This window comes from Paenibacillus sp. JT22N1 (genome assembly GCF_059692155.1).
The window spans coordinates 1-57671 of sequence record NZ_JCAUAW010000026.1; the positions used below are offsets into that span (position 1 = coordinate 1).

A 57671-nucleotide genomic window follows, 5' to 3' on the forward strand; every position below is an offset into this window, starting at 1 on the left:
CGTTGGTTCAGTAACTCCGTTGTGGCAGTAAGTATTTCACCTTTGAGATCTCGATCCGAAGCTTCAGTTACCTTTTGTTGAACGGTGTGGATCGTATTCTGCAACCCTGTTACTTCTGTAGAAACACCCTCAATTTGTCTGTTCAGTAATTCAATTGTGGTAACAACCTCACTTTTGATGTCTTGTTCAAACACCTCAGTTACCTTTTGGGTGAGAATCTGGATCACGCTTCGTAGTTCCGTTACTTCTTCAGATATGGTGTCATAGCGTTTGTCTAGCGATTCTGCAGCAGCGTTTATTTCACTTCGGATTTCTTGCTCCAACATTTCACTTCGGATTTCTTGCTCCAGCATTTCACTTCGGAATTCTTGCTCCAACATTTCACTTACCTTCTGCTTGTGGAGATGAATCCCATTACGCAGGTTCTTTACATCCTCCGATACGCCTTCATAGCGTTGGTTCAGTAACTCCGTTGTGGCAATAAGTATTTCACCTTTGAGATCTCGATCCGAAGCCTCAGTTACTTTTTGTTGAACGGTGTGGATCGCATTCTGCAGCCCTGTTACTTCTGTAGAAACACCCTCAATTTGTCTGTTCAGTAATTCAATTGTGGTAGAAACTTCAGTTCTAATGTCCTGTTCGGACATGTCAGCTATATTTTGGGTAAGAATCTGGATCACGTTTCGCAGTTCCATTACTTCCTTAGAACCGCCCGAAACTTCGTTAACCTTTTGTGCGAGAGTATGGATGATGTTACAAAGTTCCGCAACTTCATTACTTAATTGAACGAACTGAGAGTTTGAGTTATCCGTCATAGGTGACAAAAGCCTGCCACTTGCTGCAGACGATATACCAACCTGTTGATTCAGTTCGTCTATATGGTCCTTTAAATTCCTTGGAGATTTATTCGCTTCTATCTTTCGTTTGAGGCGCTGTACCATGTTACTTAATTCCATTGTTTCTTTACTTAATTGCAAGTTTGAGTTATTCATAACTGGAGTTAAGATTGGGTTGTTTACGGAAGGAGGTAAATTGGAGCTAGGGACAATAGTAGGTGTAGGGGTTAAAGGCTTTTCATCATTGAGTGCGATAATTGCCCTCTGACGCATTTCCTGTAAATGTTCTTTTATAAATTTAAGCGGTTTATTGGCATCACTCATCTTGGAAATGATCTCAAAAATTTCGATGGCTTCTTCTGTGTACCTTAAGGATCCGCCAACAGCCTTAGTCGGAAGAAATTCGCGAAAATAATTTGACCATCCCACTACAGCTGCTCGCGTTTTTCCGATTTTACCAGCAATCTCGGTGAACTTATATGTCCTTTTCATTGTTATCTATCGTCATCCTTTCTTCTTATGTCCATCAGGCTTAGGCATTAGCTGTAACATATTATTCAGGACATTAAACAAATGACAATAAATGAGGGAAATATTTAGCACTCCGCTTTTCCTTTTCTTACAGAAAACAACAAACCCAGTACCTATGCGGCACTGGGTTTGTTGTTTTCCACTCTATAGATCCTCTACTTCACGAGCTGACCGCGAGTTACACCAAGTTGGTTCGTCGCTTTCAACGAACGCCATACTTGCGTACCGCTAATCTCACCGTCAATCGCGCGACGGTACAGGTCGAGAATTTCTCGTACCTTGTCTGGCGTCTCTTCAAGGAACTCAACACGGAAGGAGCGGATACCTAAGTCCATGAAATGACTCAAGTACTCGGCACCAGATTGATCCACCGCATTATACACCGTATTACGACAGCCTTCATCGACACGCACCGGGTGAGACATACCGACACGGTCCTGCAAAGAAACGCTGTGATCTTCACAAGGACGACCGCAGTTTGTAAAGTCAGTGCCCTCGCTCAGGAACGTACAGTACACGCAGTGCTCCGTATGGAACATCGGCATGTGCTGATGGATAACAACCTCAAGTTTCGAGGTCTCAGTACGGCGAAGCAAATCGACCATTTGCTGAATGTTCAAATCGTACGAAGGCGTAATCTTCGAAAGACCCGCTTCTAGGAACAAGGCAGCCGTTTTGTGGTTGGCCACATTGAGCGAGAAATCCCCGATTAACTGCGGTTTCGGCGCGTCCGGATTTTCCAACCGATGCTTTAAGAAGAAGTAAGCTGCGCCCGTATTGCGGATCAATACCGCATCCGGATTAAGCTTTAATATATGGTTAAAATAGCCCGTTTCCCCTGGCATATGAATACGCGGTGTCACCAAGGCGATTTTGCGCCCGGCTGCACGAACGGCTTCCACGGCCGCAGGGAACTGCTTAATAAATTCGAAATCCGCATAAATAAACTCGATTTCCGTTGTCTCAAGCACGGCCTTCACCTGATCCAGGTTACGGCAAAGTGCAGTAAGCTCCACAGCCTTGCGTTCCGCTAGGGAAAGCGCAGGAGCATTCGCGGCAGCGTTGGTGATAGCTGCCTCAGCAGCTGACTGAATCACGTCGTCATACACGCCGATTTCACGCTTCATGTAAGCCGGTGGTTTCTGCCGCTCGTCTTCCAACAGCTCCACAGCCATGCGGCGCATGCTGTTAAGTTCACGCATCGGCACGATCAGCTCGCCGGTCAGCTGCACATCCAGCTGACTGAGCGCATAAATCGTACCGCCAAGGCGTCCGAACTGCTCCGTAAAGAGCTGTTCGTCCATCGGTCTTTTCTCCGCGCGAACCAGCGGAAGCTCGGATTGTACGAAGACGGTATGTCCGCCTTGAATATCTGTCCACCAGCTTTTGAGCGGCTCGCCCTCTACACCGCTGACCTTCACGCTTACCGGGAAAGTTCGGTAAGGCTTGTCGGTCTCAAACGTCTGGCGCAGGCGCTTGTCCAGCTGAGGATCATTCGTCTTCCAGATACGGTCCCCGACATGTAGACGACCTAGCTCCACATCATTACGTCCCATAATGATCTCGATGAGTCCGCCCTCGGCTTCACCTTCGAGCTTCTCTCCCTTGCGGCGCAAATCATAGATGCGCCCGCCTTCTTCCTTCTTCGTCGGATCCCCGGCGTCGAAAACAAGCCCGTCACCGCGCTTGAGTGGCGCCTCCAGCTCACAGATCACGCCATCGCGCAAAATCTGCTTGATGCGGCCCACGAAAACCCCACGGCTCTTTGGAAACGTGCCGTCGACGAGCTGCTTATTGTTGGTTCCTTGCAGGAACCCAACGGTAAATCCACGTGAGAAGCTTTGCTGCAGCTCACGAACCTCTTCTTTGGTCGGACGAGCATCCTCCCCATCGAAATAACGGTCAATCGCACGGCGGTACTTGCTCACGACATTGGCCACATATTCAGGGGTTTTCAGACGCCCTTCAATTTTGAAAGAGCGTACGCCAGCTTCAATTAGCTCCGGCACGATCTCTATCGCTGCCAAATCCTTTGGCGACAGCAAATACGTGACATCGCCCATCGGCTTTTGCACGCCATCGACCATCAGATCATACGGCAAGCGGCAGGCTTGTGCGCATTCTCCGCGGTTAGCGGAACGCCCGCCCCACATTTCAGAAGTCAGACACTGACCGGAATAAGATACACAAAGCGCACCATGTACGAATACTTCCATTGGAAGCTTCGCTTGATCGCCGATTTGTTTAATCTGCTTCAAGTTATTTTCGCGTCCCAAAACAACGCGTTCAATATCGAACGGTTTCGTAAATTCAACCGCCTCAGGCGATGTAATTGTCATCTGTGTGGATCCGTGAATCGGGAAATCCGGGGAGATCTGACGAATCATTTTAACCAGACCAAGATCCTGTACAATGACCGCGTCCACACCGGCGTCCACACATGCATCTATTAATTGTTTCGCATCATTCAGTTCTTCCTCAAACACAAGGATGTTGAAGGTCAGGAAGCCCTTTACTCCATATAGATGAAGAAACGACATAATATCCGGCAGTTCAGCCATCGTAAAGTTATGTGCGCGTGCTCTAGCATTAAATTTCTCCACACCAAAAAACACGGCATCCGCCCCATTGGCAACAGCCGCTCTCAAACAATCCCAATCCCCCGCAGGGGCCAACAATTCTATATCTTCTCTGCGTATCGTACGCATGGCAGCAAATCCTTTCAATAGTAGATCCTCGGGTCATCCTCAAAGTCTTCTCTTTAGTGTAACAGAAAGGGTAGGTAGGAATCTAGGGCGGGAGGTAATTACAAGCTTAGCCAATATCCGACAGTTACGCCTCATTGTCAAACGTTTCCTCCTCAAGCTGAAACCCTTTAGAAGTTAACAAAGTTTCCTATGAATGCTATAATGGCAAGGATAGTGACCTTTTTAGTAATTGAGGGATACCTTTGGTTTTGTCGAAAATTCGCGTTCTTAAACTATTGATCGGACTAGGCGTCATCAGTATCCTATTTATATTCATCCTTCTACTATTTTTACCAAAAGCAGATGAAACTAAGCTCCTCTATGCGACGAGCGGGGATCATTATGATGCGGCAGCCTATGGAAATTTTCAGCAAACCTTGCAAGCAGGCGTTCACATTGACAAACAAAACCTGCCTTCCCTATCAACGAGCCAGCTTCGTAAATACGATGCGATTTATCTGGATCCTGCCCTTACGCAAGATGCCGGGTGGGCGGAACAAGCTTCGAAACTCATAACATTCGTGAAGCAGGGTGGACATTTATTAGTTGAAAATGGGTTCTCTACCAGCTTTACACCGGAATTCATAGGTGCTACAGAGGTTGTGGACTTAAAAAAAATGCAGCTCACGAGCTTGGGTGGACCCCAATTGGCAGCATCAACACAGAGTCTGAGCTACCCGCAGGTACCTGTTAATCTGCAAGGTATACAGCAAACTTTTCAATTGTTTAGCCAGAGCTACCTCAAACATAATTCACTGGAAGACTTGCCCGGCTTTAACTTGGGATATGGCTTCGTTCCTTCTACTGGTCAAACGATAGTTGCCGTGAATACGGCAGGGAAGCCTGTATCGCTAGTTATGCAGAACCGCGTTGGAAAGGGCACCGTACTGATCAGCAGTAACTTTCTGCCTAACCGGTACTTCCTAACAGGCTATGACATGATGAGCGGCATGGATCCGAAGCTAGGCTTCTCTCAGCTACCTGCAAAGTACCAAGCAGCAATGAAACAGGTTCCGGGAACAACGTATTTCAATAGAAAAACGTTACCGATTGAGCCTTACTTTAACTTTGCTTTTGCTGCAGCGAACATGCAGTATCGCAGTGAGCTGCTGGCTTATGTATCGAAAGAAACACTTGGTTACAGTGTGAAAAAAATCCTTGGCCCTTACGGAAGGCCTGCTATGGCCTTTCAGAATCATTTTGAGGCGATGCCGGCAATTGGGCAAAAGGACGGCATTGCTTGGGCAGAGAAGCTGAAGGAATATAACGAGATTCCCTCGTTTACTCTCGTGCGGAACGCCTTCTACTGGGGGCAATGGCGCGAGAGCGTGACGGTGCAGCTCAATACGGGGACGAACGCGCAGCCGAAGTTCGTCGGTGAGCTGCCCGGCTCGGGTTACGCGAGCGGGCTGCACGTGATGGCTGCCGGCAAGCCCCTGCGGCAGGCTTTGTTTCCACAATATCGCGATCTGTCGAGCGCGATTGAGCTGCCTTACCGCGCGTACCCGACGGCCGCGGATATGAACGGCGACGGCCGCACGGACCTCGTGGTCGGCAGCTCGGACGGATTCGTGTATGTGTACACGAATCAAGGTGTTGACGCGGCGGCCTATACGAGTGAGCCGCCGCCTGAGGGCTTGGCGCTGCCGGATACGTTCGGCGCGCCTGTGAAGCTGTTGCTGGAGACCGGCGAGCCGCTCCAGCTTGGCCCTTACAGTGCCGTTCACGCCGCAGACGTGAACGGGGATGGCCGCACGGACCTCGTCGTCTCCGACGAGTCCGGGGCGGTACGGCTTCTGCCGCAGCTCGCTAGCGGCAGGTTCGCGAAGCCCGCGGCGCTGCTCGCGGGCGGGAAGCCGCTGCAGCTGCCCGGAGGGCCTGCAGCGCCGTTCGTCGCCGACGTCGATGGCGACAGCAAGCTCGACCTTGTCCTAGGCGGAGCCGATGGACAAGTATGGCTCTACAAGGGCCGCAGCGCAGCGGCCCTCACGCTCGAGCAGGGCAGCGCACTATTCCCGCTGCCGCAGCATGCCACGCACGCCGCACCATCCGTGCGTGACATCAACGGCGATGGCCGACTCGATATCGTGGTCGGCAGCAGCGATGGGGACCTACAGGTGTTCACCCAAGAAAACGCTGGCGCTTGGGCTGATGCGGGTCCCCTACAGGGCACAACCCTGAACCAAGTTGGCGATCACGCCTTGGTTGCAGGCCACTACTCCGTCCCGCTTTGGATAGATCTTAATCACGACGGTAAAGACGACCTGGTCGTCGGCGGTATCGAATTCGGGTCCCCCGTTTCGATCGACGACCCGCAGTTTCCTTATCAAGCAGAGTTGAAGGAGTTCATCCAATACGCGCGTGACAATCATTTGCAAATAGATCCGCACGTGTTCGTGCATAATTTCAAAAGTGCTGAGCAGGAACGCATCGAGCTTTCCCTTCACAAGAAAGCTTTCGATAAGCTCGGCATCCCTTGGCTGCACCTTGGAACGAACCAACACACGTGGCGCATCAATAACATAGACCACCAGCAAACACTGGAAAATGAACAGCAGCAAGGATTATGGTACAATTTCGGATTTTTATCGCCCGATTCGCCCGTTATTCCACGTCCGGAAGAGATTTGGTCGCTTCCCTTCCTATTACAGGATAAACAAGGGAATACGGATCATACGATGCTGATTCATACACCGACGCCAGTACTGCGGACAGGAGATTATGCAACGACGGACGTTTTCGAATCGATGGTTAAATTGGACATGCCGATTGATTATTTCGAGCACATCGAGTACCATTTTCCCGTACCATCCAAAGTTGCAGATTTAACCGAATTTGCTGACTACTTTAACAAGCTTCGTATGAAGCATGATTATAATTTTATGACCGAAACCCAGATGGCAAAGTCATTCTTAACTGCTTTAAAAAGCGAAGTTCGTATTAGCCAGTCATGGGCTTCTTATTTATGGGACAAGCTGAAAGATCGATTAGCTGGCAGCAGTCCACACTTCCATGCCACTTTGACACCGAATATCGACAAGGTGCCAAGCCTGGCTGGCGAGTATGCTGCGACACTGGGTGTCATGATCGAAAAAGGCGAAAAACTTGCCCTATACTCCCTACAAAGTGATTCGGATATTTACACGACAATTGACAACCGATTCTATCTAGGTTTGGCTAAGCCATCCTCCATCGGTATTGGAGCGACCAAGGAAAAATTCCATGTCGTGCGTTCTAATGTTCCTTTTGAGCTGACACAGCAAGGAAATACTCATCAATTAGTCCTGAAATCAGCAGGTCTGCAGCAAGTGAAGGTATTCAGTCCTACAGAGCTACTCTTTGATGGATCCGATGCCAAGATCGAGCATGACGCTCAAACACATATGTATACCATCACCCGATACGGTGATTTGACGACACTTTCTTTTACCGCAAAGTGAACTAACGTTCCTTTATCTTATTACCACTTTTATGTTAACCAGGAGGCTTTCCAACATGTCTAATGAAGAATTATTAGCGCAGCTTGAACAGCATATTCGTGAGCGTTATGAAATTGCTGAGGATGACGATGATTTTGATGTTGAAGTTCATCTCTTTGATTATGGCTTCATTGACTCCATCGGCGCCACAGCGCTTATCGCCCATATCGAAAAAACATACAGCATCCAAGTGACGAATCAAGATTTAATGCTGTACTCCATGAACACGGTAAGCGAAATTGCCGATTTTATTTCCAAGAAGACTGCGAGGTAACCCACTCATGATGACATGTAAAATTTCTTTAGAAGGCCTGGCTGAAAGTCAGCATGGACAAGTCAAATACGCGTCCGCCTTTGCCGATGAGCATATTCAGGATATTACCCTTGTGGATGGTCACATTATCATTACCCATAACTCTCCGAATGGTAACGAAGGTATTACCGAACGGGTTCAGCGTCTCATTGAACGTTTCTCCCATGGCGATTTCGGCTTCAAAGAAAACATTCTATTCGAGAACAAAGTCGATACTCCTTACGAAGGCGATATTATCGCTGAGCTTGTAGAACGTAAAGCAATTAAAGTGTTGGAGCCCGGCCTTTTTATTTTCCGTGAGCCTTTCTCCAGCTTAATGCGTTTCTTCGATTATTCCTTTGTAACGAAGATCGCCAAGCGTTTCGAAGGCATGCAGGAAGAGTCTTATCCTGCTGTTATTCATAGTCACACTTTGAATAAAACGAATCATTTCACTTCTTTCCCGGAGCACATTCATTTCGTGACTCATCTACGTGAAGATCTGGATGTCATTGAGTCCTTCTCCCAATCCATCCGTGAAGCTGGCGGTTGGAGCCAAGAGCAGCCGCTGGCGCTTGATAACAACATGGTGAAACCGAACTTCATGATGAACCCTTCTACTTGTTATCACTGCTATGAAGGCCTAGAGAATGAAACGCTTGAGGGTGACGGCATCGTCGTTACAGCTATTGCGAAATGTCACCGCTTCGAGTCCAAAAACCACACCGATTTCGGTCGTCTGCTCGACTTCTCGATGCGCGAAATTATTTTCGTCGGTAAACCAGACTTCGTCAAAGAAAATCGCCTAAAATCGATCGAATATCTCAAAGAGCTTGCCGTTGAATGGAACGTGGACAGCATGATGGAGATCGCCAACGACCCGTTCTTCACGAACGATTTCCAAGTGAAAGCGTCTTTCCAACGCAATCAAGAGATGAAATATGAGCTGCGCTTGAGCATTCCTCATGTGAAGAAGTCAATCGCCTGTTCCTCTGTAAATTTCCATAGCAACACGTTCGGGAATGCTTTTAATATTAAAATGGGCAAGCGCAACGCCGTTACAGGCTGTGTAGGCTTTGGAATCGAACGCTGGGCGTTCGCGTTCTTGGCGCAGTACGGTCTCGACGAGCAGCAGTGGCCTGCTACATTCCGTGAGCAGTACCATGCTTGGCAGGAGAAGGCGCTGTAAGTGCTTTGTTTGATCTATCTCTAACTACTTTCTATGTCGAAAGTAGATACCATTGACTGATCATCAATGAGTGAATCTCGTCGAGTGTTACCTCGACCGTCTAAGTTGTATTTTGTACAACAATATCTCGATAAAGTGGTCTTTACCAGCAGCAAAGTTGCATTTCGTACAACAATTCTGGTCCAAAATGACTAATATGATGAAAATCTCTCTGAACTGTTGTATTTTATACAACATATAGCCAATATGCTGAAGGAATTAAAAGTATTGTTGCACAAAATGCAACTTCACCCCAAGTTTGGGGTGATGAGTTCGTGGATTCGTCGGGTGTACGGTGCTTATACTCGTGGAGCTCGTTGATTCCTCGAGGGCGCTGGATACAAATTTTTACAACAAAGTAACATCACATGGCCCACACGCCGACATTAGCTGTACGATATACAGTTCCTTGTCAGCTGTGGGCCAACTAATGCTTCATACGTTCTCTATGGTAAGCCAAACGTATGAAGCGTCCATCCTATACAAAGATAATGAGTGATACCGTTGAAAGTAGCTGCATTTCTCAAAAAAAATAGCTTCGTACTCGGCCTGCTGCTGGCAATCGTCGTCTCCGACCTGCTCATTTCCTGGTGGAACCCGATGGTTAGTTCGCGCCGTTTTTACAAAAACGACTTTACCAAAACGCTCTACCATCACGGCTGGTCCCAATCGGGTCCGGTTTTCTTCGGTAATTCGTCCGTTACAGGTGCATATATCGAAGAGAAATCCGAAGCCCATTTGGTTGAGATGGGGCTTTCCTATGGAAAGCTAACCGACCTGAAAGCCATCCTATCGAATAACTTTTATCAGGTAAAGGATGAGCTTGTGATCGGTATCGATGTTCACACCATGCTGGACTCACTTGAAACCGATCCAACCTACCAATGGTTCAAACCCTGGTATCAGCCTTATGTTTACACGTACCGAGACTATTTCCGGGACTCCGGTGAAGAGTTTGCCCGTAATTTGCGTAAAGGCAGCCTAGCCTACGAGCCCCGCTGGATTGATAAAGAGCTGTACCCCGGTCGCAAAGACGATGCTTTCCTAAAGACGAAATGGACCGATTATGACAAACGTTTCGGTTCCATGACACTAAAGGATTTTCAGGCAAATTTGGATGCTCTGCAATGGGTTATCCAGTATGCGAATAAGCATCAACTTCCTCTGCGTGTGATCTGGATGCCGTGGAACAAAGGCTATGCGGATCCGCCTTACGTCGCCTCCTTGATGCAAGAGGCAAACCGCCAGCTGCAAGCTGCGAATGTGCCTACGCTGGATTTGCTGCACAAATACGATCCACGCTATTTCCATGACCTTGTCCACTTGAACCGCGAAGAGGGCGCGCCGCTATTTACGAAGGAGGTAGACACATGGTTAAAATCCTTAGGAAAACCATCGAAGTCCTGATCTATCTCGTGATGCTGTATTTGGTTTTCATCTACTTTACTGGCAAGGGCTTGTTTATCTACGAGAAATTCTAATATTTCTAAATCTTCTAGAAGTCTAAGATGAGACTGATCAAGCTTTCGAAGCGAGGAGTTCTATAGCTATGTTTTATATGCACATGAACGCAATTATCGCTATGATTGGCATGGTTGCCGTTCTGATGCTCACCCGCAAGTGGGCTAATAACAAACGCATTCTGATGATTATTTTCAGCCTCTGCTTTCTGCTGCTGTTCAGCCAGAAGCTGCTTATTTTCTATGCCGCTCTTACGGTCATTAATTATGCTGGCTTTGTTTATCTATGCCGAACGACGTTATGGCGTAAAGCAACCTTTATTTTCGCGATTGCCGCTAATGTTGTAGGTGTGTTTCTCGGTGTTCGGCTTTTCGTCATGGACATTTTTCACAATCCATTGTTCGATGCTATCATCTATTTAGGCCTCATTTATAACGTTCTTAAAGTGATTGATGCTTATTATTTTGCTTATTTCTTCGGTAAAGACGGCCAAGTTCCAGCCATTGACTACGCGAATTACCTGCTATTCATTCCAACTTTTACATCAGGACCGATTTTAAAATTCCGTGATTTCATGGCCGATAGCAAAACGCCTTATAGCGTAGATGCCGCTCTTTTTGAAGACAGTGTGAAACGGATTATTTTAGGATTATTCAAGAAAATTGTTGTGGTCACCTGGATGACCAGCGTTTTCGATCAAGTGCTAAAGCAAGATCTGCACACCCATCAGTCGTTATTTCTATTGATCTGGTTCTATGCACTCATTTACTTTGATTTCTCCGGTTATTCCGATATGGCGATCGGCTTTGGGCGATTGATGGGCTATACGATGCCTGAGAACTTCAAGCGTCCACTCTTCTCGCCTTCCATGACGCAGTTTTGGCGAAATTGGCACGCGACGTTAGGTGATTTTTTCCGAGACCATATCTTCATGTTCTTCTCCCGTACTGCTCCGTCCCGCTGGGTAGCCTCTAGCTTGTCCGTTCTGATTATGGTCTTGATTGGTCTGTGGCATGGTTTTACATGGCTTTATTTCTTCTACGGGCTCTACCATGGGATCATTCTTGCCATCGAAAATATGTTTAAAATCACTACCGTTAATAAAAAGAAAGTATCCAAAACCTATTTCTACTTCCGTTGTTTCGTGACACAAGCGTTGGTTACGTTCTCGGTTATTATCTATAGCTCCAATTATGAGACTGTACTTCGGATCTATAAAGGCTTGCTTCATTTTACTGGATGATAGTGGTATAATTTGTATGGTTGTTTACCATTTATGGAGGTGTACCTAATGAAGTTAGGCGTTTTTATGGTTCTGTTCGGTGGAAAACCTTTCGAGGAAGCGTTGGATTACATTGCTGCAAAAGGCTTAGATGCTGTTGAAATTGGTACAGGGGGCTATCCCGGTACAGCTCATTGCAACCCAAGCGAACTTCTCGCAGATGCAGGAAAACTAAAAGCATTTAAACATGCGGTGGAATCCCGCGGTTTGACAATCAGCGCACTTAGCGCCCACGGTAACCCGCTGCACCCGCAAAAACACATTGCTAAAGAGTTTCATGATGCTATTATACAAACGATTGATCTTGCTGAGCGTCTAGAGGTACCTGTAGTTAATACGTTCTCTGGCTGTCCTGGCGACCATGAGGATGCGAAGTATCCGAACTGGCCGGTAGCGCCTTGGCCGAACGATTTCCAAGAGATTCTGGACTGGCAGTGGGGGAACAAAATTATTCCTTACTGGACAGAGACAGGCAAGTACGCTTCCGACCGTAATATTAAAATTGGACTGGAGCTGCACGGTGGTTTCTCCGTACATACGCCTGCAACCCTCCTTCGTCTGCGTGAAGCAGCAGGCGATGCGATCGGAGCAAATCTTGACCCGAGTCATATGTGGTGGCAAGGTATCGATCCTGTTCAAGCCGTGCAAATTCTTGGCCGTGCCGGAGCGATTCACCATTTCCATGCTAAAGATACATCGGTTGATGTTAACAATGTGAACCGCTATGGTGTAACAGACATGCAATCCTATGCTAACATGCTTGACCGCGCTTGGCAGTTCCGTTCCGTCGGTTATGGTCACGATATGAAAGTTTGGGCTGACATCATTAGCGCTCTGCGCCTTGTTGGTTATGACTATGTCGTGAGCATCGAGCACGAAGACGGTTTGATGTCCGTTGAAGAAGGATTCTCCAAAGCGGTGCAAAATCTGCAACAAGTACTCATCAAGGAACCTCTTGGTGAAATGTGGTGGGTATAAGCATTCGCTTTAAATAAAACAAAAAAGCCCGCAGGAGCCGTTGATCTTACGATCTTGGTCCTGCGGGCTTTTTATCTTGTTAACTCGAAATTACCAACCGCTGATCATAACGTAATCCATAAAGCCGAACACGGCCAAGGAAACTAATGCAAACCCCAGGGCAAACAAATTTCTTCGTGGGTTAATCAACTGTCTAATGACCGCAATTGCGATAACCGCTGTGAAGATTAAAACATAAATATCAAAGCTTGTATACGTACTTGTTGTTGCTGCTGCTTCCGCTAATAACATGGTGAAACCTCCTTATAGTAACTCGGTGCAAGGCACACGTCCTGCTATTTTAATTCTATGTTAGCTTGATTGAGCACTAGATGCAAGTGATTACACTGATGTGTAACAAGTTTGTCACCTTTTGCAGGGCTTGACCACATCACAAGGCCGTGAATGAATGGTTTCATCGGAGCCCATAAATCAAATCAATGATTGTTTCATGATGAACCGGGATTTCTCAAACCTGCCTCGTAAGTATAAAATGTCCATCTCTTCGAATATTTATAACTCTGGGTATGCCGAGATTCAATGCTTAACTTTATACACAAGCGACAAAAAAAATAACCCGAAATCCCTATCAAGGGACATTTCGGGTTCTATGTTTTCATAGATTTGCATTTCTTAAACGACTAGTCCGTACACGGGGTCGAATTCTTTATGCTCCTCGATGTATGCGCTTTGTAGTTTTTCTGCTAATTCTTTCTCCTGCCAAGCTAAGAATCGAAAAGGGTCAATACCTAAAGCAGAAATAATCTGTTGTAACTCTAACGTCGGTTTCATAACAAGCCTCCATAAAGTAGATAGATTAGAACTGCTTATATCCTCGATCATGGATAGTTAGTAAATGGGATATTTTCGTATGCAACTTATAACCTAATTATAGGTCTATTCTCCCTCTTTGTGATAGAGGGTTAAATTGTCGAAGCTTGTATCATTCAATTAAGTCTTAACAAAATTGAAGGTATGTTAGTCGGAATTGTGACAAAAGAACAAAATAAGCTTGGCGTCACGATCTCTTGTATCGTGAGCCAAGCTTATTCGGGTAACTTACTAGCCGACTGATTCTTCTAGCACTGCAAGGCGCTTTGCGTAGTTCTCAGAGCGCTCCCGATCCCGTTCAAGGATCGGTTTCAAGTACTGGCCGGTGTAGGACCCGGCCACCTTCACGACATCCTCCGGCGTACCGGCAGCCACGATCAGTCCACCGCGGGTACCACCCTCGGGGCCTAGATCGATGACGTGGTCCGCCGTCTTGATCACATCGAGGTTATGCTCGATGACAAGCACCGTTTCACCGTTCTCGACGAGACGGTGAAGCACCTTCAGCAGACGATCAATATCGTGGATGTGGAGCCCCGTAGTGGGCTCATCCAGGATGTAGATCGTCTTGCCTGTGCTGCGGCGGTAGAGCTCCGCCGCGAGCTTCACACGCTGGGCTTCGCCGCCGGACAGCGTGGTTGCTGGCTGGCCGAGGGTCATGTAGCCCAGCCCCACATCCAGAAGTGTCGTCAGCTTACGATGAATACGCGGCAAGTTCTTGAAGAACTCGCAGCCGTCTTCAATCGTCATCTCTAACACTTCGGAAATGCTCTTGCCTTTGTACTTCACTTCCATCGTCTCACGGTTGTATCGCTTGCCTTTACAGACTTCACAAGGCACGTACACGTCCGGTAAGAAGTGCATCTCGATCTTGATGATGCCGTCTCCACGACATGCCTCACAACGGCCGCCCTTCACGTTAAAGCTGAAGCGGCCCTTCTTGTAACCGCGAACCTTGGCTTCGTTCGTATTCGCATAAACATCACGGATATCGTCAAATACACCGGTATACGTTGCTGGATTCGAGCGTGGCGTACGACCAATCGGTGATTGGTCAATATCGATGACTTTATCAATCTGTTCAAGGCCTACAATCTCCTTGTGCTCACCAGGACGTACCTTAGCTCCGTTTAAATCACGCGACAAGGTTTTGAACAAAATCTCGTTGATCAAGGTACTTTTACCTGAACCGGATACCCCTGTTACACAGGTGAATACACCGAGTGGTACTTTCGCCGAGACGTTGCGCAAATTATTTTCTTTAGCGCCTTTGACCTCGATCCATTTCCCATTCGGCTTACGTCGCGCTGCCGGAATTGGAATGAAACGTTTGCCGCTAAGGTATTGTCCAGTAAGAGAGTTTTCGTCTTTCATCAACTCTTTAGGCGTACCTTGCGCAATGACTTGTCCGCCATGAATACCGGCACCAGGACCGATATCGATAATGTAATCTGCAGCCATCATCGTGTCTTCATCATGTTCCACGACGATTAATGTGTTACCAAGGTCACGCATATGTTCGAGCGTCTGAATCAGACGCGTATTATCTCTCTGATGCAGTCCGATGCTAGGCTCATCCAAAATATAAAGAACACCCATCAAACTAGAACCGATCTGAGTAGCCAAGCGTATCCGCTGAGCTTCTCCACCCGATAACGTACCTGCAGCACGATGCATCGTTAAGTAATCAAGACCTACGTTGACTAGGAAACCTAGGCGAGATCTGATTTCTTTGAGAATCAAATTGGAAATCGTCAGCTCCCGTTCATTCAAGTCCAGCCCTTTGAACCATTCTTCAGCGTCACCAATCGAAAGGGAAGTTGCATGAGCAATGTTTTTGCCATTGATCGTCACAGCTAACGTTTCTGGCTTCAGACGCTGTCCTTTACACTTCGGACAAGGCTTCGTGCTCATATACGACTGAATGTGCTCCCTGATCCCCTCAGAGAACGTATCTTTGAATCGGCGTTCCAAGTTACGAATAATACCCTCGAAAGGAACTAACGCTTCCTTGCTCGCTCCCATATCATTCTCGTAGCGGAAGCGAATCTTCTCCCCGCCTGTTCCATAAAGGATAACCTTCATCTGATCACTGTTTATCTCAGAAACAGGTACATTGCGCGGAATGGAATAATGTTCGCAAACCGCCGCAAGAAACTGCGGATAATAGTTGGAAGTGCTGCCTGCCCAAGCTTCGAAAGCTCCCTCTTCAATCGTTAGCTTCGCATCAGGAACAAGTAAATCAGGATCAACGATCATCTGACTGCCTAGTCCGTCACAGTCGGGACAAGCACCGAATGGACTGTTAAACGAAAACATTCTCGGCGCTAATTCTTCAACGCTGAAGCCGCACTCCGGACAAGCTAAGTTCTGGCTAAAGAGCAACTCTTCTTGGTCAATAATATCGACAATTACCCGGCCATTTGCCAACTTGAGCGCTGTCTCCAGGGAATCCGCAAGACGAGTTTGAACATCCTCTTTGATCACGATACGGTCAACAACGACCTCGATCGTGTGCTTTTTATTTTTGTCGAGTTCTATCTTCTCAGCAAGATCGACCGTTTCACCGTTGACGCGTACCCTTACGAATCCCTGCTTTTGAATATCGGCAAGCAGCTTCGTATGTTCGCCTTTGCGTCCTGAAATAAGAGGAGCTAGAATCTGGAGCTTCGTTCGTTCCGGATACTCCATAATGCGATCCACCATTTGTTCCACGGTTTGCGATGTAATCTCAATGCCATGGGTCGGACAATGCGGACGGCCAATTCGAGCATATAGTAAGCGCAAATAGTCGTAAATCTCCGTTACTGTCCCAACCGTGGAACGCGGATTACGGCTTGTTGTCTTCTGATCAATGGAAATAGCCGGTGATAGACCTTCAATCGAATCTACATCCGGCTTATCCATTTGCCCTAGAAATTGTCTGGCATAAGCAGATAGAGACTCTACATATCTGCGCTGCCCCTCTGCATAAATCGTATCAAAGGCAAGCGACGATTTCCCTGATCCACTTAAGCCTGTGAGAACAACAAACTTATCACGTGGAATCGTGACATCGATATTTTTCAGATTATGAGCTCTCGCTCCTTTAATGACGATTTGATCTCTAGACACAGTACCCTTCCTCTCCTATGTGAAGCTGAAGCCCCTTCTAGGCGTCAGCTTTCATTTCCATAATAGCATCACGCAGCTGCGCGGCTCGTTCGAACTGTAGGTTCTTCGCAGCCTCTTTCATCTCACCTTCCAAACGCTCGATCAGCGATGCGCGATCTTTCTTCGACATCTTCGCACCCTTCACGTCGGCCAGATAATCCGCTTTCTGTTCAGCCACCTTCGTAGCTTCAATGACATCGCGAATTTTCTTGGCAATCGTCTGTGGTGTGATCCCCAGCTTCTCATTATGCGCTTCTTGAAGACTTCGACGGCGACTCGTCTCATAGATCGCTTTCTGCATGGAATCCGTTATTTTATCTCCATACATAATGACACGACCGTCTGAATTCCTCGCCGCACGGCCGATAGTTTGAATCAAAGATCGTTCCGAACGCAAGAACCCTTCTTTGTCCGCATCTAGAATAGCGACCAGCGATACCTCAGGTAAATCAAGCCCTTCCCTAAGGAGGTTAATACCTACGAGAACATGGAAAACACCTAACCGCAAATCTCGTAGAATCTGCATACGTTCAAATGTCTTGATATCCGAGTGCAAATAGCGCACTTTAATGCCAATTTCCTTAAAATAATCAGTTAAATCTTCTGACATTTTCTTCGTTAATGTCGTCACGAGCACACGCTCATCTTTACGAATTCGATCATGAATTTCGGCAATTAAATCATCGATTTGTCCTTTAGTAGGTCTTACTTCAATGATTGGATCCAACAGCCCCGTAGGACGTATAATTTGTTGTATCATTTCCGGGCAATGTTCCAACTCGTAGGGTCCAGGTGTAGCTGATATATATAAAACTTGACTGATTTTTTCCTCAAACTCTTCAAAGCGTAGTGGACGGTTATCGAGCGCCGATGGCAAACGGAAACCATGGTCAACTAGTACCTCTTTTCTTGCTTTGTCTCCATTATACATCGCGCGAATCTGCGGCAAAGTCGCATGGGATTCATCGACCATGAAAAGCATATCCTCTGGGAAATAGTCCATAAGCGTATATGGCGTAGCTCCCCGCTCACGGAAAGTCAGCGGTCCTGAGTAATTCTCAATCCCATTGCAGAAACCCATCTCTTGCATCATTTCCATATCATAACGCGTCCGTTGTTCCAGCCTTTGTGCTTCGAGCAGTTTTCCTTGCTCCTTCAGCACGGCAAGACGATCCTCAAGCTCACGCTCAATATTCACGAGTGCGCGCTTCATCGTATCTTCGTGCGTCACAAAGTGAGACGCTGGGAAGATCGCGATATGCTCGCGCTCGCCGATAATCTCGCCGGTGAGCACATTGATTTCCGTAATCCGTTCGATTTCGTCACCAAACAACTCAACTCTTACCGCTTGTTCGCCATGCGACGCTGGAAAAATCTCAACGACATCTCCCCGAACGCGAAAAGTCCCGCGCACAAAATTCAAATCATTCCGCTGATATTGAATATCCACGAGCTTGTGTAAAATCTCATTGCGCGATTTCTCCATACCTACACGTAAAGAAAGCAGCATATTGCCATATTCAATTGGCGAACCCAAGCCGTAAATACACGACACGCTCGCTACGACAATAACGTCACGGCGTTCAAATAACGAGCTTGTCGCTGAGTGACGAAGCTTATCAATCTCTTCATTGATGCTGGAATCTTTCTCGATGTAAGTGTCAGAGGAGGCAATGTAGGCTTCTGGTTGGTAGTAATCATAGTAACTAACGAAGTAGGAGACGGCATTATGAGGGAAAAATTCTTTAAATTCACTGCACAACTGTGCGGCTAACGTTTTGTTATGCGCAATAATCAGGGTAGGACGGTTCAACTTGGCAATGACTTGCGCCGCTGTGAACGTTTTTCCCGTTCCCGTCGCACCTAAGAGCGTCTGATGCTTATTACCCGCTTGTATACTTTGAACAATTTCCTCAATCGCTTTAGGCTGATCGCCTTGCGGAGAAAAATCGGATACAAGTTCGAACTTCTTGGAACTTATGACCAGTTCACTCATCAATAATCACCTACACTTATAGAGGTTGTTTAAAAAGTTCACTCTTATAACTAAGTCATTCAGGAAGCCAACTCGGCATCGAATCTTGAACGAAACCGGGAAGTCCGGTACTCACGTAGAAATCTCTACGCTCCGTTCCTCCTTCTCCGGACTTCGTCCAACCTTCTCGGTTCTAAAAGCGAACTTTTTAAACCTACATTTTATCGAAATAAATCGAACTTTTATCCTATTAACTTTCCTTATGCTATTTCCGATATAGAAGTTTATGGAACTTATTCGCACAAATATGAAGGATTCTCTAAATTCATCCATCATAAGAATGTTTGTTCTGGTTTTTCCATTATACTATTTTTGAATCATGGATGCAAACGGCAATATCTGTTACGGCCTGTATAAATTTTATGGAGAACGGCTCCAACGAATTTATCTGGTTGCTTTATGGTTCCTATTCTTTTTATGCTAATTAGGAGTGGTACAGTCATGGATTTGACAACAGTTTTAGGATTAGTATTGGGTCTTGTAGGTTTAGTCGGCGGGTATATGTGGGATGGCGGTCATATTAGTTCATTGATCATCCCGAGTGCCATGCTAATCGTTTTCGGCGGAACCTTTGGTGCAGTAGCCATCAGCTTCCCGCTTTCTATTTTAGCCAAAATCCCTAAAGCTCTAGGCATTGCCTTCAAGGAAGTAAAAAGAGATCCGGGGGGAACGATTGATGAACTGGTGGATATGGCTACGATCGCTCGTCGAGAAGGAGTACTAGCCCTTGAGCAACGCGCACAGGAGCATACAAATCCTTTCCTTAAAGATGGCTTGCTTATGGTGGTGGATGGAACTGATCCCGAGCTGACCAGACAAATTCTAGAGCTTGAGATGGACGCTATTGAGCACCAGGTTAATAATATGTCAAAAGTGTTCGAAGCCGGAGGCGGATATGCACCAACCATGGGAATTATTGGTACCGTTATGGGGCTCATTCACGTTCTCGGTAATCTCGACGACCCCTCCAGTCTCGGACCTGCTATTGCTGTTGCTTTCACAGCTACTTTATACGGTGTTATGAGCGCCAACTTGGTCTATCTTCCAATTGCTAATAAAATTAAGGTTCGCGGCAAAGAAATGGTTTCCGAAATGGAACTGATGTTAGAAGGAATTCTTGCCCTTCAAGCCGGTGAGAATCCACAGTTAATTAAGAAAAAACTGAATTCCTTCCTCCACGATAAACCAACGAAGAAAGTCGTAGAGGAGGATGTCGATAATGGCGCGGAGAGGTAAGAAGCACGAGGAACATGTCAATCATGAGAGATGGCTCATCACTTACGCTGATTTAATCACCCTTCTGCTCGTTTTCTTCATTATTATGTATGCAATGAGTAAAGTCGATGTTCAAAAGTATTCCGTTTTGGCCCAAGCCTTAAACATGCAATTCCAGAAAGCCGACTCGGTTTTGGATAAAGGCTTTGGCGTAAGTGGTCAAATGACCCCTAAGCAAGGCGATGCCCAGACACCTCAGAACCAGAATCAGAGCCAAGATGACAATAAAGAAGAGAAAGATAAAACAAAGCCTGAGAAAAATGAAAAAGAGAAGCGCGAAAAGGAACTTCAAGATCTTTTAAAACAAGTCCAAGCTTATATCAAGGATCAAAATCTGGAGGCACAAGTGTCCGCTAGTGATACAGAACGCGGTGTGGCTATCACCCTTAATGACTTATTCCTATTCGACCTAGGAAAAGCGGATCTGAAAGCGGCCTCCTTTCCTATTCTACAGAAGCTTGCTTCACTCATCCCTACGCTGAACAGCAAGGTGAGCATTGAAGGTCATACCGACAACTTGCCGCTAGCTACAGGCAATCCTTTCAAAGATAACTGGGGATTATCATTCGCCCGTTCCCTTTCGGTGCTGCGCTATTTTAGTGATACGGCCAAACTGGATAACAATAAATTTATTGCTACTGCTTATGCTGATTCGATGCCAAAAGTAGCCAACACCAGCGATGAGAACCGCAGCAAAAATCGCCGCGTCGAAATCATTGTACTGCGTGATGGGCTTTCTCCAACAACAACTGTTAAATGAGAAAACCTCTATCGATGCATTTCGAAGATGAGCGACCGCGTTTAAATGTAGGTTTTATCGCCAATAAGAAAGTCAAATTTCTCTGTTAGAAATAAACTTATACTTTCTTATGTGGTAAGCAAAGACCCTTCCTCTTTCAAGCGAGAGGATAGGGTCTTTTTTTTATCACATGGATTTCGTTGAATCATTAGATAACAAGCCGGTCAGTTTACTTCGCAAATAGGAAAACAGATGCAGGGGTCTTTGCTCTAGGAAGTACAGTGCATCCTGATCCGGAGCTAAAATAATACCTAATTGATGATGATCGCCAGAGTAAATCGCTCGCTGTAAGAAGCGTACCTCACCTTGCTCATTCAGCACTTCCAGCCTGCAGAAAGCGGAATTCAACCGCATGGCAACGTGCAGATCGGTTTTAGTCTTGATTTTGTGACCGTTCACCTTGTGAATGAGTTCGCCAGTTTGAATACCCAGCTCGTGTGCAGGACTGTTTGGCACTACTGACAACACCATAAGCCCTTGCTGTGAGTGAACGTAGAACGGCACCAGCTTATCTTCCATCCATTGGTTATACCGAATCAATCCTTCATGTATAGCAATGCTTAATACGGCTCCTACAAGTAGAATCGGCGGCCAAAAATGAGCGGCAATCGCTGCAACTAATAGGATGACGCCATATAAGTAGAGCAAGCTTGCACTGAAACGGGCTTGTTTGCGGGGAAGCTTCGATATCGTAAGCTCCGTAAAGCCAATCATTGCCGGGAAGGCAAGAAGCGTCCACCCTGTTGCGAGGTTCGAACCGAACAGCGTTTCCCATGGAAGACCTTGTATACTTCCCCCTGTCATAGGAACGAGCAAGAACAAGGGAACAGGCCAGAAGCCTTGCAGCTGTTGCCCGCCGATAATTTGCCCTCGTCTTCCTTCTAGGAACAGCGGTGTTGCCATGCGTGCCCCTTGAAAACCGACGAGCGTCCCTTCTAGAAGATGAAGTACGGCGACAATGACCAGCAAGGAAGGAATATCCGCGCCAACTACGATGTCCAGAACCGGTACCGCTTCCTGGAGGCTGGCTGCATTCGGTATCCACGAAAGAATCACTTGCGCGATTCCCAAAATGCCTACCGCATAAGCCAAACACAAGAATCTAACACGCATCATAACTAGGATAATCGATAGGACCCATAACAGAATTACCGTGTTCGCTTCGATATTAACACCTACGAAGAGCAAAAGTACGGAGGCACTGATACCGCCTAGCCAACCCCAGAGTACGGTTCGCCATGTCTCATTCAATAAAGAATGCAAGCGCGTGTGAAACAGTTTACGCTCCATCTGAATCTGCTTCCGATAATGCAGCACGATAAATAGAATACCTATATAGTAAAAAGGATTCGCAAACAACTGCCTTACAGCCTGCAGCAGTCTGTCCAAGAGTTGAATCAATACATCCATACGAATCTGGGCTCCTTGATGAAAAAGAAATAGGAAGGCAGCCGTAGCAACCTTCCTACACTAATTCGACTATTAGAGCTTATCTCCTGCCCATCTTGACGAATTTCCATTATCTGATCTTTATTATTTCCCGATTTGCTTTTGGATTTGCCCAATTGCTGCCTTCAACTGCAAATCGTTCTTCGGCTCACGGATTTGCGCCAAAATTGATTTTTCAATTTTAGCCGCTGTTTCCGTGTCTACCTCGCCAGTCATTGGTAAACCGTTAGTCCTTTGGAAAGCTTTAACAGCTGTAACTGTCTTATCATTGAAATAACCGTCCGAACGCTCTGGGTTAAAGCCAAGACCTGTCAGCATAAGCTGTAGATTCTTCACATCATCGCTTGTCATGTCCTGTTTAAGCACACTTTTCTTAGACAGCGGAGCTGCTTTGAAATAACCTGGCTGCTCAACTGGGATATCCGGCTGGATCCCCGTTTTGTGAATCCAGTTGCCATTAGGCGTTAACCATTTGTACACCGTCATTTTAATATTGCTGCCGTCGCCCATTTCCTTCTCAAAAGTAACCTGAACGGTTCCTTTCCCGTAGGAAGTTTCGCCAATGATCTTGCTGCCAACCGCTTCTTGGAAGGCTCCTGCCAATATCTCCGAAGCACTCGCACTGCCCTTGTTCACAAGCACCGTAACCGGATAGTTCTTGCCTGAACCCGTTGAAGGTGTCGGCTCCCGCTTCCCATCCCGATTCTCGACCTGGACGATCGGTTTTCCGCTCTTGACGAAAGGATTCACGATGTCTACGACCACGTTCAACAGACCGCCCGGGTCATTACGCACGTCGATAACTAGCCCTTTCATCCCTTTGGCTTCAAGGCTTTTCAGCTCTTCAGCGAAACGGACGGCTGTATTCGAGGAGAATTGGCGAATCTCAATCTTCCCGATTTGGTCCTGCAGCATTTCGCCATAAACCGTTTCAACATCAATATTATCCCTGACCACGATGACTTGCACCGGATCACCTGCACCTTGACGAAGTAAATCTAGCTTCGCCTGCGTCCCTTTAGGGCCGCGGATTTTCATGACCGCTTGGTTGAGTGTAAGCCCGTCCAACTTCTCTCCGTTGACCGAGACAATCACGTCTTTGGATTGAATCCCCGCTTTCTCAGCAGGAGAGCCCTTGATTGGAGAAACGATAACGAACTTACCTTCCTCAATCGAAACCTCTGCCCCTATGCCTTGAAAAGAGGAAGTAATACTCTCATCGAACTGCTTCGCTTCCTTCTGATCCATATACACGGTAAATGGATCTTCCAGAGATTCCAGCATGCCATTAATTGCACCGTTGACCAACTTATCATGATCCGGTTGCTTCAAATACTTGCTCTCGATCAGTTGAAACGTTGTAGAAATTTTGCTCAAATCCTTACTCGATAGTCCGGATGAAGTGGCAGTGGATGCGGCCGTACTGCCCGCTGGCTGCTCTTTCCGCCCCCAAGAAAAGGATGAATCCACAATCGTCAGTGTCACGATACTGCTTGCAAACATGGCTAACAAAACAAATACTATGACCGTACGTCCTTTGAATTGCAAAGCGCGTTTCACCACCTTTTTCCTAAAACCCATTTGGGTTCGCCTGTTTGTAGTATATGACAAGCTATTCCCGTTTTATAACCAAGTTCCCCTATCGTAAGAATGGTTTAGGATCGGTTGGAACTTCATTCTTCCTAACTTCAAAATGCAAATGGTTTCCTGTCGATTGCCCTGTCGAGCCAACACCGGCAATCTTCTGTCCGCGTTTCACCAAATCGCCAACTTTGACATAGATCCCATCATTCATAATATGTCCATATACCGTCCATAACCCATTCCCATGATCCACGATGACGCAATTCCCGTAGCCGTTCATCCATGATGCATAGATGACTGAGCCGTTCTCAGCTGCGAGAATGCCCGTTCCCTTGGGTGCTCCCAAATCAATCCCTTTATGGCTCTCAGATCTGCCTGTAACCGGATTGATTCTATTCGTGAAATCAGATGTAAGCGGCGCTTGAGCAGCCAAAGGGTAACCCAGTTTCCCACCGGAATAAGTGAAAGGCGACTTCGCTTTACTAGCTGCCCGTTTCTTCGCCTGTAAATCAGCCTCTTGCTTGGCTAATTGTGTAATCTGTTTATCGCTTTCTTCAGAAATATCCTCTAGCACCCTCTCTTGCTTCGTAAGAGAAGCAATCTTAACTTCCTTGGCCTTCTCCTTCGCTTGGAGATCGTCCCTAAGGGCGTCGGCATCAGCATAAAGCACCTTAACCTTCTCAAGCTGTTCCTCTGTATCTATCTTCTTCTGGGCAACCGTTTCTTTATCTTTCTTATTTGCCACTAGTATCTCTTTATCTTGATTAACAATAGATTTCAAAGCTTCAATACGGTTCAAGAAATCAGAAAAACTAGTCGCGCTTAACAGCACATCCATGTATGAAACAAAGCCGTTCATATACATCAAGCGCACTCGGGATTTCAGCATTTGATCACGAGTCTCCACACGCGCTTCCGCTTCATCCAATTGTTTAGCGTTATCTGCTAATGCGTCCGACACTTGGTCGATTTCTTCATTCAGCTTCGTGAGCTTCTTGCTAGCCTCATTGACCTGATTGACAAGCGTATTCATATCCTTGGTCGCCTGGTCCTTCTCGTTATGAACCTTCGTTATTTGATTCTGCGCGTCATTCGCCTTCTGCTGCGCTTCCGCCTTCATTTTCTTGAGCTGAGTCAACTGCTGATCGATCTTTTCCGTTGTTGAAGCGGCATACCCCGCATAAGGAACCGCCAATGAAGCCGCAATCCCAAGAGTCAACACCACAGGTAGAATCTTCTTCTTCAAGCACGTAGCCTCCCTATCATCAAAACCTGGCACTCAATAAATCATTTATTCTTGCAAATCTCTTAGTCTCTTATCTTTTAATCTATGAATCTTTGAAAATGAAAAAATCAGTTGAAACTTAAATAACGCTTTTGTAATCGGCTTTCAGAACCGAGAAGGTTGGACGAAATCCGGAGAAGGAGGAACGGAGCTTAGTGTTTTGCTAAGTGAGTACCGCACTTCCCGGATTTCGTTCAAGATTCGACGCCGAATAAGCTCCCTGTTACATCATCGTTATCAAAGTCGGTTATAAAAGCTTCCGCTTAGACGCGGAGGAATTTGCGGACTGAGATTAGGGACCCCCAGATTCCAATTACCATACCAATACCTAACAACAAAGCCGTCATCGTAGGAGCAATCTCCCCGAAAGGTGTTAATTCAACCATAAGCAGATTCAAGTTCAGTGAACTCGTGTTAAGCAGCTTCCAGTACCCACCTAGAATAATAGCTGTCGGGATAACAGAGCCGATGAATCCGAGTAGAGCACCTTCTATAAAAAACGGCCAACGAATAAAGGAATTCGTCGCACCCACCAGTTTCATAATTGATATTTCTTTGCGTCTGGCCAAAATCGTAATTTTGATCGTATTCGCGATCAGGAACACAGCGGTAAATGAAAGTAAAATAACGATACCAATCCCGACCCAACGAACAATTTGTGTCACCTTAAATAGAGCTTCAACTGTTCCTTTTCCATAATTCACCTTGTAGATAGGCTTTGGATCTTTGCCGATGTTAAGCGCGCTGATTTGATCCGCAACGACTGCCACATTTCGCGGGTCATCGACTTCGATGGTGAACGCATCGTTTAGCGGGTTATTTTCCCCTTCAAATCCATCTAACAAAGCTTTACCGCTCTCACCAAGCTTTTGCCTTAAATAAACAAGGCCCTCTTCTTTCGAAACAAACTTAATGGTTTTTACCTCATGAATAGCTTGAATTTGAGATTCGAGCGCCTTAATCTGATCCTGCGAAGTGTTAACCTCCAGATACACATTAATCTCAACCTGTTTCTCAATCTGCCCTGCAATATCATTCACATTAAGTGTAATGAGAACGAAAATACCTAAAATAAATAACGAAATGGCAATCGAACTAATCGACGCGAACGTCATCCAACCATTCCGAACGACATTCTTCGTACCTTCTCGCAAATGACGAGAAACCGTACTAATCTTCATAACCGTATTCCCCCCGTACCTGGTCACGAGCAATGAGTCCATTCTCAATCGCAATGACTCGTTTACGCATTGTATTTACGATTTCCTTGTTATGCGTAGCCATGACTATGGTGGTTCCCCGGAAGTTAATTTCCTCCATCAATTTCATGATTCCCCAGGAGGTCTCAGGGTCGAGATTTCCTGTCGGTTCATCGGCTATTATGACAGCTGGGTTGTTAATTATTGCCCGGGCAATCGCTACCCGCTGCTGCTCGCCTCCAGAAAGCTGAGAGGGCAGCGAATTCGCTTTATCCTTCAACTTAACAAGCTCGAGAACTTCCATTGTGCGTTTCTTAATCTGCTTTTTAGGTGCCTCGATAACTTCCATAGCGAAAGCCACATTTTCAAAAATATTAAGCTTAGGAAGCAGTCGATAATCCTGGAAAATAACGCCAATATTACGACGAACGTAAGGAATCTTACGCTGTTTCAGCTTTTCCAAATTAAAACCATTTACGAAGATTTGGCCCTTGGTAGGCCTCTCTTCTCTATACATCAACTTCATAAATGTAGATTTACCTGCGCCGGAAGGTCCAACAACGTAAACAAACTCATTGCTGTCCACTTTTACATTAATCCCTCGCAATGCATGAGTGCCGTTGGAGTACGTTTTCCATACGTCCTGCATTTCGATCACAATATCACATCCTAATATATGGATCTTTGCGTAGCAAAGTCTCTCCGCTTGTAAAGATAGCTTTTAACCATTCGACACAATTACTGAAATTCCTTCTAAAATAGCTTTGAAAATCCTGTTGAATACCGTCATTATATCATTTATTTAGAGAATATGAGAAATCCAACGCTAGTAATATCGAACTAGAAAACTATAATATACGCAAAAACCGCCCTACATAGGACGGTCATGTTATTAATTTTGTTTATTTTTAGGTGCGGCTACACTAGAGCGGACGAGAAGTTCTGTTGGAAGCACCAATTGTTTGGTTACCTGACGGCCCTCAAGCATGTCAATAATCATCTGGGCAGATTGATAACCGATTTCATATGGATTTTGGCTAACGGTTGTTAAAGTTGGAGAACAATAGGCGGAGATACTAATGTTATCGAATCCGGCGACTGAGACATCACCAGGAATAGTAAGTCCAAGCCCGCGAAGCGCTTGCATCGTCCCGAGAGCCATTAGATCACTTGCGCAAAAAATAGCGGTCACATCTGGACGCTGAGACATTAGCCTGTAGGTAGCGTCACGAGCGCCCTCATCCGAGAACCCCCCGTCGAGCACCAAATCCTCCTCAAACGGAATACCCGCCTGCTCCAAAGCTTGCTTATAACCATCCAAACGCTTAATGCTGACATCTGCTTGCGCATGGCCATTCACAAGTGCTACCTTCTTATGTCCCTGTTCAATCAAGAACTGTGTCATCCGAGACGCGCCTTGAATATTATCCGAAGTCACATAACCAACATTGCTGTTTTTAAAAGGAATATCAATCAGTACGCAGGGTAAACTCGAGGTGACGATTTCTTTTAAATAGGGGTCATCCAGCCGAATGCCCATAATAATGACACCGTCAACCCCTCGTTCCTGACATAGCGCTTTGTAGGATTTCGCGGCTTGCTTCTGAGGTGTAGTACTGAATAAGATCAGATCGTAATTCAGCTCCCCTGCCCGGTCATTCATACCGCAAAGAATTTCAAACGCGATACTATCCTTAGTGCTATTACGCGTAATTCCGGATAGCAGCAGTCCGAGTGTCTGTGTTTTTTTGGATATAAGGCTGCGCGCGGCCATATTAGGACTATAACCAAGCTCATTCGCAATGAGCTGAATCTTTTTTCGGGTATCATCATTCACATCATTGTATCCGTTAAGCGCTCGCGATACGGTAGTGACGGACACGCCGGCTTCTCTGGCAATATCTTTTATTGTAATCATATAGTTAGCGTGTTCGCCCCCTGTCCAAAACGTTTTGGAATAAATCGGTCGGAATTTTTATATAATTCCTATATTAATCTATTCCTCTTCTAGTTTCAATCTTAATTATTACGTTATGTAAACGCTTAAAAATTTATTAAAGGGGATTGAAAATGGTTACATCCTTATGTATAATCAAAATATCAAGTTACCAAAACGTTTCGGAAAAGATTAGACGGTGTTTGTTCACAAAAATTGGAAAAGAAAATTTAATGGGTTTTGACCCCTTTCATTTTAGTTTCCTTTTCTTTTTATTTGCCTCCGAAACGTTTCGGTAAGAATAATACATTAGAAATCATCAAGAATAACAGAGAAAAGGGGTGGCCCGAATGGATTACCGAGTCATTAAGGAGAATGATCTCTTCCTCATGACTGATAAAACCGGCGATATTCCAGCAGACAATGAGGCAGGACACGGTTTATATACGAAGGATACCCGCTTTCTAAGTAGGCTTGAAATTCGTATTAATGGCAAGAAACCGATTCTGCTTAGTTCTTCCGCAGGAACGAACTATATCGCCACCATTCGTATGACTAATCCTCATATGGAATCGGATGGGCAATTGATTCTTTGGAGAGAATCTGTCGAACTGGAAAGACAACGATTTATTTATGAAGGCGCTTTATATGAAACCATTGCCTTCACTAGCTTTTATCCCAAGCCGGTTGCATTCGACTTTACAGCTCGATTCGAAAGCGATTTCGCTGACATGTTCGTCGTTCGGGGCTTTCAGAATGGAACTTTCGGTGAAGCGCTCCCTGATGTGATGGAACACCAGAAGCTGGTCAAACGCTACAAAGGCACAGATGGAGTTGAACGTCAGACGCATATTTGTTGGGATCGCAAGGAAACAGTTGTTCAGGAAGACAGCACGATAGCCTTCAACTTTGAACTAGCGCCAAAAGAGCGCCAATCTGTTACTTTCTTCATTGCCCCTTATATCGATGGAAAGGGACCTGAGCAAGTCTCTGCCCAACAAGCGATTGAGATGCTGAAAGCTTCCTATCAAGAATGGGACCAAAATACCACTTCTGTAGAAAGTAATCTTCCCCTGTTCAATCAGCTGTACGACCGGGGACTCCAGGATTTGCGTGTGCTCCTTACTGACCTCGGGCATGGACGCTTCCCAGTTGCTGGACTGCCTTGGTATGCGGTCCCATTTGGACGAGACAGCTTAATCGCTGCACTGCAAATGCTGCCTGCAGAACCAAATGTGGCCAAAGGCACATTGCTTACAATGGCCTCCTATCAGGGTACCAAGGAAGATGTTTGGCGTGATGAAGAACCCGGTAAAATTATGCATGAAATTCGCTATGGCGAGCTTGCGTTAACGAATAAGATTCCTTTCACACCTTACTATGGAACCATTGATGCAACACCTCTTTTCCTGCTCCTTGCTGCGGAGTATGTGCAATGGACCGGAGATACGGCGCTAATCGAGCAGTTAATGCCGAACATCGAGCAAGCCTTACACTGGATCGACAATTATGGTGATGCAGATGGCGACCGATTTGTGGAATATTATCAGAAATCATCCAAAGGCATTGCCAACCAAGGTTGGAAAGATTCCGGCGATTCTGTCGTACATAGTAACGGCGATTATGCCAAAGCACCAATTGCGCTCGCAGAAGTGCAAGGGTATGTCTATCATGCGAAGATGAAACTAGCACCTATTCTTCGTCAGTTAGGTAAAGAATCGATAGCCGAAGAGCTGGAAAGTTCCGCAGAAGATCTTCGTCAACGCTTCGAAGCGAGCTTTTGGATGGAAGAAGAAGGCTTCTACGCAATTGCACTAGATGCTGACAAGAAGCAAGTCCAATCGGTGACAACCAATCCTGGTCATGTCCTCATGTCAGGCATGCTGCAGCCGGACCGCGCTGAATCCGTGGTACGGAGACTAGTAGCACCCGACATGTTCAGCGGCTACGGAATTCGCACAATGAGCACGGAATCTTCTGGCTACAATCCAATGAGCTATCACGACGGCAGCATTTGGCCGCATGACAACTCCCTTGTATTGCTGGGAATGAGCCGCAACGGCTTCAAAGCGGAAACCATGCAAGTCATTGAAGGCTTAATGAAGGCATCTGAAAGTTTTGAGTACCATAGACTCCCTGAATTATACTGCGGATACGACGATTCCATAGGTGAGCCTGTACCTTATCCTGTCGCTTGCTCTCCGCAAGCCTGGGCAGCTGGTACTCCGCTAGTATTTTTGCAGACAATGCTCGGTATCGAGCCCGATACGCTGGGCGGTACCATCCGATTGAATCCCGTACTCCCATCTGGCATGACGGAACTTACCGTCCGCAATATGACAGTGGCGCAGGGCAAGCTGAGCCTTCACATTCAGTTCAACCCACAGACGCAGACTGCGGTAGTGAACGTGCTGCACAATACGACTGGGCTTCAAGTGATTCAACATTCATAATTAGCTTTTTATAAAAAGGGAGGCATTACTCATGAAAAAATGGCTTACTGGCATTTCACTTGCCGCTGTATCATCGATGATCGTAATTTCCGGATGTGGCAACCAAGCGAACAACGCATCTCCATCTCCATCAGCTCCTGCGGCTTCAGCTGCAGCGACTGCGGCACCTAAATCGGCAGAGCCGGTCACGATTACATTGAACGGTTGGGGCTCCAGTCCTGAAGAAACAGCCTTATTTCAACAAGTATTGAAGGATTTCCAAACTAAACATCCGAACATTACCGTTAAGTTTGACGTTATTGCGGATCAATATATGGATGTCATTAAAACTCGTTTAGTGGGTGGCGAAGGCGCGGACGTATTCTTCCTAGACGCATTCGAAGCCCCTGGCCTGATTGCCAAAAACGTGCTTGAACCGCTTGATGGTTATGTAAAGCCTGAATTTGACGTTGCTGACTTCGAAGCGCCGCTTCTGAACGCTTTTAAAGGTAAAGACGGCAAAAGCTATGGCTTTCCAAAAGATACGTCTACACTAGCGCTTTTCTACAATAAGAAAGATTTCGCAGAAGCTGGTATCACTAAGGTTCCTACAACTTGGGAAGAGCTTCAAGATGCAGCTAAAAAGCTGACAAAAGCGGACGGTGGTAAAGTATCCCGCTTCGGATTTGGCGCTGCGCCTGAGCTTGCCCGTCAAATGTTCATGATTCAAGCTGCGGGCGGCAAGGTATCCGACGATAACGGCAATGCGGCTTACTCTTCCCCTGAAGCGTTGAAAGGTCTACAACCGGTTGTTGATATGCACCTTAAAGATAAATCCGCAGGCGAACCGAAGGATCTGGGCGCAGGCTGGGGCGGCGAAATGTTCGGACAGCACAAAGCTTCGATGGTGATTGAAGGAAACTGGGCGATTCCGTACCTACAAAGCACATTCAAAGATCTTGATTTTGCTACAGCTGAACTCCCAACCACTTTTGGTAAAAAAGCGACAATGGCTTACACGGTAGCCTATGTAATGAATAAAAGCTCAAAGCACAAGCAAGAAGCATATGAGCTCATTTCTTACCTGACTGGTAAAGAAGGCATGAAAACATGGACCAGCAAAGGCTTAGCGCTGCCTGCCCGTAAATCCGTAGCCAAAGAACTTGGCTTCGACAAAGATCCTCTGCGCGCTGCATTAGTAGCCGGCAACTCCTACTCCATTCCATGGCAAGCGAAAGAAACATTGCCGACCATCATGAACAACTTCAACAATCAGTTTATTTCCGCTTATCAGGGTAAAGTAACCCTGGAAGAAGCGCTCAAAAAAGCGCAAGACACCGCTAACAAAGAAATTGCCGCAGGTAAATAACCAAATAAAGCATAGCAGCCGTAAAAGAGGAGAATCTTCCTCTTTTACGGCATTTTACAGGAAAGGGGGAGCTTTGAATGAAACGACGCTGGAACCGCCGCAAATGGCGGGACGTGATTTCTGGATATTTGTTCGTTTCTCCGTCTCTGCTTGTGCTTGGCGCCTTCTTTTTACTGCCTATTCTTTACGCAGTTTTCCTCTCTCTGCATAAGGTTGAGCTGCTGGGCGGCGTAAGCTACAAATTCATCGGACTTCGCAACTTCGTTCGCATCGCCGATGACGACCGCGCCTGGATCGGGCTCCGTAATACCGTTGAATATGCGTTATATGTCGTTCCGATACAAACGATTGTCGCCATGCTGATGGCCTCCGTATTGAATTCTAAAATTAAGTTCCGTAATTTTTTCAGAGTTGTTTACTTTATGCCGACTATCACCTCATCCGCGGTGTTAACCCTCATTTTCATGTGGCTTTACAAGTCCGACGGATTACTAAATGATATGCTCAATTTACTGGGCATGCACAGTTTCAATTGGCTGGGAGACCCGAGCGTCGCCCTCAAAGGCATTATGATCATGAATATATTTTCCACAGCGCCTCAGTTTATGGTTATTTACTTAGCAGCGCTGCAGGATATTCCCGATACGTTATATGAAGCAGCTGAACTTGATGGCGCAGGAACCTGGCGCAGATTCATCTCGATTACAGTACCCATGCTCAAACCTGTCACATTCTTCGTGGTAACAATGGGATTGATCGGAACGTTCCAACTTTTTGATCAGGCTTACATATTGTCCAATGGATCTGGGGGCCCTGATAATTCTACGCTGACTCTCGTCCTATTGATTTATCAATATGCGTTCAAGAACTTGGATATGGGCTACGCTTCCGCTTTAGCCTTCATGTTAACTTGCGCAATCATGATTGTTACGTTGATTCAACGCAAGCTGTTCGGCGGCGAAGAGAAATTGAACTAAGAGAGGAGAGACCCAAAATGGAAGCATCCAAAACCCGCTCCATAGCACGCGTGTTAACCTATCTCATGCTGATGCTATATGCCGTAATTACCGTTATTCCGTTCTTGTGGGCGCTCTCCGCCTCGTTCAAGACGCTAGCGGAAATCTCCACAACCGGGTTATCGTTTATTCCAGAACATTTTACGCTCGATAATTACAAATATATCTTCACAAGTGAGCAAATGTTCCCTCGCTGGTTTTTTAACAGCGTCTTGGTCGGCGTCACCGTTACGCTGCTCAATCTGCTGCTGAACTCATTGGCTGGGTATTCATTAGCCCGCTTCGACTTTCCCGGCAACAAGCTCATTTTCTTCTTCATCTTGACCATTCTGATGGTACCGGATAAGGTTACCCTTATTCCACAATATTTGATCATCAAAGACTTGGGCTGGCTAAATAGTTTCCGCTCTTTAATTATTCCAGCCGCAGTGCAAGCCACCTATATTTTCATGATGCGTCAGTTTTTCATTAGTTTTCCCAAGGAATTGGAAGAAGCCTCTGAAATGGATGGCATGACGCGTATCGGGATGTTCTTCCGGGTCGCACTCCCGCTAGCTGGACCGCCGCTTGCCGCTATGGCCATATTCACCTTCATGGGGTCATGGAATGAATTCTTGAAACCACTTCTCTTTATGTCAGAGCGCTCCATGTTCACACTTCCACTCGGGTTGAATACATTTAAAGGCCAGTACATCTCGTACTGGAACTACATCATGGCAGCGTCGATGATCTTCACCCTACCAGCCCTGCTTGTTTATGTATTCGGAAATAAATTTTTCATCAAAGGAATTACATTTACAGGGACGAAATAAGGCTATATTTGAAAACCGTTGGACTGTGTCCGACGGTTTTTTGTTCTTCTGGTTAGTCCCCTGGCAAGTACTAAAACCCCTTAGCTAACGATACATATAATAGTACAGGCATCCTAGTGCCTGTACCGCTTGTATCTGAGCGTAAAGGAGCCGCTGTACATGCCAAGCCAAATTAGAAAAGTGATCTTCTATGCGTCTATCTTCATAGGCTTACTAAGTGCGTTTAGCATAACTCTATATATCTATGGATCTCAACCTACATTTCCTGCTGATTTTACAGTTGCAGGCTGGCGGGTTGGAGGAATGCCCTATGATAAATTTCAACAAGAGTACGAAAAGCGCCTACAGCTTCTCTCCTCTTATCCCGTTCAATTGCAGTCCTCCCGTTCAAATATTCCCAATAAACAACTCGCGCTTGGACAACTAGGTGTTCAGTATCAAAAGGAAACTCTAGCTCGTTCACTTGGGCAGCTATTCGGAGGCTCTCCGATAGAGCGAATACAAGCTCGCTGGACGCTGCGTCATGCAGATATACCGCTAGAGGTCACTGTCAATGAAGCACAGTTAAACTCCGTACTCAAAGAAGCTTGGAAAGACCTCTATAGCCTTCAACCGGTTGCCGCCAAGCGAATCGTAACCAATGAAGATTTACTAGCTTTCGAGCCCGAACGCAAAGTGCTGAGAATTGATACGGCCCATTTGCTTGAACATTTAAAAGAAGTTGCCCCATCCATTGCCTATATTCACAATGCCGCTCCTATCACATTGTCCTTACCTTTATACGAGCAGGGCCCCGCGGTAACGATCGAAACATTGAAGCGCCAGGGCATCGATCGCAAAATCTCGGAATTTACGACCTCATTCCCTCCATCAGGTGAAGGGAGAATTCACAATATTCGCTCCACAGCAGCCTCTATTCAGGATTTGCTAATGGCGCCGGGAGAGACCTTCGACTATAGTAAGATTATTGAACAGACCGAAGCCCAATTCGGCTATAAGGAAGCACCAGTCATCCTAAATGGCAAGCTCGTTCCAGGCATCGGAGGCGGCATTTGCCAAGTTTCTACCACACTTTACAATGCTGTCCTGCGGAGCGGTCTCGACATTATTGAGCGGCGCAATCATTCACTCCCTGTTAGCTATGTTGCGCTCGGCCAAGATGCCACTTTCGCCAGCGGTTATATTAACTTCAAATTCCGCAACAACACAGATGCCTATCTATTGATACGAACCATAACAACAGATCAAGCCGTCACCGTGAAGCTTTTCGGTCATATGTCGCCATCCATTACGTATGACATCAATTCCAACATTATAGAAACAATTCAACCACCGGTTAAATATTTGCAAAATTCCAGCCTGAAACCTGGCGTTACACGCCCTATCAGCACAGGCAAGGTCGGCTACAAGGTTGAAACGTATCGGATCAAAAGAGAAAATGGTACGATCGTCAGTAAAGAATTAATCTCGAAGGATCAGTATTCTCCAGTGCCTACTATCATCGCCGCCAACCGGAGTGACATTAAGTCGGAAGAAATGAATCCCTCAATGCCAGAGCAGCCCATCCTTGAAGATGGCGTGAAAGGACCGGTTAACCGGTAATATAAAGGCTTCTGCCTCTTTTCGGAATAGGAAAGGTCATGTGACTGTAGTTACTAGGTCATTATGACTTTTTTCTATTATGATAGGGATATGAAAGAGCACAAGGAGGCTAGGCGATGAGCAAAATCGATTATTTCAAAGAATTAAACTATCGACTGCGTGGACTTCCCGAGAAGGAGCGCCAAAATATATTGTCTGTTTATGAAGAATTGTTTCAGAAAGCAATTGAAAATGGGAAGCAAGAGGATGATGTCGCACAGTCTCTCGGCTATCCGCGAGTTCCTAACTGGGACGCTCAGAAGGATAAACCTAGTACGGAACAGGAACCATCCAAAAGCACGTCTGGCGAACGGGTAGAGAAATCTTATCCCAGACCTGAACCGGCTGCGGCGCCTAAGCAAGCTCCTGAAACTAAGGGCTTTCCACCTTATATGCATCCACAGGGTACGAATCCTTATATGAGTCACAATCCATACCCTTATCCGGTTAAACAGGAGTCGAGTATTAAGGCGATCATCGTAAGTATTATGCTTGGATTTTTTAATCTAATATTCGTCGTTGGTCCTTGGTTCGGTATTCTCGCAACATTAATTGCCCTATTTGTTTCGGGCTTCGCGCTTATCATCTCGCCAATTGTCGGCATTCTCGGCAGCTATATGGGTACGGTCGGCAACGATATGTGTTTCATTGGATTCGCAATGCTTGCTTGTTTCGGCTTGGGCATTATATTGACGACGCTAAGCTCATGGCTGTTCAAAGTATTTTTCAAACTCAGCTGGATGTACATCCAATTTAATGCCAAATTGATTAAGGGGGCTTAAGCTATGAAACGTGGAGTCAAATTTTTCTTACTGCTCGGCTTTGCCTGCCTTGGGGTCGGTCTTATTGGAGCAGCTGTTACTTCTAAAGAGGTCGATTGGAATGCAGGTGTCACGAATATTGATATCGAAAAGAAGATTCCGGCAGCCAATATTGATACATTAATCATTCAAAATAACATCTCCGGGGTAACCTTTATCCCTAGTAATTCCGATGAAATCAAAGTGCATCTCGTAGGAACGGTTGGAGAACTTACTGCTAAAAGCTGCACCATTGAGGCGGCGACAGAAGGAAGCAATGTATGGCGAGTAGACGTATGTACGCAGAAGAAACCACAAATTAATATCGGTTTCGATTTGACAGAATTGAAAGCCCTGATCAATAACCAAAGTTTCCGATTACGAACAGAAGTAACACTTCCAGAAAAAATGTACAAAGCTATCACGGTTTCCACGGATACAGGTGGCATCAACTTCAAAGAAGTAAAGGCTGACAAACTTACAGCCACCACCGACACAGGCGGTATTTCCATTGATCGTTACGAAGGGAAGCAGCTAAACCTTCAAACAGATACCGGGCGTATCAACGTAGAGGACGGGCAAGGTGATGTAAAGATGAAAACAGATACAGGCGGCATCACGGCTAAACTGCACGATATCGGAGATTCCGTATCCCTTGAATCTGACACAGGCTCGATTCGTCTTCAGCTCGATCCTACTCCAAAAGGCGCAAGTTTCGATCTGAGAACCGACACGGGCAGTGTCAATCTGGAAGTACCTGGTGTAAATGTACAACGGACCGATCATCATTCCGCAAAAGGCACCATCGGTGATGGCAGTAAAAAAGTGACGGTACGAGCAGATACAGGGTTTATCTCCGTTACCGGCAGATGAGAAAAAGCCTTCAAGACCATCAGACTCGATGGCTTTGAAGGCTTTTTGTCTATTCGTTTACTTGCTTTTTTCTAAAAATTCTTGCAACCACTCGTTCGACTGCCCAAGCACTTGCTCGGCACGAGCAATCGCCTCTGTCACTTGGTTGCTGGCCGTTCCGCCGTAGACATTACGCGCGTTGACCACTTGCTCCGGCTGTAGGACCTGATAAATATCGGACTCGAAAAGCGAAGAGAAAGTTTTGAACTCTTCGATACTCATATCGAGCAGGTATTTTTGGTTTTGGATGCAGTACAGCACAGTTTTACCAATCACTTCGTGCGCCTGACGGAAAGGTAATCCTTTGTTCACCAGGTAATCGGCGATATCCGTTGCGTTCGAGAAATCTTGGTTCACAGCTTGTCTCATGCGATCCGAGTTTACTTTCATCGTAGCGACCATAGGAGCGAATAATTGAAGCGCGCCCTGAAGAGTACGAACCGTATCGAACATGCCTTCTTTGTCTTCCTGCATATCCTTGTTGTAAGCCAGCGGCAGCGACTTGAGCACGGTCATCAGACCGAACAAGTTGCCGTAGACGCGACCTGTTTTGCCGCGGACAAGCTCAGCCACGTCCGGGTTCTTCTTCTGCGGCATGATCGAGCTGCCGGTGCAGAAAGCATCATCGAGTTCGATGAACGCGAACTCGGTCGAGGACCAGAGCACCATTTCCTCGCTGAAGCGAGAAAGGTGCATCATGATCATGGACGCGTTAGAGAGGAACTCGAGGATGAAATCGCGGTCGCTGACCGCATCCAGGGAGTTCTCGTACACGCGTCCGAACCCGAGCTGCTCCGCCACGAAATGGCGGTCGATCGGGAACGTCGTGCCGGCGAGCGCGCCAGCGCCGAGCGGCAGCATGTCTACGCGCTTGTAGCTGTCCTGCAAGCGCTCAAGGTCACGCTGGAACATGCTGACGTAAGCCATCATGTGATGCGCGAACAGAATCGGCTGCGCACGCTGCAGATGCGTATACCCTGGGATAATCGTATCCAGATTATCCTTCGCTTTCTCAAGCAAAGCCTCTTGCAGCTTGATCAGCAGGCCTACGAACTCGACCACCCGCTTGCGCAGGTAGAGATGCATGTCCGTCGCCACTTGATCGTTACGGCTGCGGCCAGTATGAAGCTTGCCGCCAACAGGGCCGATCAAATCGATCAAGGTTTTCTCGATATTCATATGAATATCTTCATTCTGAATCGTGTACTCCAGCTCGCCGCGGCGAATCATGCCTTGCACAGCATGCAATCCATCCTTGATTTTCTCGACATCATCCGCAGGTAAAATGCCGCACTTGCCAAGCATCGTCACATGCGCCAAGCTGCCTTCAATATCTTCCTCAGCTAACTCTTTATCAAATGTAATCGATGCGGTATATTCTTCGACCAATTGGTCGGTTTTCTTCGTAAATCGTCCACCCCAAAGCTTAGACACCGTGCATGGCTCCTCTCGTATTAACACCTAATATAGGGATCTTTGAGCGGAGCTCAAAGTCTCTCTGCTGAACAGAATTTATGGAAAGCCTTATTGACAACCCAAAGGCTTTCCACGAGGGAAAGCCAGCGGACCGTGCTGCTATATAATTACTTCTTTGCGTTTTGTTCTACGCCAGAAGATACTTTCAGACGAAGTGCGTTCAAACGAATGAATCCTGTTGCATCGCCTTGGTCGTATGCTTTCGTCGGATCTGCTTCCATTGTAGCAATTTCCGGATTGTACAAGGATACTGGACTTTTCACACCAGCGCCCATTACGTTGCCTTTGTACAATTTCAAGCGTACTGTACCTGTTACGTTCTTTTGGCTTTCTCCCACAAGTGCTTGAATTGCCAAACGCTCAGGTGCGAACCAGAAGCCATTATAAACTAGTGTTGCATATTTCGTAATGAGGGAATCACGAAGGTGCATGACATCGCGATCCATCGTGAGAGATTCCATTTTACGGTGAGCGGTGAAAAGGATCGTGCCGCCTGGAGTCTCGTACACGCCGCGGCTCTTCATGCCGACGAAACGATTCTCGACCATGTCCACACGGCCAATACCGTGCTTGCCGCCGATTTCATTCAAGGTTTCCATAACTTGCAGTGGGGAAAGCTTCTGGCCATTGATGGCTACGCAGTCACCTTTGTCGAACTCAAGCTCAATGTATTCCGCTTGATCCGGTGCATCTTCTGGAGCTACGCTCAGGACGTACATGCCTTTGTTCTCGTCCGATGCAGCATCGAACCAAGGATCTTCCAACATGCCGCTCTCGAAAGAGATATGCAGCAAGTTACGATCCGTCGAATAAGGCTTCGCCGCCGATGCAGTAACCGGAATGCCGTGTTTCTCGGCATATGCGATCATCTCTGCGCGACCTGGGAACTCCTCGCGGAACTGCTCGAGACGCCAAGGCGCGATAACGGACAGCTCAGGCGCCAACGCCGCTGCTGTCAGCTCAAAGCGCACTTGGTCATTTCCTTTGCCAGTTGCGCCGTGAGCAATCGCTGTTGCGCCTTCAGCGCGAGCAATCTCAACCATGCGCTTCGCGATCAACGGACGGGCAATCGAAGTGCCGAGAAGGTATTGCCCTTCATACAGAGCACCCGCTTGGAACATCGGGTTGATGAAATCCTTCGCGAACTCTTCGCGCAGGTCGTCGATGTAGATCTTGGATGCGCCGGTTTGGAGCGCTTTTTCCTCCAGACCGTCCAGCTCATCTTTTTGCCCGATATCCGCTGTAAAAGCAATAATTTCGGCGTCGTAAGTCTCCTTAAGCCATTTGAGGATAACCGATGTATCCAATCCGCCGGAATAGGCGAGAACGATTTTTTCCTTAGCCATGTCTACTAATCTCTCCGTTTCTATGTCTGCTACGAATTATTATATCATTGTCGCGGCCATAATGGCCTTTTGCGCATGAAGACGATTCTCTGCTTGATCAAAAATGATCGAATTCGGGCCATCGATAACGCCCTCGCTCACTTCTTCCCCGCGGTGTGCAGGCAAGCAATGCATGAACAAATAATCTGATTTGGCATGCTTCACAAGCGCCTCGTTGATTTGGAAGTTCTTGAAAGCAATCTCCCGCTCCTTCTGCTCCGCCTCAAAGCCCATGCTTGCCCAAACGTCTGTGTAGACGACATCCGCATTTTCAATCGCTTCGCGTGGATCGCGAGTAAGGAGGACACTGCCTCCGGTTTGTGCTGCGTTCTCCTTGGAAATCTGAATAACTTCCTTGTCGGGATCGTAGCCTTCCGGCGAGGCAATCGCGAAGTTCATCCCTAATTTACTTGCACCCATCATAAGGGAATGCACCATATTGTTGCCATCTCCGATGTAGGCGACTTTGAGACCTTTCAAACGGCCTTTTTTCTCCAAAACCGTCTGATAATCAGCCATAACCTGACAAGGATGAGCATAATCCGTCAATCCATTGATAACCGGTACCGTTGATCCGCGAGCAAGGTCAATCACTTTGCGGTGCTCGTACGTGCGAATCATGATGCCATCCAAGTAACGGGACAGTGTTTGTGCGGTATCCCAAACGGTTTCGCCGCGTCCAAGCTGTAGATCATTTTTACTGAGGAAAAGAGCCTGACCCCCAAGTTGGTACATCCCTACTTCAAAGGAAACACGCGTACGCGTCGAGGATTTCTCAAAAATCATTCCCAGCGTCTTACCAGCCAACACAGCATGCGGTTCTCTTGCTTTTTGTTTTCGTTTAAGCTCAATCGCATAGTGAATCAAATATTCAATTTCTTCTGATGTATAATCAACTAAAGCAAGAAAATCCTTGCCCTTCAACTGGGCAGCCAGTTCTTCCTTTACAGCCATATTCATGTTATCCAACCTCTCTAAACGGAACTTTTACTAGACGCTGCTGATGGTAGATGCCTTCTGGGAGAGGACACTGCACACCACATCTAGGGCTTGATCTAAATCTTCTTGCGGTATGGTCAAAGCGGGCACTAGACGAATAACGTTCGGCCCTGCCGGAATCACGAGTACACCTTGCTTATGAATTTCGCTAATGATTTCACCTGCTGGCTGTGTGCATTCGATCCCGATGAGGAGACCAATGCCGCGAATATTGCTGATAAGCGGATTGCCTGCAAGCTTGCTCTCCAGCTTCTTCACCGTATATGCGCCTAATTCCGCTGCACGCTCTGGCAGTTTATCCGTAATAATCGTGTCAACAGCCGCATATCCAGCAGCAGTAGCTATCGGCGTTCCACCAAAGGTTGAACCGTGACTTCCAGCGCTGAATGCTTCAGCCAAGAACGCTTTGCCCAACATAGCACCGATTGGAAACCCTCCACCAAGGCCTTTGGCCAACGTGAAAATATCCGGCTCCACCCCATAATGCTCATAGGCAAAAAGCTTACCCGTACGTCCCACGCCCGTCTGGATTTCATCCACGATCAGAAGCAGATTCTCTTGCTTGCATAGCTCTGCAATTTGTTTCACGAACTCCGGATCAGCCGGCAGTACGCCGCCTTCCCCTTGCACCATCTCCAACATGATGGCACATGTGTGCTCATTGACGAGACTGCGGACAGCCTCGAAATCGTTATAAGGCGCATAGACGAAGCCGCCAGGAAGCGGATGAAAGCCTTCCTTTACTTTATCTTGCCCTGTAGCTGTTAATGTCGCCAGCGTGCGTCCGTGGAACGACATGTTGAACGTTATAATCTCGTACCGACCATTGTTCAAAACCTTCTGGTTATAGCGACGTGCCAGCTTAATAGCAGCCTCATTCGCTTCCGCGCCAGTGGAACAGAAGAATACCGCGTCTGCACAGCTATTATCTGTGAGTAGGGTTGCCAGTTTCTCCTGATTCGGAATATGGAAAAGATTGCTCACATGCCATACTTGATCGAGCTGTTCAATCAACTTCTCCTTCACCGCTTGAGGCGCGTGCCCGAGGTTCGTTACCGCGATTCCGCTCATCAAGTCAATGTATTCCTTGCCTGTATCATCCCAGAGACGGCTGCCTTCCCCCTTCACTAGCGTGATTGGATATCTTGCGTAGGTTGGAAATAGCGAGCTTTTTCCTGTTTCAGTCATGTACATTCCCTCCTTAAAGTTTGTGGTTCAACCCATAAGTTCGAACTTGTGCCAAGCTAAATAAAGACATATCGCTGCAGCTGCATATAAAATAATAACTGTTGTTCGATTTCTTCGCATTTTCATCCCGTAAGCGATGAAAAAGATGGCTGCCGCTAATTTGGAGAAGCCTTGGTAAGCTGGATCATTCGAAAAGTAGGAATTGCTAAAAATAAGTGCAATAAGCAAGGTTGTCGAAATAAGTATTTTAAACCATAGAGGCTCTCTTAGGAATTGTTTAAACATAAACGTAATCCGCTTCATAACGGTTAACTCCATTCAAGAAACCATTGATTTTTAACATCTATTAACGAACAATCCGTGTGCCAATACCCGTGCCCTTCAGCACTTTGCTCAGCACATTCGGCTCAGAGCCGTTCACGATGACAACTTCTTGGACCCTGCCTTGTATACAAGCAATCGCTGCTCGAACCTTCGGAATCATGCCCCCATAGATATCACCGCTCGCGATCATCTCTTCAATCTCTGCCACGCTGACAACGGGAAGCACCCGTTTCTCGCCATCCACTGTTTTCATAATGCCGGGAACGTCCGTCACCACAACCATCTGCTCCACACCAAGGTGAGAAGCAACAGCTCCTGCTGCTGTATCGGCATTAATGTTGTAACGCTGACCGCCGTCGGCACCAAGTCCAACTGGTGCGATCACCGGGATGTAACCCATGCTTACGATGCCTTGAATCAGCTCAGCGTTCACTTTCGTGACATCACCAACAAGGCCAACTTCGTGGCTATTCGCCACCGGCTTCGCTTCAATCAAATGTCCATCCACACCGGAAAATCCAAGCGCCATTGCGCCTGTTAACTGAATTCGGCGTACGATCTCTTTGTTGATCTGGCCGGAAAGCACCATCTCCACAACGTCGAGCACCGCCTCATTCGTCACCCGCAGGCCGTTCACGAAACCGGACTCAATCCCAAGCTTCCCAAGCGTCTCCGAAATAGCAGGACCGCCGCCGTGAACGATGACTGTTACAATACCCTCATCCTGAAGCTGACGCATGTCTTCAAAGAAACTAATTGGTAACGCAGCAAGCGTGCTGCCGCCGCACTTCATCACAAAGCAATTGTTCTTCACAAGCTTTCGGTCCCCTTTGCTTCCTTATGTGCTAGCTATAACAAACCTAAGTCCGATAAGCCGCATTGATCCGCACATAATCATATGTTAAATCGCAGCCCCAGCCCGTTGCCTTGCCAGCGCCCATATGTAAATTCACATGAATTTGAATCGTATCTGTTTTCAAATAAGCAAGCGCCGCTTCCTCATCGAACTTCACCGGACGCGACTGCTCTAATACTGCGATATCGCCTAGGCGAATATCGACGGTATTCACGTTCACCGGCTGCCCGGAGTAACCGACTGCCGCAATGATCCGACCCCAGTTCGCGTCCGCGCCATAAACAGCGGATTTGACCAAGCTAGAGCCGATGATCGACTTCACGATCTTACGTGCCGCATCGTCGCTCTCCGCGCAGACTACCGTCGTCTCGATCAGCTTCGTTGCGCCCTCGCCGTCGCGCGCAATCGCCTTGGCGAGGTACTCGCCAACGTACTGGAACCCTGCCGCGAACGCTTCCCAATCCGGATGCTCCGGATTCAAAGCTTCGCCGCCGGCCAGCCCACTTGCCATCGCCACGACCATGTCGTTGGTACTAGTATCCCCGTCAACGGTGATCATGTTGAACGTGGAATCTGTAATCCTGCTCAGCAGCAGCTGCAGGTATTCGCTCTCAATCGGCGCGTCGGTTGTCATGAAACCGAGCATCGTCGCCATGTTCGGGTGAATCATCCCCGAACCCTTCGCTGCCCCGGCAATGTGAACCTCCTTGCCGCCAACGACAACACGGACACACGTCATCTTCTGCGTGAGGTCCGTGGTCAAGATCGCTTGGCAGAAGTCGTTTCCACCTTCTGCCTTCACTTTAAGCGGCAGCTGCTCAATGCCGCTCAGCACTTTCCCCATCGGCAGTAACTCGCCGATGACGCCTGTGCTCGTCACGCCGACGTGGTGCTCCGCCACGCCTAGCGCCTTCGCGCTAGCAGCTCGCATCGCGTATGCGTCGTCCTCGCCTTGCTGGCCGGTACACGCATTCGCATTGCCGCTGTTGACGATCATCGCCTGCAGCTTGCCGCCTTGGGCGATGCTCTCCTGCGTCACGCGAAGCGGTGCCGCTTGGAACGCGTTCAGCGTGTAAACGCCCGCCGCTGCCGCCGGTACATCACAGACGATTGCGCCTAGATCATAGCGCTCCGTCTTCTTTAATCCACAGTGCAGACCACCTGCACGAAAGCCTTTCGGCGTCGTTACTGTGCCCTCTGGCACGACAGTAAAGCTCACTAGATCTAGCATGTTCGTCCTTCACCTATCCTCATCTTCTCGTTATGGATACACCGGTGCGAACAACAGCCCTGTCGTTTCGTCCCAGCCTTGCATCATATTCAAATTCTGAATGGCCTGACCTGCAGCGCCTTTAACCACGTTGTCGATGACAGAAACGATGGTCACACGCCCCGTTCGCTCATCCACCGCAAAGCCGATATCGCAGTAGTTCGAGCCAAACACTTCCTTCGTAGAAGGGAGCTTACCATTTTGACGAATCCGTACAAATCTCCGACCTTCATAATACTGGCGGTACAATTCGATGAATTCCTCGGCCGTGTGTTCACCTTGTATAGTTGCATACATTGTAGACATAATTCCGCGAGTCATAGGCACAAGATGTGTCGTGAACGTCGTAACAACCGGTTTACCTGCAACACGGCTGAGCGCCTGCTCGATCTCCGGAATATGCTGATGCTTATTCACTTTATAAGCTGTTAAATTCTCATTCACTTCCGCGTAGTGCACGCCCAGATTAACACCGCGACCCGCGCCGGACACGCCGGATTTGGCATCAATAATAATCGTAGATGGATCGATCCAACCCGCTTTGACTGCAGGAATCAGACCAAGCAGCGTCGCAGTCGGATAGCAGCCTGGGTTAGCGATTAAATCGCTGCCCTTCACTTCATCCCCGAACACCTCAGACAAACCATAAATGGATTGCGCCAATGTTTCCTCGGAAGCTGCCGGCTTTTTATACCATTTTTCATAGTCAGCACTAGATTTCAATCTTAAATCCCCAGAAATATCAATGACCTTCAGGCCAGCTGCCAGAAGCTTTGGTGAAAGTTCTGCACTCACACCAGCTGGTGTTGCCAAAAACACAACGTCTGCTTTGCCCGCAATCAAGTCAACATCAAGCACATCTAGAATATCCACAACCACTTCCTGCAAGTGTGGAAAATGCTCCGCGATCGGCGCGCCTGCATTAGAAGTCGAAATGACCGAAGTGATCTGTACCAACGGATGCGCCTGCAACAGACGAATCAACTCCGCACCACCATAACCCGTGGCTCCAATAATAGCCGCCCTAACTCCTTGACCCATTTGAATTTCCCTCCCGATGTTCCGAAAATATATGTATTATTATACAGTCGTATACATAATAATTCAATGAATTTTTTTATGCGGATTTTGACAATTGAATTGTGCCTATGCAAGGCATTTCAAGGCTTTTTTACATTAAAATCGACAAACCTTTTATTCTTTGGGTTCCTACCTTCCGACAAGAAGTATACATAATATGCATCGTTTAAACGCAACATGTGCATAAAAACATTTTTTTCTCATTGATACCCATTTGTTTAACAAATCAATTATCCCAAATTATACGGCATACAGGCAAATCTTGTATGTGATTATTTCAAATTATTCAAGAAGTGTGGGTAAGTAGTATGGTTATCCACAGATTATGCACACTTTATCCACAAGCGACTCTTCCCTCAACAAAGTTATGCACAAAAAGACGCACCTTAAGTGCGCCAATCTATCACAAAGCTTCTCGCTATGCATGTCGTTTGAAACCTTCCCCTAGTACCTCATTCGTTTCGCTCAAAATGACAAAAGCCTGCGGATCTACCGACTGGACTAGTGTTTTCAATCGACTTACTTCATTTTGTTTCACAACGACCATTAAGACCGTTCGCGATTCGCCCGTAAATCCTCCAGACCCACTAAGCTCCGTAAGTCCACGGTCCAAATCGTATAAAATCGCCTTGCGTATGGCTTCTGTATGATCAGAAATAATGAAGGCCACTTTGGCATAATTGAAGCCGAGTTGAACGATATCAATTGTTTTCGTGGTGACAAATAACCCAATTAACCCATACAGCGCATTCTCTGGCGTGAAAACAAGTGCTGAGCTTAGAATGACCAAACCATCAAAAATCGCTACCGAAAATCCTAAACTTAAGCCTGTGTATTTATGCAGCATTTGCGCGGCCAGCCCAAGTCCGCCAGTGGATCCTCGCCCTCGGAAGACGATACCGAGTCCAAGTCCAACACCAATACCCCCATAGACAGACGCCAGCAAGGGATTTTGCGTAGGCACCCCTAAATGGCTTGTTACGAGTACGCATAGTGGAAATATGACCGACCCAACTGCAGCTTTAACCCCGAATTGTCCGCCTAGCAGCCATAAGGCTAATAAGAAAATCGGTATATTCAGGGCCCACTGCGTAATCGCCGGGTTCAAACCAGTCAAATGCTGAACAATCGTAGAAATACCTGAAACCCCACCTGTTGCAATTTGATTCGGGTTCAAAAAACAGTTAAAACTAGCCGCCATAATCAGCGAGCCAATCAGCATCAATATATATTCAAATACGGTATGTGCTGGACTTCCTATCCGTATTCGCGGTTCTTTTCTGGGCACAAACGGCCCTCCTCTCGGTACCAATTAAAAAGGCCCATATCCCTTGTAGCATGCGCTCAAGCCTACTCCTACAACAGGGGTGCACTCATATTTTTACCGTAAAATATTTCGTCCATTTCCCACTTTACACTTTCCGTAATATCCTTCTGTTCCGCTTGGCTCAGCTTGTCTTTCGTATAACCAAACAAATAATTGTTTAAATCGAATTTCTTCAGCTTACATTTTGTATGAAAAATGTTCTCCTGATAAACGTTCACATCGATCATGTCGTACATGCTTTTGATTTCTTCAGGAATGTAGTTCTGAATCGAACTAATATCATGATCAATAAACAGCTTATGCCCGTTTATATCCCGAGTGAAGCCCCGAACCCGATAATCCATCGTCATAATATCCGTATCGAAGGAATGGATTAAGTAATTCAGTGCCTTTAACGGCGAAATTTCCCCGCATGTGGATACATCAATGTCCGCCCTAAACGTGCTGATCCCTTCATCCGGGTGATATTCTGGATAGGTATGAACCGTGATATGGCTGGTATTCAGGTGCATAAGTACCGTCTCCGGTAGGGGCCCGGGGGATTCCTCAAATGAAGCTTCAGGAGCGCCCTCCACAGGACCTTCAGAAACTAACATCGTTACGCTTGCCCCTTGCGGATCATAATCCTGCTTGGCCACATTGAGCACATGAGCACCGATGATATCAGCCACCGCTTTGAGAATTTTGGTTAGCCGGGCAGCATTGTACTGTTCGTCAATATATTCTATGTAGGCTTCGCGCTCTTCCTTGGTTCTGGTGTAGCAGATATCGTACATATTGAAGCTCAATGATTTCGTAAGGTTGTTAAAGCCGTGCAGTGTAATGCGCTGCTCCGAAGTAAGTGTCATGTTTCTTCTTCCTCCTTTTGTTCCATTGCTACTATTCCTTACCCAAACCCTGAATGACCTTAAACTTGAAAAAATCCTACACCTTTCAGATGTAGGATAAACGTCTATTGCTCCATATATGCGTCTTGGCGTTTAGTAATGGTTCGGTGCACCAAAGCTCTTCCAGCACACAGCTCCTGTGCACAGTTCTACTCCGGCTTCCGAATCTGATGACGCAGGTAAGCATCGATGAACATGTTGAGATCTCCATCCATTACTGCGCCAATATTACCTGTTTCCGCTGAAGTCCTGTGATCTTTGACCATGCTATAGGGATGAAACACATAAGAACGAATCTGGCTGCCCCAGGCGATGTCAGACTGCTCTCCACGAATCTCTGCGAGATGCTTCAGCTGCTCTTCGATCTTCCGCTCGTAGAGTTTGGATCGCAGCATCTTCATTGCTTTCTCGCGGTTCTTAATCTGCGAGCGTTCTTGCTGACAGCTCACCACGACACCCGTTGGTATGTGCGTTATTCGCACAGCCGAATCCGTGGTGTTGATGTGTTGACCGCCGGCGCCGCTTGCGCGGTACGTGTCGATTTTGAGATCCTCGGAGCGGATCTCTCCTACATCCGTGTCGTCCTCGATCTCCGGCATGACGTCACACGACGCAAACGAGGTGTGACGACGACCGGAGGCGTCGAACGGCGAGATCCGGACGAGCCGATGCACGCCCTTTTCTGCCTTCAAATAGCCGTAGGCGTTGAAGCCTGTGATCTGCAGCGTGACACTCTTCACGCCGGCTTCGTCGCCGGGCAAATAGTCGAGTACCTCGACTTTGTAGCCCCGCTTCTCTGCCCAGCGGCGGTACATGCGCAGCAGCATCTCCGCCCAGTCCTGCGACTCGGTGCCGCCCGCACCGGGATGCAGCTCCAGGATCGCATTCAGCCGGTCATACGGCTGATTGAGAAGCAAGCCTAGCTCGAAGGATTCGAGCTTCTTCTTCAAGGCATCGATACCTGCTTCAATGTCTTTCGCTAGGCCTGCATCGCTCTCCTCTTCCTCGAGCTCGACCATGACCTGCAGGTCGTCGAACTCGTTCGAGAAGCCTTGGAACTGATCGACGACACTTTTGATGGCGTTGAGATCCGCGATGGTCTTCTGGGCACGATCATTATCGTCCCAGAAGTCCGGCGCCCCCATTTTTTCCTCAAAATCCCCGATCGCTTCAAGCTTATGATCTAAGTCAAAGAGACCCCCGTAATTCGGTTAGTCGCTTTGCTGTCTCTCTTAAATCTTGTTTTACTTCTGGTTCCAGCATGTCTTACACCTCGTTTATTCTCGTCTGTGCATAGGCCTAGGCTATCTAGATGCAGTTAGCAAGTTATACAGCGATTAGCTGCCTTGTCCGTGGCACTGTTTGAACTTCTTCCCGCTGCCGCATGGGCATGGGTCATTGCGTCCAATACGCTGCTCATCGCCGCGCACGAGCGGTTTCTTCCCGCCAGCTTCATTCTTCGTATCCACCGCTTGACCTTCAGCTACCGCTTGACGCTCCAGGTTGCTTTGTACGTGAGCCTTCATGATGTACATCGCGACTTCTTCGCGGATATTGTCGATCATTTCTTGGAACATCTCAAAGCCTTCAAACTGATACTCACGTAACGGATCCGTTCCGCCATAAGCACGAAGATGAATACCTTGACGCAGCTGATCCATCGCATCGATGTGATCCATCCATTTGCTATCTACAGCACGAAGAGCAACGACCTTTTCGAATTCACGCATGAATTCTTCACCGATCTCCGCCTCACGCTCATCATAACGCTTGCTAACGAGATCCTTGATGTAGTCAATAATCTCTTCTTGTTCTTTGCCCCAAATATTTTGATCCGTAATCTGGCCTTCTTCAGTTAAGAAGTTGTTGTTCACGAAGTTAGCCACTTCCTGAAGCTCCCACTCCTCCGGAATTTGTTCCTCCGGACAGTGTGCTTTCACGATGCGTTCGATAACCGCGTTGATCATACCCTCGATGACTTCACGAATATTTTCGGACTCCAGCAGCTCACGGCGCTGTTTATATATAATTTCCCGTTGTTGATTCATCACATCATCATATTGAAGAACGACTTTACGAACGTCGAAGTTGTTACCCTCAACGCGTTTTTGGGCCGATTCCACTGCACGCGAGATCAATTTGCTTTCGATTGGTTGATCTTCTTCCATACCGAGGCGGTCCATCATCGCCATGATATTGTCCGCACCGAAACGTTTCATCAATTCGTCCTCAAGGGAGAGATAGAACTGTGAAGAACCAGGGTCACCTTGACGGCCTGCGCGTCCACGCAGCTGATTATCGATCCGTCTGCTTTCATGACGTTCTGTACCTATGATATGCAGCCCGCCTGCATCATGTACGCCTTCACCGAGCACAATGTCCGTACCGCGGCCTGCCATGTTCGTTGCAATCGTTACAGAGCCTGGTTGACCTGCGCGTGCTACGATTTCAGCTTCTTCTGCATGATACTTCGCATTGAGTACTTTGTGCTGGACGCCTTTTTTCTTAAGCATTTCCGAAAGTTTCTCGGAGTTCTCAATAGATACCGTACCTACGAGTACAGGTTGGTTCAGCTTATGACGCTCTACGATTTGCTCAACAACCGCTCTGAATTTACCCATCTCTGACTTGTAAACAACATCCGGCATATCCTTACGGATCATCGGACGGTTCGTCGGAACAATGATAACTTCAAGACCGTAAATTTTCTTGAGCTCTTCCTCTTCCGTTTTCGCTGTTCCTGTCATACCCGCCAGTTTGCGGTACATCCGGAAATAGTTCTGGAATGTAATTGTCGCCAGCGTCATGCTCTCATTCTGAACTTGCAGCTGCTCTTTGGCCTCAATGGCTTGGTGCAGCCCATCACTATAACGACGGCCTGTCATAATACGGCCCGTAAATTCATCAACAATCATGACTTCGTCTTCTTGTACCACATAATCCACATCGCGTTTCATAATGAAACGAGCCTTAAGCCCTTGAGTCACGTGATGGTTGATATTCACATTCTGATGATCGAATAAGTTCTCAATGCCAAATGCCCGCTCCGCTTTAGCTACCCCTTCTTCAGTAAGAGCCACGGAACGCACTTTAATATCGATCGTGTAATCCTCTTCTTCTTTCAACGTAGACACAAAACGGTCAGCCGCGTAGTACAAGTCCGTAGACTTCGCTGCTTGTCCCGAAATAATCAAAGGTGTTCTAGCTTCATCGACCAAAATGGAGTCAACTTCATCGATAACCGCAAAATAAAGCGGACGCTGAACCATTTGCTCTTTGTAAAGCACCATGTTATCACGCAGATAGTCGAAACCGTATTCGTTATTCGTTCCATAGGTAATATCGCAAGCATAAGCCGCTTGCTTTTCCTCATGAGAAAGATCATGTAGATTAACCCCAACCGTCAAGCCGAGGAACTCGTAGATCTGACCCATTTCCGCGCTATCACGTTGAGCCAAATAGTCATTGACCGTAACCACGTGTACGCCTCTGCCAAGCAAAGCATTCAAATAGACAGGGAGTGTTCCAACGAGCGTTTTCCCTTCCCCTGTTCTCATCTCCGCGATACGGCCTTCATGAAGCACCATACCCCCGATGAGCTGAACGTCGTAATGACGTTTACCTAGTACACGTAAACCTGCTTCTCTAACAACAGCAAAAGCTTCCGGTAAAAGATCATCAAGTTCTTCGCCTTTGGCCAGGCGGTTTCTGAACTCAGTTGTCTTGCCTTTTAATTCCTCATCGGACAGCGGCTTAATGCTAGCTTCAAGGTCGTTAATATAATCAACAGCCTTGAGCATCCGTTTAATTTCCCGTTCATTGGAATCACCAAAAATTTTCTTCACTAGTCCTAGCATCGGTGAACCCCTTTCCCTTGCATTCGTATCCTTAAATTGTACCACTTTTGACGGTCTTGCCGCAACAAATGACCATTCCTACATCTGTATAAACCATCCACAACATGTGAAAAGAGCACGTTTTTACTTAATTTCTATAGTATTGAATCGATGTCCCGATTGCATGCATGAGAAAAAGCTTAATTCGACAGAATCGAATCAAGCTCATTTTTTTGTTATAGGGATGTCTCGAGTTGCTCCGCTTTCTTATTAAACAGCCGGCTCAATCAGACCATACTTGCCGTCATCACGTTTGTAAACTACATTGACTTGATCCGTATCCATGTTCGAAAAAACGAAGAAATTATGGCCTACCATGTTCATTTGTAGAATCGCTTCTTCCACATCCATCGGCTTCAAATCGAAGCGTTTGTTGCGGACCAGTTCAAAGTCATCTTCCTCGTCCAAATAAGTGACAGGCGATGTTTCAACCTTAAATAAATCACGCTTGCCGCCATCTTGGCGAATTTTTCGATTCGTCCTCGTCTTATGCTTACGAATCTGGCGTTCCAACTTGTCCACGACTAAATCGATCGACGCATACATATCATTGTTACGTTCTTCAGCTCGCAGCAGCACGCCTGTCAGGGGAATACCTACCTCAATCGTTTGTAAACCTTTAACCACACTTAGCTTTACTTGCACATCAGATGTAAGGGGAGCTTCAAAATACCTCTCTAGTCTGTTCAATTTCTTGTCGACATAGTCCCTGAGGGCTTCAGTTACTTCAAGGTGTTCTCCGCGAATGCTAATTTCCATGTTCAACATCTCCCTTCCTGCTTACATTATACTACATTCCACCCCCATCTTCATAATTCCTTTAAATTCCGTGCTATCCATTATGCAAAAAAACACCCCAGGATCATTCCCCAGGGTGCTAGCTCATTCGTAGGTGTATTCAAGCGGCACAGTTGTGCCGGATGCTTATAATCTGCTTACGTTAGCGGCTTGTGGTCCTCTTGCGCCTTCAACGATGTCAAACTCTACAGCCTGACCTTCGTCTAACGTTTTGAAGCCCTCTGATTGAATCGCGGAGAAATGAACGAATACATCTCCACCATCTTCACGCTCGATGAAACCATACCCTTTTTCTGCGTTAAACCATTTCACTTTACCTTGCATAACGTACACATTCCCTTCGTTTTAAAAAATATTAAAATGTAAGCCCTTACTTTTCGACTATATCACCAGCCCGCTTGACCTGTCAATTTCTAACTTACCATTTGATGAAATATTTTGAAAATTCGGGTATATACAAGCCGTGGATAAGTGCAGAATTTGTAAAAACTTGTCGTATCGGGCTTCTTTACATTTTATCAACAAAGTTATGCACATAATTGTACACATTATCCACAGGTTGTGGGCAGAGAATTTTGGATAACTTGGGTTTATTGTGGTTGGTTTATGCACAAATGGGTTTTGCCGTGATTGATTGTCCACAGGTTTAGCTAAAAATTAGAAAAACAGATGAATAGAGAAAAACCTCTTGCCGCGGCAAAAGGTTCGGAGGGAATTTATCAACTATTTCTTTTTATCAAAAAAAGCACCGTATGGAGAAGTACCATATCCACCATAGTGCTGACTGACAGTTTTACTTTTCTGCACATTAGCAATTTGGGATTCCAGCTTTTTTTTCTCACGATCCATAATTGGAACGATGTTCTTATCCACTTCAAAAGCGGGTTGAATATAGGTTTGTTTTTGTGAGTCAGTTAAAGATACTCCTTCTGCAAACAGTCCTGATAATTGATCCATTACTACTTCTCTTTCATCCAAGAGCTTTGTCCATTCTTCCGGTTCACTCTCTTCGTCCAAGACTCTCTCTTCTAAGGATAGAGTTAGTCTCAGCAGTTCGTCTAGAAGGGAATCTAGAGAGGTATTACTCATCTATTCCGCTCCTCCTATACATGTTGTTTGGTCTTAATCATAACTTCCTTCCACGTATCACGGAACTGTGCAAATAAGTCTTCTATTTCGTCCAAAATAGACCCATCTTTATTAATATTCGCTTCAATCATGCGACGATTCATGTAATCATACATGATAAGGAGTTGTTCCGAAATCGGGTAGGAACGATTTAACGTAATAACCAATTCACTAATAATATCCTGTACCCGCAGATTGAATTCGTTAGCTTTATCTATTTTATTTTCTTGAAGCGCCATTTTCGTCTGTTTAATAAACTTAATGGCACCATTATATAGCATAAGAGTTAGTTCACCAGGAGTCGCTGTCGTCGCTTGATTGTTTTGATATTTCTGAGCTGCAGTAATCATGATTCATCGCTCCTTTCATTCTTAATTAGTTCATCTAGATTGTTGTGATAGCCAGCTGCTCTGGGAGTTCGCCTTGCTCATCGCCGCTTCCATTGCAGAGAATTTCTTCCAGTAGCGATCCTCGGTAACTTGGAGGCGTGTTTCCCAATTTTTTATGTCCGTTTTCATTCTCTTTAAATCCTTGCTAATCACGCTGTTGTCCACGAGAAATGCAGCACTACCTGCTTTATCAGTAAGCTTACCAATGGAGACAGTAAGTTGATCATGCAAACGTTGCGCCAATCCACTCTCATTAAATTTCGTAGTAGCATCTGTAGAAGTACTCGCTCTTGTGAATAGATCCATAATTTGGGGTCCACTCTGAGAAATAGCTTCACGCAGCTTTTTTTCATCTATATTGAGCTTCCCTTTTTCTAAATAATTACCCGTTGAAATCCCTATTTCACTCAATGTATCAAACTTAGAGTCCGTACCAGGAGCAGTTACTTTAGCTGAGAGAGCCTGTCGCATCTGAGTTATTACATTCGTAAGCAAAGAATCTTGCCGCAGCAGCCCACTCTGCGCTTTCTCTTCCCATTGTTCAACTTGCTTATCAGACAAAGATTCTTTTTCCTCATCTAAAAGAGGTTTATAGTCCTTGTATTTGGTTTCAACTGTTTTGGCGTCTATTTTCCCAACAATATCGTTATATTTATCTACAAAGCTCTTAATGGATTTAAAGACGGCTTCCTCGTCAGGCTTGACATTTACTGTGGTTGTCCCAACAGCTTTCATATTGAATTCAATGCCGTCAAAGGTGAAGGTAGGACTACTACCTGTATAGGAAATCCCGTTAATTTTAATCGTTCCGTTTGTAGCGGCTTGCGAAGCTTGAAATTCAACCGTAGTAGCAAAATCCGTTTTCCCGACGACGTCAACCTTACCATAAGACAAGTTCAGTTTATTAGTCGCCCCAAAAGTAATATTGGGAGCCGTATACCCTATCGAAACAGCTGAACCAGCCCCACCAGCCGTTGAGGTAAAGGTAATCGATTTATCACCTTGGAAGTAGCTGGCAGTCACTCCCGTTGTTGATGAGACTGCATTAACTTTAGATATTATACTACTTATAGTATCGTCTACTTTGACGTCAATAGTCGTGGCAGCAGTCGTCGTACCAATATTAAACTTAAACGCCTCTCCAATCTGTGTAGAAGCATCTGCCAAGGTATTGGTAAACTTCACAGAAGCAGACTTAGCTGCTGTAGGGAGAGACGTTACATCCACATTATACGTAGATAGGCTTGGAGTTCCTTTTTGTTTAGCAGAGACGATCGCATCACTATCCGATGATACAGCCTTTTTTTGATAGGTGCCTTGCAATTTCATATCAAGTGTTGTTTTCTTTAAATCCAGCAAGAGCGTGTTCATCTCTCTAAACTGATCACGTCTCCACTCCTCGGTTTGTTTGTTCTGCAACAATTTGTTAAGTGGAGCTTTCTGAGTCTTCATTAAATTTTTAACTATCGTTTCAGTATCTAGCCCTGATACTAATCCACCCATACGAACTGAACTTACCATATGACCTCCACCTACCTTTTCTCATCTATTAAGATACCGATCATCTTGTCCATTTCAGCAACAATGTCTAACATTTTTTTGGAAGGTAATTCTCGTATAACTTCGTGTGTCTGGTCATCTATCACTTGAACATAGTATTCTTTCAATTTATCATGGAGAACGAAGCTAAGATGTGTATTGTTAGACTGCATGAATTTATTCAAACCCTCGATCGATTTCTCTAACTTTTGTCTTCCGACTTCCTCTCCAGGAATATGCTCTGCACGTTCTACTGGTAAAACCTCTTTGACTTCCCTCTTATCCGCTTCTAAAGGTGAACGATCAGGGTTAGACTGAGGGAAGCCACTCACTTTATTAATAGAAGATATATCCATATAACGCCCTCCAAGTTTCAGCTATTACTATTAATATCGGATAGAAGTGAAATATTTTTTAGGGTAATTGGAGAAAAAATGATAATTTTAAAATTTAATTATTCAACTATATAAAAACACCTGTTAATACTGGTCTCTTAACTTCCAGTATAACAGGTGTTCACTTTTACAAATGCTAGAGTAAAGGGCTGAATACTCAGCCCCTATGGCGTTGTTCAATATTTCACCCAAAACAGCTTACGCTTTCCTAAGCGAGCTTACGGCGGAGCCTGGGCAGGAAAACTCATATGGGGAACATTGACCCACGGTAGGGTTCTTGGCATATTGTACACCAGAAGCGCGTCAATGAACAAGGCCATTTTATCCATCTATCGTACGTCTCCCCCAAGAACAGTGGGAGGTGCTTATTCAAGATCATCATTCCTGCTATATCACTTGGGAGGTCTATGAGCACAACCTTCAGGTATTGTTAAACAGTCGCACGAATCTGGAGCGAAGCGGTCCCGCACGGGAAGGAGCGGCTTTGTTACAAGGTCTTGTTCTATGCGGCAAATGTGGACGGCGCATGAGCGTACGCTGTACAGGTAACGGCGGTCTCTCACCTGTTTATGAATGTAAGGCCAGATGGGAGCATGGCCGCCGAGCAACTTGTACCACCGTACCCACTCCTAGCATTGATCATGCTATTGGTGATCGACTTTTAGCGATCATGCTGCCCACCCAGTTGGAGCTCGCACTACAGATCATGGACAAACTAGTCAACAAAGAGGATGATGCAGAACTGCCCCGCGTTTGGAATTCAGCCACAACTACATATAAGGACCGCAAGCGAATTTTGCGGTTGCTCGTTGAAGATGTTACCGTATTTACTGAAGCGAGGAATCCGGATGTTAGACTAGGTCTTAGATGGCGAAATCAATGCTATGAAGAATTGCTTACCAGGAAAGCGCTGCCTAAGGGAACTGCAAGAAAACATACAGCCGAACAGACAGAACAGGTTCGTAAGCTCGCCCTGGCGATGACCGACAAGCAAATGGTCATATATTTCAACGATTTGGGCGTACGCACACCAGAAGGTAGAATTTTCACAGTCCCCTCAATCAAGTGGATACGCTATTTAAACAAAATACCTGCCTTTTCACTACCACGGCAAGGCTTCACGGTAAAGGAGGTGGCGCAGCGCTTGAAGGTATCTATCCATGTTGTCTATTATTGGCTTGAGCATGGGATATTGCAGGGTCAAAAGATAGGACCGGGATTGCCATGGGATATCCCGCTAGATGAGCAAAAAGAGATTGAACTACGACAACGCATACAGGATTCTGGGCATCTTGCATCAGTCAAATAGCTGAAATAGGGTTACTATGCTATA

46 protein-coding genes are annotated in these 57671 nt (G+C 46.4%); 16 read left to right on the forward strand and 30 right to left on the reverse strand.

All coding sequences use genetic code 11. From position 1 onward, the window contains the following. Both AC58UU_RS33735 and AC58UU_RS33740 read right to left on the reverse strand, forming a co-directional pair. Nucleotides 1-1328 (reverse strand): hypothetical protein (locus AC58UU_RS33735; RefSeq protein ID WP_497321901.1); only part of this gene is annotated, 1328 nt, incomplete at its 3' end. Nucleotides 1329-1522: 194 nt separating this feature from the next. After that, nucleotides 1523-4075: a U32 family peptidase gene (locus AC58UU_RS33740; RefSeq protein ID WP_497321902.1), complete on the reverse strand. Its 2553-nt coding sequence runs from the start codon at nucleotides 4073-4075 to the stop codon at nucleotides 1523-1525. A 248-nt stretch (nucleotides 4076-4323) separates the two neighbouring features. Here AC58UU_RS33740 and AC58UU_RS33745 point away from each other — a divergent pair, with 248 nt between their 5' ends. The 6 genes from AC58UU_RS33745 to AC58UU_RS33770 all read left to right on the forward strand — a co-directional run bounded on the left by AC58UU_RS33745 (nucleotide 4324) and on the right by AC58UU_RS33770 (nucleotide 12834). Then, nucleotides 4324-7554 carry an FG-GAP repeat domain-containing protein gene (locus tag AC58UU_RS33745; RefSeq protein ID WP_497321903.1) on the forward strand — a complete coding sequence of 1077 codons (3231 nt, stop codon included), beginning with the start codon at nucleotides 4324-4326 and terminating at the stop codon, nucleotides 7552-7554. A gap of 55 nt (nucleotides 7555-7609) precedes the next feature. Beyond that, nucleotides 7610-7867 (forward strand): acyl carrier protein, encoded by a 258-nt coding sequence (locus AC58UU_RS33750; RefSeq protein WP_497321904.1) that lies wholly within the window; start codon nucleotides 7610-7612, stop codon nucleotides 7865-7867. A 7-nt stretch (nucleotides 7868-7874) separates the two neighbouring features. After that, complete coding sequence (locus tag AC58UU_RS33755; RefSeq protein WP_497321905.1) at nucleotides 7875-9074, forward strand: class-II aminoacyl-tRNA synthetase family protein; 1200 nt, start codon at nucleotides 7875-7877, stop codon at nucleotides 9072-9074. A gap of 534 nt (nucleotides 9075-9608) precedes the next feature. Then, nucleotides 9609-10520, forward strand: a complete 912-nt coding sequence (locus AC58UU_RS33760; RefSeq protein ID WP_497321906.1) for a hypothetical protein — start codon at nucleotides 9609-9611, stop codon at nucleotides 10518-10520. A gap of 142 nt (nucleotides 10521-10662) precedes the next feature. Continuing rightward, nucleotides 10663-11817, forward strand: a complete 1155-nt coding sequence (locus tag AC58UU_RS33765; protein ID WP_497321907.1) for an MBOAT family O-acyltransferase — start codon at nucleotides 10663-10665, stop codon at nucleotides 11815-11817. A gap of 48 nt (nucleotides 11818-11865) precedes the next feature. Continuing rightward, complete coding sequence (locus AC58UU_RS33770; RefSeq protein ID WP_171640027.1) at nucleotides 11866-12834, forward strand: sugar phosphate isomerase/epimerase family protein; 969 nt, start codon at nucleotides 11866-11868, stop codon at nucleotides 12832-12834. Nucleotides 12835-12924: 90 nt separating this feature from the next. On the opposite strand, the gene AC58UU_RS33775 is transcribed toward AC58UU_RS33770, so the two are convergent. From AC58UU_RS33775 to uvrB, 4 genes are all read right to left on the reverse strand, one after another. Beyond that, on the reverse strand, nucleotides 12925-13125 hold the full coding sequence (locus AC58UU_RS33775; RefSeq protein WP_497321908.1) for a DUF2759 family protein: 201 nt from the start codon (nucleotides 13123-13125) through the stop codon (nucleotides 12925-12927). A 381-nt stretch (nucleotides 13126-13506) separates the two neighbouring features. Next, nucleotides 13507-13665, reverse strand: coding sequence for a hypothetical protein (locus AC58UU_RS33780; RefSeq protein WP_497321909.1), 159 nt, complete (start codon nucleotides 13663-13665; stop codon nucleotides 13507-13509). A 270-nt stretch (nucleotides 13666-13935) separates the two neighbouring features. After that, nucleotides 13936-16818, reverse strand: coding sequence for an excinuclease ABC subunit UvrA (gene uvrA, locus AC58UU_RS33785; RefSeq protein ID WP_497321910.1), 2883 nt, complete (start codon nucleotides 16816-16818; stop codon nucleotides 13936-13938). A gap of 37 nt (nucleotides 16819-16855) precedes the next feature. Continuing rightward, nucleotides 16856-18853: an excinuclease ABC subunit UvrB gene (gene uvrB / locus AC58UU_RS33790; RefSeq protein WP_497321911.1), complete on the reverse strand. Its 1998-nt coding sequence runs from the start codon at nucleotides 18851-18853 to the stop codon at nucleotides 16856-16858. Between the two features lie 480 nt (nucleotides 18854-19333). Between uvrB and AC58UU_RS33795 the strand changes: the two genes are divergently transcribed. Both AC58UU_RS33795 and AC58UU_RS33800 read left to right on the forward strand, forming a co-directional pair. Then, entirely contained in the window at nucleotides 19334-20128 is a 795-nt protein-coding gene (locus AC58UU_RS33795; protein WP_497321912.1) for a flagellar motor protein, read from the forward strand. Further along, entirely contained in the window at nucleotides 20112-20927 is an 816-nt protein-coding gene (locus AC58UU_RS33800) for a flagellar motor protein MotB (RefSeq protein WP_497321913.1), read from the forward strand. The genes AC58UU_RS33795 and AC58UU_RS33800 overlap by 17 nt, the downstream gene beginning before the upstream one ends. Before the next feature lie 165 nt (nucleotides 20928-21092). Here the strand turns inward: AC58UU_RS33800 and AC58UU_RS33805 are convergent, their stop codons facing one another. The 6 genes from AC58UU_RS33805 to AC58UU_RS33830 form a co-directional block, all read right to left on the reverse strand. Next, a complete protein-coding gene (locus AC58UU_RS33805) occupies nucleotides 21093-22376 on the reverse strand; it encodes a PDZ domain-containing protein (RefSeq protein ID WP_497321914.1) in 1284 nt (427 codons plus the stop codon). Between the two features lie 123 nt (nucleotides 22377-22499). Next, entirely contained in the window at nucleotides 22500-23963 is a 1464-nt protein-coding gene (locus AC58UU_RS33810; protein WP_497321960.1) for a S41 family peptidase, read from the reverse strand. A gap of 91 nt (nucleotides 23964-24054) precedes the next feature. Continuing rightward, a complete protein-coding gene (locus tag AC58UU_RS33815) occupies nucleotides 24055-25245 on the reverse strand; it encodes a murein hydrolase activator EnvC family protein (protein ID WP_497321915.1) in 1191 nt (396 codons plus the stop codon). 302 nt (nucleotides 25246-25547) lie between these two features. Further along, nucleotides 25548-26465, reverse strand: a complete 918-nt coding sequence (gene ftsX / locus AC58UU_RS33820) for a permease-like cell division protein FtsX (protein WP_497321916.1) — start codon at nucleotides 26463-26465, stop codon at nucleotides 25548-25550. Further along, the gene (gene ftsE / locus AC58UU_RS33825) at nucleotides 26455-27141 is read right to left on the reverse strand and encodes a cell division ATP-binding protein FtsE (RefSeq protein ID WP_497321917.1); all 687 of its coding nucleotides are present in this window, start codon (nucleotides 27139-27141) and stop codon (nucleotides 26455-26457) included. The genes ftsX and ftsE overlap by 11 nt, the downstream gene beginning before the upstream one ends. Before the next feature lie 234 nt (nucleotides 27142-27375). Then, the gene (locus tag AC58UU_RS33830; protein WP_497321918.1) at nucleotides 27376-28401 is read right to left on the reverse strand and encodes a LacI family DNA-binding transcriptional regulator; all 1026 of its coding nucleotides are present in this window, start codon (nucleotides 28399-28401) and stop codon (nucleotides 27376-27378) included. 368 nt (nucleotides 28402-28769) lie between these two features. Between AC58UU_RS33830 and AC58UU_RS33835 the strand changes: the two genes are divergently transcribed. The 7 genes from AC58UU_RS33835 (at nucleotide 28770) to AC58UU_RS33865 (ending at nucleotide 37362) form a co-directional block, all read left to right on the forward strand. Then, nucleotides 28770-30872, forward strand: coding sequence for an amylo-alpha-1,6-glucosidase (locus AC58UU_RS33835; protein WP_497321919.1), 2103 nt, complete (start codon nucleotides 28770-28772; stop codon nucleotides 30870-30872). A 31-nt stretch (nucleotides 30873-30903) separates the two neighbouring features. Continuing rightward, the gene (locus AC58UU_RS33840) at nucleotides 30904-32220 is read left to right on the forward strand and encodes an ABC transporter substrate-binding protein (protein WP_497321920.1); all 1317 of its coding nucleotides are present in this window, start codon (nucleotides 30904-30906) and stop codon (nucleotides 32218-32220) included. Between the two features lie 77 nt (nucleotides 32221-32297). Then, complete coding sequence (locus AC58UU_RS33845; RefSeq protein ID WP_497321921.1) at nucleotides 32298-33197, forward strand: carbohydrate ABC transporter permease; 900 nt, start codon at nucleotides 32298-32300, stop codon at nucleotides 33195-33197. 17 nt (nucleotides 33198-33214) lie between these two features. Continuing rightward, a complete protein-coding gene (locus tag AC58UU_RS33850) occupies nucleotides 33215-34048 on the forward strand; it encodes a carbohydrate ABC transporter permease (RefSeq protein ID WP_497321922.1) in 834 nt (277 codons plus the stop codon). 159 nt (nucleotides 34049-34207) lie between these two features. Further along, complete coding sequence (locus AC58UU_RS33855; protein ID WP_497321923.1) at nucleotides 34208-35650, forward strand: VanW family protein; 1443 nt, start codon at nucleotides 34208-34210, stop codon at nucleotides 35648-35650. 116 nt (nucleotides 35651-35766) lie between these two features. Next, nucleotides 35767-36471: an HAAS signaling domain-containing protein gene (locus AC58UU_RS33860; RefSeq protein ID WP_497321924.1), complete on the forward strand. Its 705-nt coding sequence runs from the start codon at nucleotides 35767-35769 to the stop codon at nucleotides 36469-36471. Nucleotides 36472-36474: 3 nt separating this feature from the next. Next, nucleotides 36475-37362 (forward strand): DUF4097 family beta strand repeat-containing protein, encoded by an 888-nt coding sequence (locus AC58UU_RS33865; protein ID WP_497321925.1) that lies wholly within the window; start codon nucleotides 36475-36477, stop codon nucleotides 37360-37362. A gap of 57 nt (nucleotides 37363-37419) precedes the next feature. Here the strand turns inward: AC58UU_RS33865 and argH are convergent, their stop codons facing one another. The 18 genes from argH to flaG all read right to left on the reverse strand — a co-directional run bounded on the left by argH (nucleotide 37420) and on the right by flaG (nucleotide 56299). Continuing rightward, the gene (gene argH, locus AC58UU_RS33870; RefSeq protein ID WP_497321926.1) at nucleotides 37420-38835 is read right to left on the reverse strand and encodes an argininosuccinate lyase; all 1416 of its coding nucleotides are present in this window, start codon (nucleotides 38833-38835) and stop codon (nucleotides 37420-37422) included. 149 nt (nucleotides 38836-38984) lie between these two features. Further along, complete coding sequence (locus AC58UU_RS33875) at nucleotides 38985-40223, reverse strand: argininosuccinate synthase (protein WP_497321927.1); 1239 nt, start codon at nucleotides 40221-40223, stop codon at nucleotides 38985-38987. Nucleotides 40224-40262: 39 nt separating this feature from the next. After that, entirely contained in the window at nucleotides 40263-41222 is a 960-nt protein-coding gene (argF, locus tag AC58UU_RS33880; protein WP_497321928.1) for an ornithine carbamoyltransferase, read from the reverse strand. A gap of 30 nt (nucleotides 41223-41252) precedes the next feature. Beyond that, complete coding sequence (gene argD / locus AC58UU_RS33885) at nucleotides 41253-42449, reverse strand: acetylornithine transaminase (protein ID WP_497321929.1); 1197 nt, start codon at nucleotides 42447-42449, stop codon at nucleotides 41253-41255. Between the two features lie 27 nt (nucleotides 42450-42476). After that, a complete protein-coding gene (locus tag AC58UU_RS33890; RefSeq protein ID WP_497321930.1) occupies nucleotides 42477-42752 on the reverse strand; it encodes a hypothetical protein in 276 nt (91 codons plus the stop codon). 43 nt (nucleotides 42753-42795) lie between these two features. Continuing rightward, nucleotides 42796-43566 (reverse strand): acetylglutamate kinase, encoded by a 771-nt coding sequence (gene argB, locus AC58UU_RS33895; protein WP_497321961.1) that lies wholly within the window; start codon nucleotides 43564-43566, stop codon nucleotides 42796-42798. A 67-nt stretch (nucleotides 43567-43633) separates the two neighbouring features. Beyond that, on the reverse strand, nucleotides 43634-44860 hold the full coding sequence (argJ, locus tag AC58UU_RS33900; RefSeq protein WP_497321931.1) for a bifunctional glutamate N-acetyltransferase/amino-acid acetyltransferase ArgJ: 1227 nt from the start codon (nucleotides 44858-44860) through the stop codon (nucleotides 43634-43636). 30 nt (nucleotides 44861-44890) lie between these two features. After that, nucleotides 44891-45940, reverse strand: a complete 1050-nt coding sequence (gene argC, locus AC58UU_RS33905) for an N-acetyl-gamma-glutamyl-phosphate reductase (RefSeq protein WP_497321932.1) — start codon at nucleotides 45938-45940, stop codon at nucleotides 44891-44893. Nucleotides 45941-46397: 457 nt separating this feature from the next. Continuing rightward, entirely contained in the window at nucleotides 46398-47267 is an 870-nt protein-coding gene (locus AC58UU_RS33910) for a YitT family protein (protein WP_312879968.1), read from the reverse strand. A 68-nt stretch (nucleotides 47268-47335) separates the two neighbouring features. Continuing rightward, complete coding sequence (speD, locus tag AC58UU_RS33915; protein WP_497321933.1) at nucleotides 47336-48154, reverse strand: adenosylmethionine decarboxylase; 819 nt, start codon at nucleotides 48152-48154, stop codon at nucleotides 47336-47338. A 188-nt stretch (nucleotides 48155-48342) separates the two neighbouring features. Then, nucleotides 48343-49456, reverse strand: a protein-coding gene (gene prfB, locus AC58UU_RS33920) for a peptide chain release factor 2 (protein WP_127527829.1) whose coding sequence is annotated in 2 segments (ribosomal slippage) — nucleotides 48343-49383 and nucleotides 49385-49456 — 1113 coding nt in all. Because the reading frame shifts where the segments join, the coding sequence is not laid out codon by codon here. Between the two features lie 74 nt (nucleotides 49457-49530). Continuing rightward, complete coding sequence (secA, locus tag AC58UU_RS33925) at nucleotides 49531-52050, reverse strand: preprotein translocase subunit SecA (protein ID WP_497321934.1); 2520 nt, start codon at nucleotides 52048-52050, stop codon at nucleotides 49531-49533. A gap of 249 nt (nucleotides 52051-52299) precedes the next feature. Further along, complete coding sequence (gene hpf, locus AC58UU_RS33930) at nucleotides 52300-52848, reverse strand: ribosome hibernation-promoting factor, HPF/YfiA family (protein WP_497321935.1); 549 nt, start codon at nucleotides 52846-52848, stop codon at nucleotides 52300-52302. A gap of 165 nt (nucleotides 52849-53013) precedes the next feature. After that, a complete protein-coding gene (locus AC58UU_RS33935) occupies nucleotides 53014-53211 on the reverse strand; it encodes a cold shock domain-containing protein (RefSeq protein WP_028556842.1) in 198 nt (65 codons plus the stop codon). A gap of 399 nt (nucleotides 53212-53610) precedes the next feature. Then, nucleotides 53611-53976, reverse strand: coding sequence for a flagellar protein FliT (gene fliT / locus AC58UU_RS33940; RefSeq protein ID WP_497321936.1), 366 nt, complete (start codon nucleotides 53974-53976; stop codon nucleotides 53611-53613). Between the two features lie 14 nt (nucleotides 53977-53990). Further along, nucleotides 53991-54365, reverse strand: a complete 375-nt coding sequence (gene fliS / locus AC58UU_RS33945; RefSeq protein ID WP_497321937.1) for a flagellar export chaperone FliS — start codon at nucleotides 54363-54365, stop codon at nucleotides 53991-53993. 30 nt (nucleotides 54366-54395) lie between these two features. Continuing rightward, nucleotides 54396-55907: a flagellar filament capping protein FliD gene (gene fliD, locus AC58UU_RS33950; protein WP_497321938.1), complete on the reverse strand. Its 1512-nt coding sequence runs from the start codon at nucleotides 55905-55907 to the stop codon at nucleotides 54396-54398. Nucleotides 55908-55936: 29 nt separating this feature from the next. Beyond that, a complete protein-coding gene (gene flaG, locus AC58UU_RS33955; RefSeq protein ID WP_497321939.1) occupies nucleotides 55937-56299 on the reverse strand; it encodes a flagellar protein FlaG in 363 nt (120 codons plus the stop codon). Nucleotides 56300-56765: 466 nt separating this feature from the next. On the opposite strand from flaG, the gene AC58UU_RS33960 reads away from it, so the two are divergent. After that, nucleotides 56766-57647 (forward strand): recombinase zinc beta ribbon domain-containing protein, encoded by an 882-nt coding sequence (locus tag AC58UU_RS33960; protein WP_497321940.1) that lies wholly within the window; start codon nucleotides 56766-56768, stop codon nucleotides 57645-57647. Nucleotides 57648-57671 lie beyond the last annotated feature (24 nt).

Excerpts from the sequence above, each read along its gene's own strand:
- AC58UU_RS33740 (WP_497321902.1), bottom strand. The coding sequence starts at position 4,075 with ATGCGTACGATACGCAGAGAAGATATAGAATTGTTGGCCCCTGCGGGG.
- AC58UU_RS33750 (WP_497321904.1), top strand. The coding sequence starts at position 7,610 with ATGTCTAATGAAGAATTATTAGCGCAGCTTGAACAGCATATTCGTGAG.
- AC58UU_RS33755 (WP_497321905.1), top strand. The coding sequence starts at position 7,875 with ATGATGACATGTAAAATTTCTTTAGAAGGCCTGGCTGAAAGTCAGCAT.
- AC58UU_RS33765 (WP_497321907.1), top strand. The coding sequence starts at position 10,663 with ATGTTTTATATGCACATGAACGCAATTATCGCTATGATTGGCATGGTT.
- AC58UU_RS33770 (WP_171640027.1), top strand. The coding sequence starts at position 11,866 with ATGAAGTTAGGCGTTTTTATGGTTCTGTTCGGTGGAAAACCTTTCGAG.
- AC58UU_RS33775 (WP_497321908.1), bottom strand. The coding sequence starts at position 13,125 with ATGTTATTAGCGGAAGCAGCAGCAACAACAAGTACGTATACAAGCTTT.
- AC58UU_RS33780 (WP_497321909.1), bottom strand. The coding sequence starts at position 13,665 with ATGAAACCGACGTTAGAGTTACAACAGATTATTTCTGCTTTAGGTATT.
- uvrB (WP_497321911.1), bottom strand. The coding sequence starts at position 18,853 with ATGAGTGAACTGGTCATAAGTTCCAAGAAGTTCGAACTTGTATCCGAT.
- AC58UU_RS33795 (WP_497321912.1), top strand. The coding sequence starts at position 19,334 with ATGGATTTGACAACAGTTTTAGGATTAGTATTGGGTCTTGTAGGTTTA.
- AC58UU_RS33800 (WP_497321913.1), top strand. The coding sequence starts at position 20,112 with ATGGCGCGGAGAGGTAAGAAGCACGAGGAACATGTCAATCATGAGAGA.
- AC58UU_RS33805 (WP_497321914.1), bottom strand. The coding sequence starts at position 22,376 with ATGGATGTATTGATTCAACTCTTGGACAGACTGCTGCAGGCTGTAAGG.
- ftsX (WP_497321916.1), bottom strand. The coding sequence starts at position 26,465 with ATGAAGATTAGTACGGTTTCTCGTCATTTGCGAGAAGGTACGAAGAAT.
- AC58UU_RS33830 (WP_497321918.1), bottom strand. The coding sequence starts at position 28,401 with ATGATTACAATAAAAGATATTGCCAGAGAAGCCGGCGTGTCCGTCACT.
- AC58UU_RS33835 (WP_497321919.1), top strand. The coding sequence starts at position 28,770 with ATGGATTACCGAGTCATTAAGGAGAATGATCTCTTCCTCATGACTGAT.
- AC58UU_RS33840 (WP_497321920.1), top strand. The coding sequence starts at position 30,904 with ATGAAAAAATGGCTTACTGGCATTTCACTTGCCGCTGTATCATCGATG.
- AC58UU_RS33845 (WP_497321921.1), top strand. The coding sequence starts at position 32,298 with ATGAAACGACGCTGGAACCGCCGCAAATGGCGGGACGTGATTTCTGGA.
- AC58UU_RS33850 (WP_497321922.1), top strand. The coding sequence starts at position 33,215 with ATGGAAGCATCCAAAACCCGCTCCATAGCACGCGTGTTAACCTATCTC.
- AC58UU_RS33855 (WP_497321923.1), top strand. The coding sequence starts at position 34,208 with ATGCCAAGCCAAATTAGAAAAGTGATCTTCTATGCGTCTATCTTCATA.
- AC58UU_RS33860 (WP_497321924.1), top strand. The coding sequence starts at position 35,767 with ATGAGCAAAATCGATTATTTCAAAGAATTAAACTATCGACTGCGTGGA.
- AC58UU_RS33865 (WP_497321925.1), top strand. The coding sequence starts at position 36,475 with ATGAAACGTGGAGTCAAATTTTTCTTACTGCTCGGCTTTGCCTGCCTT.
- AC58UU_RS33875 (WP_497321927.1), bottom strand. The coding sequence starts at position 40,223 with ATGGCTAAGGAAAAAATCGTTCTCGCCTATTCCGGCGGATTGGATACA.
- argF (WP_497321928.1), bottom strand. The coding sequence starts at position 41,222 with ATGAATATGGCTGTAAAGGAAGAACTGGCTGCCCAGTTGAAGGGCAAG.
- argD (WP_497321929.1), bottom strand. The coding sequence starts at position 42,449 with ATGACTGAAACAGGAAAAAGCTCGCTATTTCCAACCTACGCAAGATAT.
- AC58UU_RS33890 (WP_497321930.1), bottom strand. The coding sequence starts at position 42,752 with ATGAAGCGGATTACGTTTATGTTTAAACAATTCCTAAGAGAGCCTCTA.
- argB (WP_497321961.1), bottom strand. The coding sequence starts at position 43,566 with ATGAAGTGCGGCGGCAGCACGCTTGCTGCGTTACCAATTAGTTTCTTT.
- argJ (WP_497321931.1), bottom strand. The coding sequence starts at position 44,860 with ATGCTAGATCTAGTGAGCTTTACTGTCGTGCCAGAGGGCACAGTAACG.
- argC (WP_497321932.1), bottom strand. The coding sequence starts at position 45,940 with ATGGGTCAAGGAGTTAGGGCGGCTATTATTGGAGCCACGGGTTATGGT.
- speD (WP_497321933.1), bottom strand. The coding sequence starts at position 48,154 with ATGACACTTACTTCGGAGCAGCGCATTACACTGCACGGCTTTAACAAC.
- secA (WP_497321934.1), bottom strand. The coding sequence starts at position 52,050 with ATGCTAGGACTAGTGAAGAAAATTTTTGGTGATTCCAATGAACGGGAA.
- hpf (WP_497321935.1), bottom strand. The coding sequence starts at position 52,848 with ATGGAAATTAGCATTCGCGGAGAACACCTTGAAGTAACTGAAGCCCTC.
- AC58UU_RS33935 (WP_028556842.1), bottom strand. The coding sequence starts at position 53,211 with ATGCAAGGTAAAGTGAAATGGTTTAACGCAGAAAAAGGGTATGGTTTC.
- fliT (WP_497321936.1), bottom strand. The coding sequence starts at position 53,976 with ATGAGTAATACCTCTCTAGATTCCCTTCTAGACGAACTGCTGAGACTA.
- fliS (WP_497321937.1), bottom strand. The coding sequence starts at position 54,365 with ATGATTACTGCAGCTCAGAAATATCAAAACAATCAAGCGACGACAGCG.
- fliD (WP_497321938.1), bottom strand. The coding sequence starts at position 55,907 with ATGGGTGGATTAGTATCAGGGCTAGATACTGAAACGATAGTTAAAAAT.
- flaG (WP_497321939.1), bottom strand. The coding sequence starts at position 56,299 with ATGGATATATCTTCTATTAATAAAGTGAGTGGCTTCCCTCAGTCTAAC.